This window comes from Streptomyces sodiiphilus, from assembly GCF_039529215.1.
Classification (GTDB): Bacteria; Actinomycetota; Actinomycetes; order Streptomycetales; family Streptomycetaceae; genus Streptomyces; species Streptomyces sodiiphilus.
In genome coordinates this window covers 1-49,597 of record NZ_BAAAMJ010000087.1, presented here as the reverse complement: position 1 = coordinate 49,597, position 49,597 = coordinate 1, and the positions used below count along the sequence as shown (strand labels likewise).

Below are 49,597 nucleotides of genomic sequence, written 5' to 3'. Positions count from 1 at the left end.
TTCAGGGCGCCTCCGGCGGCCTGGTAGCCGGTGGATGCGACCTGATCGAGCGTGACGGCGTCTTCCATCTGATCGCCACGTGCGAGGTTCCCGAGGCCGAGACGTACGAGCCGGACGGCTTCATCGGCGTGGACCTCGGCATCGTCAACATCGCCACCGCCGGGGTTCCGCGCTAGATCATGCTGAACAAGGGTGGGGGACCGACCCCGGCCGGTCCCCCACGGCCGCATCCGGAGTAACGTCGGTCGCGGCGGTGACAGCGCGGTCGGCGTGTTTGTCGCCCCATGACGTGTTGACCAGCGAAAGGCATGGGTGTGACCGACATCGAACGGGTCGGAGTCGTCGGGTGCGGCCAGATGGGGGCGGGTATCGCGGAGGTGTGCGCGCGGGCCGGACTCGAGGTGAAGGTCGCGGAGACCACCGGCGAGGCACTGGAGCTGGGACGGAGCCGGCTGGTCCATTCGCTTGACAAGGCCACCGGGCGGGGAAAGATCACCGCTGAGCAGCGGGAGGCCACGCTTGCCCGGCTCACCTTCACCACCGACCTCGGGGAGTTCGCCGACCGCGATCTGGTGATCGAGGCCGTCGTGGAGAGCGAGCCGGTGAAGACCGAGATCTTCCAGGTGCTCGACCAGGTGGTCACCCGTCCCGACGCGATCCTGGCCTCCAACACCTCCTCCATCCCGCTGGTGAAGCTGGCAGTGGCCACCACCAGGCCGGGGCAGGTGATCGGCATCCACTTCTTCAACCCGGCCCAGGTGCAGCGGCTCGTGGAGATCATCCCCGCGCTGACCACCTCGGAGGAGACCGTCGGGCGGGCCGAGGCCGTGGTCACCGGGATACTGGGCAAGCACGCCATCCGGGCACAGGACCGCTCAGGCTTCGTGGTGAACGCTCTGCTCATTCCGTACGTGCTGTCCGCCGTGCGGATGTTCGAGTCCGGCGCCGCCAGCCGGGAGGACATCGACAACGGCATGGAGCTGGGCTGTGCCCACCCCATGGGGCCGCTCAAGCTCGCCGACCTGATCGGCCTGGACACCGTGGCCTCGGTGGCGGACTCGATGTACGAAGAATTCAAGGAACCCCTGTACGCCGCTCCGCCGCTGCTGCTGCGGATGGTCGCCGCCGGCCACCTGGGGCGCAAGTCCGGCGCCGGCTTCTACTCCTACCTCTGATCCCGGTGCCCTCGGCCTCCCCGCGCGGTTCTCCGCGGGGAGGCGGGCCCGGAAAGGCCCCGCGCACCGGCGGATGACAGACGGTCGCGCGGTGCTCAGGAGGCCCGCTTGCGCCCGCCGGACTTCTCGGCGGCCGTCTTCTTCCGGGCGGGCTTGCCCCCTTCCTTCCGCTCCTCCTTCCGGCCGGCCTCCTTCTTCGCCGCCGGCCGCTTCCTGCGGGCCGGGGCGGTCTTCGTCTCGGTCTTCTTGGCGGTCTTCCGTCTGCCGCCGGCCCCTGCGGCCGGTTTGCCGTTCTGCCGCTCCAAGGAGGTCACCGTCGCCTCCTCGCCCTCGGCCCCCGTCTCGGCTCCGGCCCCCTCGCCGCGGCTCTCCCTGGCGGTGCGGACGCTGTCCTCCAGGGCCGCCATCAAGTCGATGACCCGGCCTCCCGCCGGCCGCTCCCCCGGCATCTCGGGCTCCCGTCCCGCCAGCTTGGCCCTCACCAGCGACTCCAGTGCGGTGCGGTACTCGTCGTGGAGCTCCTCGAGATTCACCTCTCCCAGGGAGTTCATCAGGGTGTCGGCCAGATCCAGCTCGGCATCCCGCACGGTGACCTTTTCGTCCGGCTCCAGACCCGCCGCGGGCCGGATCTCGTCGGGCCACAGCAGGGTGTGCATGCCGAGGACGTCCCCCTCCAGGGCACGCAGGAGAGCCAGCGTTTCCCGTCCCCGCATCGCGAGCTTGGCGATGGCTCCCCTGTCACCTCGCCTCAGGGCCTCACGCAGCAGCACGTAGGGCTTGGCCGCTCCGGTGTCCGGGGCCAGGTAGTAGGAACGGTCCAGCTGGTAGGGGTCGATGCTGCCGACCGGCAGGAAGCCGAGGATCTCGATGGTCCGGGCGGTGGGCAGCGGCAGCGAGGCGAAGTCGGCGTCCGTCAGCTGGACCAGCGAGCCGTCCGCGGCCTCGTACGCCTTTCCGATCTCCTCGCTGGGCACCTCCTCGCCCTCCAGCTCGCACACCTTGCGGTAGCGGATCCTCCCCTCGTCGGCGGTGTGGACCTGCCGGAAGGACACGCTGTGGTTCTCCGTGGCACCCACGACCTTGACGGGAATGCTCACCAGGCCGAATGAAATCGCACCCTTCCATATGGTTCGCATCATTTGCCCCTTTCATGCATTCTCAGGGTATGCCTGTCATCGAGGTGGAAGGGCGCCGGCTGACCCTCAGCAATCTGGAGAAGGTGATCTATCCGGGAGGCACGACCAAGGGCGAGCTGCTGCACTACTACGCCGCCAACGCGGGCGCCCTGCTGCCCCACCTCCGCGATCGCCCGCTGAGTCTTCTGCGCTACCCCGACGGGCCGCGGGGCCAGGTGTTCTTCACCAAGAACGTTCCGCCAGGTACCCCCGGTTGGGTGAACACCTGCATGGTTCCGCACTCCGACGGCAGCACCACGGCGCAGATTCTGGTGCAGGACGCGCCGAGCCTGGTGTGGGCGGCCAACCTGGTCGTGGAGCTCCACACCCCGCAGTGGCCGTGCCGCTCCCCCGGGGAGGCCGACCGGCTGGTGCTCGATCTCGATCCGGGCCCGCCGGCCGGAATCGTCGAGTGCTGCGAGGTCGCGATGTGGCTGCGCGAGGTGCTGGCCGCCGATGGCCTCCATGCCTATCCCAAGACTTCCGGGGCCAAGGGCCTGCATCTGCTCGTCCCGCTCGAACCGGCCGGTTCCCGGGAGGTCACCGAGTACGCCAGGGCACTGGCGGTCCGGGCCGCGCGGGAGCTGCCGGGGCTGGCCATCGCGACGATGACCCGCCGGCTGCGTCCGGGAAAGGTGTTCATCGACTTCAGCCAGAACGCCCGGGCCAAGACCACGGCAGCTCCCTACACCGCGAGGGCGCGGGCCTCCCCGGTCGTCTCCACGCCCGTGACGTGGGAGGAGATCGGGCGGTGCGAGAACCCGGAGCAGCTGCGCTTCGAGATCGAGCACGTAGCCGCGCGGCTGGAGGCCCATGGCGACCTGCTGGCGGGGCTGCTGGACCGTGAGCGGGCCCGGCCGCTCCCGGCGCCGCGGTGAGCGCGCTGCGGCCACCGGTGCGAGTGGCCCTGGCCCGCACCGTGCGCACCCTGCCCACGCGCGGGGATCTGGCCTACGAGCCGAAGTTCGACGGACACCGAATGGTGGCCTTCCGGACCGGCTCCGGTGTACTGCTCCAGGCACGCTCCGGCCGCCTGGTCACCGACAGTTTCCCCGACCTCGCGACGGCCGTGGAACGGCTGCCGGAGGGAACCGTGCTGGACGGTGAGGCGGTGGTGTGGACGCGGGCCGGGCGCACCGACTTCGCCGCCGTGCAGCGCCGGGCGGCGGCCGGCCGGGTACGGGCGGCCGGGCTGGCCCGAGAGCTGCCCGCCTCCTACGCCGTGTTCGACCTGCTGGCGCTGGGGCGCGAGGACCTCCGGCGGCTGCCGCTGCGGGAGCGCCGCGCTCGGCTGACCGCGCTGCTCGAACAGCTCGGACCACCGGTGCAGGCCGTGCCGCAGACACTTGATCCCCACGTGGCGAGGGCCTGGTACGACTCGTTGCCGCCCACCGGCGTGGAGGGACTGGTGATCAAACGCCTGGACCAGCCCTACCGGGCCGGCCGTGGTGAGTGGCGCAAACTCCGCCACAGCGAGACCCGGGAGGCCGCGGTGGTGGGGACAGTGGGCCCGGCGTTCCGGCCCCGGGCGCTGGCGCTGGTCCTGCCGGACGACGACACACCGGTGATCTCCGCCCCGCTGGCCCCGGCCCAGCGCGCGGAGATCGCCTCGGCCCTCGCCGGGCCGGCCGCGCCGGATCCCGCCACCGCCCTGGCCGGCGACGGCACGGTCTACCGGCCGGTGCCGTCCGGGCTGACCGTGGAAGTGCTGCGCAGCACCACCCGCCACGCGGAAACCGTCGTCACCCGGCTGCGCCGGCCCGAGTGACCGCCCGCGCCCGGCGCGGGAACACCACCTCACAGGGAAGCGGCCGGGACGGGACCGGCGGATGTCGTCGGTCCCCTCCCGGCCGCCCGCCGGCCGAGCCTTTCAGGCGCCGCGCAGCACCGCGCCGCTGCGCTCGACGGCGGCAGCGACGGCCGCGTCCCGCGCCGCCGACGCCTCCTCGGCGGTGAGTGTGCGGTCCGCGGCACGGAAGCGCAGAGCGTACGCGAGCGACTTCTTGCCCTCCCCGACCTGCTCACCGGTGAAGACGTCGAAGAGCCGCAGCGACTCCAGCAGTTCCCCGGCGCCGGAACGCAGCGCCGCCTCGACCCGGGCGGCGGGTACCGCCGCGTCCACCACCAGGGCGACATCCTGGGTCGCCACCGGGAAGGAGGACACGTGCGGTGCGCTCACTCCTCCGGCACCCGCCCTGGCGAGCAGGTCGAGATCGGCCTCCATCGCGCAGGTCCGCTCGGGCAGCCCCATGGCTTTGATCACCCTCGGGTGCAGCTCCCCGGCGTGCCCCACCAGGGTCCGCTCACCGTCCACGGAGGCGTACAGGGCCGCGCACCGCCCGGGGTGCCACGGCGCGTGGCGGTCCGCGGCGACCGAAAGCTCCGCACCCGCCTCCCGGGCGACAGCGCGGGCGGCCTCCACCGCGTCCGCCCATCCCGCGGCGCGGCCCTGCCCCCACCAGCCGGACAGCTCGCGGGCCCCGGCGAGCACCACCGCGACCCGGCGCGGCTGCCGGGGCAGCGCGGCATCCAGCGCGGCGATCTCCTCGTCGGACGGACGGCGGTCGACCGGGAGCCGGACGGCCTCCGGCTCCTCTCCTGTCGGCCGGAACACCAGACCCGTCTCGAACAGTGCCAGGTCGGTGCTGCCCCGTCCGTGATTGCGGCGCAGCGCGGCCAGCAGCCCGGGCAGCAGCGTGGTCCGCAGCGCGGGCTCTTCGTCGGAGAGCGGGTTGACCAGCGTCACGGTGCGACGGCGGTCGTCGTCCGCGGGCAGTCCCAGCTGTTCCAGGGCGGCCTGCCCGAGGAACGGGTAGTTCGGGGCCTCCACGTAGCCGGCGCCGGCCAGTGCCCTGCCCACCCGGCGGAGCAGCCGCTGCCGGCCGGTCAGCCCGCGGCCGGCGGGCGGCCGGGGCAGCGTGGAGGGGAGCGTCTCGTACCCCTCCAGCCGGATGACCTCCTCGGCCAGGTCGTTGGGGGCGGCGAGGTCGGGACGCCAGCTCGGCACGGTGACGATCAGCTCGTCAGTACCGTAGACGTCGCAGCCCACCTGCTGGAGCCGGCGCGCCACGGCCTCGCGCCCGTAGGTCACACCGGCGACCCGGTCGGGGTGGTCGGCGCGCATCCGCACCGTCCGCGGGGTGACGGGGGCGGCGATCTGCGTGACGCCGGGTTCGGCGGTGCCGCCGGCCAGCAGCACCAGCAGGTCGACCGCCCGCTGCCGGGCCGCTTCGGCGGCCTCCGGGTCGCCGCCGAGCACGAAGCGCCGCGACGCCTCGGAGGACAGCCTGTGGCGGCGGGCGGCCCGGGCGATGGCGACCGGGTCGAAGTGCGCCGCCTCCACGACGATGTCGGTCGTGCCCCCCGGCTCGCCGATTCCCTGCTCCGCGGCGGCATCGGCGATCTCGGTGTCGGCACCGCCCATCACCCCGGCCAGGCCGACCGGCCCATTGCGGTCGGTGATGACCAGGTCCTCCGGATCGAGGGTGCGCTCGGTGCCGTCCAGGGTGGTCAGCTTCTCCCCGCGCTCGGCCCTGCGGACCCCGATGGGTCCTTCCAGCCGGGCCCGGTCATAGGCATGCAGCGGCTGGCCGAGCTCCAGCATCACGTAGTTGGTGATGTCCACGGCAAGGGAGATGGGGCGCATGCCGGCCTTCTGCAGCCTTCGCTGGAGCCACAGCGGGGAGCTCGTCCCGGGGCGCACCCCGGTGACGGTGCGGGCCACGAAACGGTCACAGGCGGCCCGGTCGGTCACCTCGACGGGGAAACCGTCCGTGTTCGGCGCCGGGACATCCAGCAGCGCCGGGTCACGCAGCGGCAGGCCGTAGGCGATCGCCGTCTCGCGGGCGATGCCGCGCATCGACAGTGCGTAGCCCCGGTCGGGGGTGACCGCGATGTCCAGGACCTCGTCGACGATCTCCAGCAGGCCGATGGCGTCGGTGCCCGGTGCGTGCTCGGCGGGCAGGACGATGATGCCGCTGTGGTCGTCGCCCATGCCGAGCTCGGCGGCCGAGCAGATCATCCCCTCGGAGACCCTGCCGTAGGTCTTCCGCGCGGTGATCTTGAAGTCACCGGGCAGGACTCCGCCGGGCAGTACTACGACTACCTTGTCACCCACGGCGAAGTTGGTGGCCCCGCAGATGATGTTCTGCGGCTCGCCGGTGCCGTTGGCGTCCCCGACGTCCACCTGGCAGTAGCGGATGGGCTTCTTGAACTCCGAGAGCTCCTCGATGGCCAGGACCTTGCCGACGACCAGCGGACCGGACAGTCCTCTGCCCAGTTGCTCAACGGTCTCCACCTCCAGCCCGGCGTCGATCAGCTTCGCGGCCACGTCCCGGCCGGTCTCACCGGCCGGGAGGTCGACGTATTCCCGCAGCCAGGAAAGCGGGGCGCGCATCAGATCTCCATCCCGAAGGGCCGGGTGAACCGGACGTCACCCTCGACCATGTCTCGCATGTCCTCGACGTTGTGGCGGAACATCAGCATCCGTTCGATGCCGAACCCGAAGGCGAAGCCGCTGTACCGCTCCGGGTCCACACCGCAGGCGGTGAGCACCCGCGGGTTGACCATGCCGCAGCCGCCCAGCTCGATCCACCCCTCGCTGGAGCAGGTCCGGCAGGGCCGGTCGGGGTTGCCGACGGACGCGCCGCGGCACTTGTAGCAGAGCATGTCCATCTCGGCGGACGGCTCGGTGAAGGGGAAGTAGTTCGGGCGCAGCCGGGTGCGCATGTCCTCGCCGAAGAGCGCCTGCACCATGTGGTCCATGGTGCCCTTGAGGTCGGCCATGGTCAGGCCCTCGTCGACCGCCAGCAGCTCCACCTGGTGGAAGACCGGGGTGTGGGTGGCGTCCAGCTCGTCGGTGCGGAAGACGCGCCCCGGACAGATCACGTACACCGGCAGCTCGCGGCCGAGCAGGGAGCGGATCTGCACCGGCGAGGTGTGGGTGCGCAGCACCACACCGGAATCCTCCTGCTCGCGGCCCCGCACGAAGAAGGTGTCCTGCATCGTGCGCGCCGGGTGGTCCGGGGCGATGTTGAGGGCGTCGAAGTTGAACCACTCGGCCTCCACCTCGGGCCCTTCGGCCACCTCGTACCCCATGGCCACGAAGATGTCCTCGATCCGCTCGGAGAGCGTGGTCAGGGGGTGCCGGGCTCCGGAGGGCACCCGGTCGTGGGGCAGCGTGACATCCACCGCCTCCTCGACCAGGACCCGCTCGTCACGCTCGGCCTCCAGCTCTTCCTGGCGGGACCGCAGCGCCCGGCTGACCGCGCCGCGCGCCTGGCCGACGCGTTTGCCGGCCTCCGCCCGGGCCTGCGGCGGCAGCGCCCCGATCTCCCTGTTGGCCAGGGCCAGCGGGGAGCGGTCGCCCGCGTGGGCGGCCTTCACCTCGCGCAGTTCCGGCAGGCTACTCGCCGCGGCGACAGCCGCCAGGGCCTCGTCCCGCGCCCGGTCGATCTCTTCCGGTTTCAGTGCCTCGACCTCGACTGGGTCGTAGGACTTGTTGGGTGCCGACATCTCTTCCCGTACTTCCGATGGGGGTGGCTTCACGCTGTGCCCGCGACGTGGCGCAAAGGCGCCAGGGGTCGAGTCTACGGGGACGAGCGCGCGGGTCAGGACCGGTGGCGCCCGCGGAACCGCTCAGGCCAGGACGGCCGGGGTGCCCGCGGGCAGGATAAATCGGAAGCGCGCCCCGCCTGCCGGTGCGCGGCTCACGGTGACGGTCCCCCCGTGGGCCTCCACGATGCCCTTGACGATGTAGAGGCCCAGGCCGGTGCCGCCGCGCGAACTGCCGCGCCAGAAGCGCGTGAAGACCCGGTGCATCGCCTCCTCGGGGATGCCGGGTCCTTCGTCGCTCACCGTCACGGCGGTTCCCTCCGGGCGGTTCTTCGTCGGCGGAACGGGGCCCACCTCAATGGTGACAGTTCCCTCGCCGTGCCGCACCGCGTTTTCCAGCAGGTTGCCGAGCACCTGGTCCATCTTGTCGGGGTCCGCCCACAGCACGGGGAGCGTACCGGCCGTCCGCAGGGCGAAACGGTCCGCCCGGTGCCCCCCGCGCACCAGGGTCTGCACGTGGCGGCGGACCGCCTCGTCGAGCCGGACCGGCTGGCGGCGGATCTCCAGCCGCCCGGAGTCGATCCGGGAGACGTCCAGCAGGTCGGTGATCAGGCGGGTGACGCGGTCGGCATCGCTGTCGACCGTCTGCAGCATCAGCCGCTTCTGGTCGTCGGTGAACCGCTCCCAGCGGTTCAGCAGGGTTGCGGTGAAGCCCTTCACCGAGGTCAGCGGGGAGCGCAGTTCGTGGGCGACCGTGGCGATGAGCTCGGCGTTGCTGCGCTCCGAACGCTGCCGGGCGTCCGTGCCCCGCAGCGTGATCACCAGGCGGCGCACCGGGCCGGCCGGGCGGGAGCGGACGTAGCGGGCGGAGACCAGCACCTCGCGGCCCCCGGGCAGCAGCAGGTTGCGCTCCGGCTGGCCCCCGCGCGTGGCCAGTCCGCGGTAGGGGTCCGTCAGCCGCCACCAGGGCCGGCCGTCGGAGTCCTCCAGGGGCAGAGCACGGTCCACCGGGCGTCCCAGGGCCGCGGAGGGCCGCCGTCCGGTGAGCCGTGCGGCCTCGGCGTTGAAACAGATGACGCGCCCCAGCCGGTCGGCCACCACCAGGCCGTCGGGCAGGTCGTCGGGCCGCAGCCCGAGCTCCACGGCACTGTCCGTCCGGTCCATCCCCGCTCGCCCCCTCCACCGCCCGGCGACGGTCACCCTACTAGGATCCGGCCCGCCCCGGACTCCCCTCGCGGGCCGGGGGCACGGGATCCGGCCGTCTCCGGGGCAGGCCGGTCATCCGTCCCGGTCACCCGCCCGGCACCCGCCCGGAGCACGCTGGGCGCGGGCCGAGGCGTAGAGGCACACCGCCGCGGCGGTGGCCAGATTGAGGCTCTCGGCTCTCCCGTGGAGAGGCACCCGCACCACGGCATCAGCCAGTTCCCGCGTCGCCTCCGGCAGTCCCCATGCCTCGTTGCCGAAGATCCATGCGGTGGGAGCGCCCATCCGACCGGCGTCCAGTTCCCCGTCCAGGTCGCGGCGGCCCGCACCATCGGCGGCCAGTACCCGGACGCCCGCCGCGGCCAGGCCGCGCACGGCCTCCTCGACGGGCACGCCGACGGCGACCGGGAGATGAAAGAGACTGCCGGCCGAGGCACGGACCGCCTTCGGGTTGTACAGGTCGACCGACGCGTCGGTGAGCAGCACCGCGTCCGCCCCGGCGGCGTCCGCGCAGCGCAGCACCGTGCCGGCGTTGCCCGGGTCGCGGACGTGGGCGAGGACCGCCACCAGCCGAGGGCGGGCGGCGAGGATCTCCTCCAGCGGCCGGTCCAGGAAACGGCAGACCCCGACCAGGCCCTGGGGAGTGACCGTCCCGGAGAGGCCGGCGACCACGTCGTCGGCGGCGGTGTGCACCAGGACCCCGGCCGATGAGGCTGCCTCCAGCAGGTCCGCGTGGCGGACGGCGGCCTCCGCGGTCGCGAACAGTTCGGTGAGGGTGCTCTGACCGCCCGTGCGGTGTGCGGCGGCCTCGCGGACGGCCTGCGGGCCCTCGGCCAGAAAGCGGCGCTCCTTGGCCCGGGCGCTGCGACGGGCGAGCTTCCGGGCGGCGACGACGCGCGGCGAGCGCTGGGAGGTCAGATCGACGGCAGGGCCCATGGGGCGGCGGCTCGCTTCCGGTTCGTTCGTGGGGCGGGAGCACAGCGGCGGACCCGCAGGCGGCGGGCGCCTGCGGGTCCGGTGTGATGCGGTGGGACGACGCCCGGGGAGGGCGGTCGTCGGGGGGCGATGCCGTGTCAGGCGGCCTTCGGCGCGTTCACGTCGCTGGGCAGCGCCTTCTGGGCCGCCTCGACCAGCGCGCTGAAGGCGTTCGGGTCGTTGACCGCGAGCTCCGCCAGCATCTTCCGGTCCACCTCGATCTGGGCGGCCTTCAGTCCCTGGATGAACCGGTTGTACGTCACGCCGTTGGCGCGGGCGGCGGCATTGATCCGCTGGATCCACAGCTGCCGGAAGTCGCCCTTGCGCTTCTTGCGGTCGTTGTAGTTGTAGACGAAGGAGTGGGTGACCTGCTCCTTGGCCTTCCGGTACAGACGCGAGCGCTGGCCGCGGTAGCCGCTGGCCTGCTCGAGGATCGCCCGGCGCTTCTTGTGGGCGTTGACCGCCCGCTTCACGCGTGCCACTGGTTGAACTCCTTGTCGGGGGGCCGTGGATCGGTCACACGGCCCGGAAACGGATGGGTCCCGGTATCACGCCGCGCCCGCGGACCGTCAGGTCACGCGGGACGTCGGCGTCACTTGCCGAGAAGCTTCTTGATCCTCTTGGCGTCGGCCGGAGCCGTCTCCGTGGTACCGGCCAGACGACGGGTCAGCGTCGACGGCTTGTGCTCCAGGTAGTGACGGCGACCGGCGCGCTGGCGCAGCACCTTTCCGGAGCCAGTGATCTTGAAGCGCTTGCTGGCACCGCTGTGCGTCTTGTTCTTCGGCATGTCGCCGTAACTCTCCTCATCGGTGGCGCCTCCGGGCCCAGCGGGGGCGGCGGGGGCGCCAAGTCTCGGTTGTCGTCCGGGCTGCGGCCCCGGCCTCAGGCCGGAGCGTTGCCCTGCTGCTCCGCCTTGCGGGCGGCCTTGGCCTCACGGGCCTCGGCCATCGCCTCGGTCTTCTTCTTGTGCGGACCGAGAACCATGATCATGTTCCGGCCGTCCTGCTTGGGGTTGGACTCCACGAAGCCCAGATCCTGAACGTCCTCGGCGAGCCGCTGCAGCAGCCGGAAGCCCAGCTCGGGGCGGGACTGCTCACGACCGCGGAACATGATCGTGATCTTGACCTTGTCACCCTGCTTGAGGAACCGGACGACGTGACCCTTCTTGGTGTCGTAGTCGTGCGGGTCGATCTTCGGCCGGAGCTTCATCTCCTTGATGACCGTGTGCGCCTGGTTCTTGCGCGCCTCACGGGCCTTCATGGCCGACTCGTATTTGAACTTTCCGTAGTCCATGAGCTTGCACACCGGAGGCCGCGCGTTGGCGGCGACCTCGACCAGGTCGAGGTCGTACTCCTGGGCGAGCTCCAGGGCCTTGGCAAGCGGCACGATGCCGACCTGCTCGCCACTGGGACCGACGAGTCGCACCTCGGGGACGCGAATCCGGTCGTTGATGCGGGGCTCGGCGCTGATGGGGCCTCCTCGGGTACACCGCGCGGTTGACTGGCGGACAGCCGCGCACGAAATCTGCAGACGGTCGACCCCCGCGCCCTGACGCACGAAACGCCCCGGACGGGGTCGCAGGCGGGGCTCCTCATGGACCGGGAGCACCGCCGCGGTCTCCCGCGGGGCGCAGCCTGACCGGTGACCAGCCGGCCGCAGGGCCGGTCAGGTGGGAGATCGGAGCCTCCACTTGCGGGCCGGGACGGGTGCCGCACGATCATGATGTTCAGCCATGATGCGCAGCGACTTCCCAGCCGGTCGGTTACCCCCAGCATACCAGGGACCACCGAGCACCGTACCGGTCCCCCGGCCCGCCGCCGGGGGGCCTAGTCTTGAGCGCACCGCCCCGCAGCCGCCCGGAGAGTGAACCGCCATGACCGACGCCAGCACACAGCCGGACACCCCGGAGCAGGGGCCCGACTTCGACACCATGACCCGGGACATCGCCGATGTGCCCGCGGTGGAGGTGATCACCACGGTGGCTGTGCACCTGATGAGTTCGGCCGCCGTCAACCTCGGGCTGGCCGAGGGGGGCGAGCAGCACAAGGACCTGGACGAGGCACGCAAGCTGATCACCGCGCTGGCGGGCCTGGTCACCGCGAGCGCCACGGAGGTCGGCTCGTACCACGCCGCTCCGCTGCGGGACGGACTGAAGTCCCTGCAGCTTGCCTTCCGGGAGGCGTCGTCCGTCCCCGACGAGCCGGGCCAGGGCCCCGGCGAGAAGTACACAGGGCCCGTCCTCGGCTGATTCCGGGCCACGGGCCGGAACCGCGCGGGCCGGCGCCCCGGCGGCCCACCCCCTCAGCGCCGGTAGAGGGGGGTCCCGGGCATCTCACTGCCGGGCGGGAGGACCGCCAGCTCCAGGCCGCGGACCAAGTGGCTGCGCAGCACCTCGCTTCCGGCGACCGCGCGGGCCAGCTGCTGGACGGCACCGGCGTCCGCCCCTTCGTCCAGGGACACCGCGAGCGTTCCGTCGGCCGTTCCGCCGGGAACCAGCCGCGCGGCACGCACCGCAGGCTGGGCGCTGAGCAGATCACGCAGCGCCTGCGCCACCTCGGGGCGTGAAGCCGGTGGTCCCCCGCCCGCGACGGCGCGCACCCCGGGCCCGGACAGTTCGTAGGGCACCGGCCCGGCCAGGTCCACGACAAGCGTCCCGGCCCCTTCCTGTACGGCCGCCTGGAGCGCCTGGGCCGCCGTCACGGCCACGGGCCGGGCCTCCGGCCGCCATCGGGCAAGGGCGTCGGTGCAGGTGAAGACGGGCAGGGCCCGCCGGCCACCGGGCACCGTGAGAGTGAGGACCGCCATCTCGCTGCTCTTCTCCCGCCGCAGCCCGTCGGGCCCCGTCTCCTCCTCGCCCAGGACCGCGACGACCGGAACCAGCAGCCGGGCCCGGGCGAGAAGCTCGAGCAGCCGGGGCTCGGTGTCCGGGTCCTGCGACCAGTCGGCCAGGGCCCGGGCCAGCTCGGGGTCGGCGGTACCGTCGTCGCCGGCGAACGCCGGCTGGGGAATGCGCTTGGAGGGAGGGTTCTCAGACGCCACGCACCGAGCCTAACGGGGCTGCCACGGGTTCCGTGCGTGGCCCCCGTCGCCGACCGTTACCCGTTCGTCACCACCGCCCGATGACGGGCACATCCGTGCGGGATAGCGTCAGGCGTATGAATCCCCGGGTCCCGCGGCAGACCATGAGACGGACCGGGCCGGTGCTGGCCGTCAATGCCGCGCTCGCCACCGCGATAATCGCCACCGCCGCGGCGGGAGAACCGGCCGGCGGGCACCCGCCGCGGGCCGGGCACACCACCGGACCGGCGGAGGCACCCACGGTGACGGCGGCGGAGACCGGGGTCCCGGCAGCCCGCGGCGCCGTCCTGCCCGCCGGTCCGGGCCTCGCGGACCTCACCCGGACACCGGAGGTTCCCGGCCCACCTGTCCGCCCTGTCCCTTCCGTCTCCCCTGCGGGGCCGTCACCGGCCCCCTCCCCGCCACTCGAGAACACCGGCGCACTGTCCGCCCCCTCCCCCGGTGTCCGGCTGTCGGTCGCCGTGCTGGAGACCGACACCGGCCGCAGCGCTGTGTTCGGCGAAGGGAAGTTCGACACCGCCAGCATCGTCAAGGTCGACATCCTGGCCGCGCTGCTGCTCCACGCACAGGACGCCGGGCGCGAGCTGACCGAGGAGGAGCAGGCCCTTGCCGCGGCCATGATCAGGCGAAGCGACAACGAGGCCACCCACGCCCTGTGGGCCGTCATCGGCCGTGAGGCAGGTCTGGACGCGGCCAATGCCCGGCTGGGGCTGACCGGGACCCGCGGCGGGGAAGGGGGCCACTGGGGACTCACCCAGACGACCAGTGAGGACCAGCTCACCCTCCTGCGCGCCGTCTTCCCCCCCGCCGGCACCGGCTCGGCACTCTCCCCGGAGTCCCGCGCCTACATCCGCAGGCTGATGGCGGGCGTGGTGGCCGACCAGCGGTGGGGGGTGTCCGCGGCGGGGGACGGAGAGGTCCGGCTGAAGAACGGCTGGCTGCCGCGCAGTCACACCCAGTTGTGGGACATCAACAGCATCGGCTCGGTCGTGGCGCAGGGGCGCCGCTACCTCGTCGCGGTCGTCTCCGACGGTCACGCCGATTACGCCTCGGGAGTCGCCGCCGTCGAGGCCGCCGCCGCGGCGGCGGTGGCGTCGTTCAGGGAAGGGTCCGAGGTCTGACCCGCAGGAACAGCAGCGCCGCCGCCCCCAGGAACATCACCCCCAGGGCCCCGGCCGCCGGTGCCAGCCGTTCCGTCGGCCGGGAGGGCTCGGGCTCCGGCCGGGGGCCGGGCCCGAAGTGCTCCCGGACGAACGGCACGATGCCGGGACCGGAGCTCCCGGCCGAGTCCTGCGCGGCCGCGGCGGCGATGGCCGCGGCAGGGTCCACCAGGCCGGCTCCCAGCGCGTCGTTGCGCCCGCCCTCGGGAGGGTTCCGGGCGGTCTCCATGATCAGCCGTTTCACCTCGGCGGGAGTGAGGCCGGGATGCGCCGCGCGGAGCAGGGCGACCGAGCCGGAGACGAAGGCCGCCGCGGCGCTTGTCCCCCATCCGGCGTAGTAACGGCCGTCCGGGTCGGCGACGATCACATCCTTCCCGGGAGCGCTGACAGTGGCGTACCAGCGCTGGGTGGAGAAGGGCGCGCGGGCCCCGCCGCGGTCCACCGCGGTGACCGCGATCACTCCTGGATATCCGGCCGGGTAGGAGACGGGGTCGCCCTTCTCCCCACCGTTGCCCGCGGAGGCCACCACCACGGCCCCCTTGCCCAGTGCGTACCGTACGGCGGCGTCCTCCCTCGGGTCGGGGTGCGCCGAGTCGCTGTCGTCGCCGAGGGACAGATTGATGACGTCCGCTCCCTGGTCCGCGGCCCATCGGATGCCTTCGGCAAGCGCGTTGCCCCGCCTGCCGCGTGCGGCGTCCCGCTGCGGATCGTCGTCCTCCAGCAGCACCCGGACCGGCAGCACGGCGGCCTCGGGAGCGACGCCCAGGACCCCGTTGGCCCGCCCGGGACCATGGCCGCGCCCGGCGATGATGCCGGCCATGGCGGTGCCGTGGCCGGCCCAGGCCGGATCGCCCGGTTCCGCCCCCATGCCGACGAAGTCCTTCCCCTCCAGTACCGCACCGGCCAGGTCCGGATGGTCCGGGTCCACCCCCGTGTCCAGGACCGCGACGACGATGCCTGCCCCCTTGGTGGTCCGCCAGGCCTCGGGCGCGTTGACCGCGTCCAGTGCCCAGCGCTGCTGTTCCCGGATGGAGTCCGCACGTGCCGGGGCCGCGGTGGCGGACACGGCCAGGCATACGAGGGAGGCCAGCAGGGCCGCGAACAGGCGCGCGGGCACGGTACGCGCACGGCCCGGCGTCACGACCGCTCCGCCACGGTCCGGTCGGCCGCCTTGCGCAGCCGGCGCTCCACACGGTCGGCCACACCGGTGGCGTCGTGTCCCAGTCCCGCCAGGGCGACAGAGCTGTCCTGGCCGTCCTCGGCGGCCCGGTCGGCCGGCTGGGGCCCCGGGACCGGGCGGCCGTCCGCGAACCCGGCCACCGCGTAGGTCACCACGGGTATGTCGGTGAGCACTCGCACGGTCCAGGCTGCGCGCTGGGCATCACCGAATCCTTCGGCCGCTGTCCCCTCGGGCGCGTAGGGCCTGGGAAGCAGGTCGGTCCGCTCGTCGAGCGACTGGGCCCGGAACCGCTCGCGCAGGGCGGACATTCCGGCGGGATCGGCGCGGGTGAACAGGAGGCCGACGGTGATCACACTGCTCTCGGTGTCGTCCAGGTAGCTGGCACGCAGCAGCCGGTGGCATCCGGCGGGCGACAGGACCTCGCTCAGCAGCGGGTCGAAGGCGTCCGCGCAGTCGCTGTCGGGTGCCACGGCGACGCGTATCCAGCGCCGGTCCGCCCCGCCGGGGCCGGCCCCCTCGCCGGTCAGCTCCGGCGGGAAGATGTCGTCGACCGGGAGCTCCCGCCACAGCATGCGTCCTTCGTCGAACACCTCCTCCGCGCCCGGCAGGTCCGTCCCCGGGCCGGACAGCCAGGCACCGGCCGCGGCACCGCCGAGCAGTCCGGTGCCCAGTACAAGGCAGGTGACGGCCGCGACCAGCCGCGGACGGCTGCGGGGTGCCGGTGGCACCGGTCGGAGAGCCGGGCGGCCGGAGGGCGTCCCGTCGTGCGGCGGCCAGGGGGCGGCCGACGAGGAAGGGCCGGCCTGGGGGGCGGAGGGAGGCACCGGAGCCGGCACGAAAGGGCCTGCGGGCACCTGCCCGGCACTCCGTCCGGAGTTCATCACCCACACCCCCTGCCCGCCGCCGAGCCGCCGGCCACGCTCTGCAGGAGTCACTTTACGGGCGTCCGCTCACACGTCGGTACCGGGCCCGCTGCCGGTGACGGCCCGGGCGCCCTCGACGATCCGGTCCATGTCACCGGCCGGCGGTGCGCCGTCCTCGATGTTGAAGCCGATCCGGAGCAACAGGGCGCCGGAGCCGTCCGGGGCGGGGAAGGCGACGGATTCGACGTAGGCCTCGGTGCCGACCCCTGTCCGCAGCCGCCAGCGGACCCGGTAGCCGTCCTGGCCCGCGACGGTCACCCGCTCGCTCAGCACCTCCTCGTGACCGGTGACTCCGCGATAGGCCGCCTCGCTGTAGGACTCCTCGGCGTTCGCCCCGATGTCGGCCTCGGCGATCTCCCGGGGCTCGAACTGCCCGCCGCCGGGCAGCGGGTGGAGGAAGGCTGCGCCCCGGACACAGCCCAGGTCCGGGGAGGCCGGGCAGGGATAGCCCTCGATGGTGACACCCGTGCCGCCCCCGGCGGAGCCGCGCTCCTCCCAGCCGTCGAACAGGGGAAGAACGACGCCACCGGGACCGGCCGCGGTACTGCCGGGAGTGTGCCCCGGACCACCGGGCTCCCGGTCCTCCTCGCTCCGCCTCTCCTCATCCGCCCCCGGCTCCCGCGCCCCGTCCTCGGAGGCGGAGGCGGCCGGTCCGGTTCCCGCGGCGGACGGCGAAGCGGCCGTGCCTCCCAGGACCAGGGCGACGACCAGCGCGACCACGGCGGTCAGAACGACCGTCCCGCCCGCGAAGAGGGCGATGAGCCCACCCCGGCCGGCGGAGGCGAGGACCTCCCGCACCTGGTCCCGCCAGGTGCCGGGCGCGCGGACGTGTCCGGTCCAGGAGCTGCCGTCCCACCAGCGCTCGGGGGCCGGCGGGCCCCCGGGGTGGGCGGGGTCGGGGTACCAGCCGGGTGGTGTCGTCATGCTCACAGGGTGAACCTCTCACAGCACGACGCCGGCGATCCACCCGCCGGCCGGTCCCCGCAACAGCCCGAACCGCCGCGCGCACCGGGCAGTTGCGGAAGCGGACGCCGTTTCGCCGCGCCGGGGCCCGCAGGTGGGCGGTCAGTCCCAGCGGCGGGCGACGGCCGGACGCACGGCCTTCGCCAGTGCGTCCGCCAGCGGCACGAGGTCCTGAGCGGACAGCGGGGAGACGGTCACGCGGATCCCGGGCGGGGAGGCGAGCCGGAAGCGCGCTCCGGGAGCCACGGCCCAGCCGTCCCGCAGCAGGGCGGCGACCGCGGACGTCTCGTCCGGGACCGGCACCCAGACGTTCATGCCGCTGCGGCCGTGGGCCCGGACTCCCCGCCCGGCCAGCTCCCGCAGCAGAGCGTCCCGCCGCTCCCGGTAGGACCCCGCGGCGTCATCCGGACCGGCGCCGCCCGGGTGGTCCCACAGGGCGGCCACGGTGTCCTGCAGCAGGTGGCTCACCCAGCCGGGGCCCAGACGCTGCCGGCCCTGCACCCGGTCGACGGTGACCGGGTCGCCCGTGAGCACGGCCAGACGCAGGTCGGGGCCGAGTGACTTGGCGGTGGAGCGGACGAACGCCCAGTGCCCGGTGCGGCCGGCCAGCGGGTGGAGCGGCAGGTCGACGATGCCGTGCCCGTGGTCGTCCTCCACCAGCAGGGTGCCGGGGTGTGCCGCGAGGACCTCACCGAGCGCGCGGGCCCGGGAGGCGGAGACGGCGGCTCCGGTGGGGTTCTGGGCGCGGGCGGTGACGAGCAGCGCCCGGGCTCCGTCACGCAGGGCACGTCCGGCGTCGGCGGGGAGCGGACCTTCGTCGTCGACGGCGACCGGAACTGCCGTGAGCCCCAGTGCGGGAACGAGATCCAGCAGGCTGCCCCAGCCGGGGTCCTCCACGGCGACGGTGTCGCCGGGCCGCAGGTGCGCCGCCAGCACACGCTCGATGGCGTCCAGGGCGCCGGAGGTGACCGCCAGCGGGCCGGCGGGCACCCCGTCGCGGCTCAGGGCGGTACGTGCCACCCGCTCCAGCGCGGTACCGACGGGAGCACAGCCGTAGAGGACCGGTTCCCGCGCGCCACGCCCGGCGGCTGCGGCCAGCGCGGGCGCCAGGTCCGGGAGCAGTCCGGGGTCCGGATTGCCCGTCGACAGGTCCCGGGCCCCCGACGGCACCTCGATCCGGGACGCGCGGCGGCCGGTCGTGGGAGGGCTCGCCCGCACCCGGCTGCCCCGCCGGCCGGCCGTCTCGATCACCCCGCGTTCGCGGAGGATGCGGTAGGCGGCGGCGACGGTGTTGGGGTTGACACCCAGCCGCTGCGCGAGCTCCCGCATGGGTGGGAGTGACGTACCCGGCGGCAGCCGGCCGGCCCCGACCCCGCTCTCGACGCTGGCGGCGATCTCGGCTGCGCGACGCCCCGCGATGCGATAATCTCCTAGCACAAAATCAATTATGCACTAGTGCAATTGACTGTGCAACCGCCGGCACCGGACCGGCGGAGACGAACCGCCCCAGGGAGCGACCGATGACGACTGCCGCAGAGAGCTCTTATCCGACGACCAGCCGCACCACCCCCACCCGGGGGCGCGCCCGCGCCCGGTACGACCGCGAACTCGTGCACGCCGTCCTGGACGAGGGCTACGTGTGCCACCTGGGGTTCGTCCGAGACGGGGCACCGGTCGTCCTGCCCACGCTCTACGCCCGTGACTGCGAGCGGCTGTACCTGCACGGCTCCACCGGCTCCCGTCCCCTGCGGGCCGCCGGGGAGACGGAGCCCGGGCTGCCCGTGTGCGTGACGGTCACCCACGTCGACGGGCTGGTGCTGGCCCGCTCCGCCTTCCATCACTCGGTGAACTACCGCTCGGTGGTGGTGCACGGCATCGCACGGCCGCTGCGGGACCCGACCGGAAAAGCCCGGGCACTCGACCTGCTCNGGGCGGTCGGCCGACTGCCGGCCGGCCGACGCCCGGGAACTGGCCGCCACCGAGGTACTCGTCCTGGACCTCACGGAAGTGTCCGCCAAGGTCCGCGACGGCGGTCCGAACGACGAGCCGGAGGACCTCTCACTCCCGCACTGGAGCGGAGTGCTTCCGGTCTCCACTGTGCACGGGACGCCCGAACCCTCCGGTGACCAGCCCTCCTCCCTGCCGGCTCCCGGTTACCTCACGGCTTACGCCCGCCCCTGAGCCGGCCTCGGAACGGACGAGCACCGCCACCGCCCCGATCAGCACCCCGGTACCCAGCACGGTCGGGGCGGTGAGGCGCTCACCCAGCACCACGACGGCCAGGCCGGCCGCGGAGACCGGCTCGATCAGCGCGACCACCGACGCCGTGGCCGCCCTCACGGCGGCCAGGCCCGCGAAGTACAGGGCGTAGGCCAGCGCGGTCGGGACCGCCGCGAGATAGGCCATCAGCCACAGCGAGTGCCCCAGGTTCTCCGCCTGCGGCAGAAGTCCTTCCCACAGCGCCGCCGGCAGGAGGCACACGGCGCACACCGCGAACGACAACACCGTCGTGGAGTACGCACCGGCCCCGGCGCCGGAGCGTCCCAGGCGGCGGCTGAACAGCGTGATGGCGGAGTACCCGGCGGCCGAGACCAGGGCCAGCCCGACCCCCGCCGGCCGCACCGTGCCGGTCCCGTCCGCACCGCCGGCTACCAGCACGGCCAGGCCGAGCAGCGCCGCGGCGACCGCGGCGGCACCGCCGCGTCCCAGCCGCTCCCCCATCAGCACGCGGGCGCCCAGCGCGATGAGCACCGGCCCGGCACCGAGGGTGACGACAGTGGCCACGGCGAGACCGGTGGCCTGAACGGCGGCGAAGTAGGCCGTCTGGAAGACGGTCAGGCCCAGCCCCATGACCGCGATACGCAGCGCGCGACGGCGGGCCGGTTCGGCGGTGCCCCCCGCCGTCCGGGGACGGGGCCGCGGGCGGCGGAACAGCGCACGGCCGGCCAGCAGCAGGGCCAGGCCGCCCGCCGTCCGCCAGAAGGTCAGGGCGACGGGACCGAGACCGCTGCTGTCGAACAGCAGGGCGGCGGCGGCGCCGGCGGTGCCCCACGCGGTGGCGGCCACCACGACGTAGAAGAGCCCCCGTTTCACGGACAGGGCAGGCTGAAGAGAGTGATCCATCGAGTTGTTCTCCCGCGGAGAGGACGGCACGGTCACGTTGCGTCCACGGGCAGCACAGGACGGCGCGGTGGCGGTCGGTCCGCGCCGCGCTGGGTTCCGGTGAGCCCGCCTACGCGACCGGCGGCGGCAGAACGGTGAGGTGCACGCGGAAACCCTACGGAAGTCCGGCGGCACGGGCAACGGTGGTACCGCGCGCCGGGCCGGACCGGCTCGCGCCCGGAGCGGGCCACATGCGCGCAGGTGGCCGTGGCGGTCCGGGGCGGGGGTCCCTAGCGTGACGGCATGAGAATCCGCATCGTCGACGCGTTCACCGACCGCCCCTTCTCCGGCAATCCGGCCGGGGTCGTCCTGCTCCCGGACGGGCCCGGGGCCTCCGGCACCTGGCCGGACGAGTCCTGGATGCAGCGGGTGGCCGCCGAGGTCAACCTGTCCGAGACCGCCTTCGTGACGTCGCTGCCGGCCGGGGCCGGTGCAGACCGCGGCCTGCGGTGGTTCACCCCGGTCGCGGAAGTCGCGATGTGCGGCCACGCCACACTGGCCGCGGCCCACGTCCTGTACAGCACCGGGCAGGCGGCCGGGCCGGTGCGCTTCGCCACCCGCAGCGGGGTGCTCACCACCGCACCCGGTGAGAACGGCTGTGTGGTCATGGACTTCCCCACCGCCCCGCTCACCCCGCTCCCCGCGCCCCCGGGACTGGCCGGCGCGCTGGGAGCCCGTCCGGTCTCCGTCCACGACACCGGACCGGACGTCGGCGACCTGCTGGTGGAACTCGGTTCGGAGAAGGAGGTCCGGGAACTCGCGCCCGACCACGCCGCACTCGCCCCGCTCGGCGGGCGCGGTGTGGTCGTCACCGCCCGGGCCGCACGGGACGGGGCCGGGTACGACTTCGTCTCCCGTGCCTTCTTCCCCGCGCTCGGCATCGCCGAGGATCCCGTCACCGGGAGCGCCCACACCGCACTGGCCCCGTTCTGGGCCGCGCGCCTGGGCCGGCAGACACTCACCGGGCTGCAGGCCTCTGCCCGCACCGGACTGGTCCGCCTGGCTCTCGCGGGGAACCGCACGCAGCTGAGCGGCCCGGCCGTCACCGTCATCGACGGCGAACTGCTCGCCGGCCGGTGACCATCGCGGAGGTCATGCCGTGGGAAGCCAGCCCACCTTCCCCGCGAGCAGCGCATAGCCGAGGAACGCCACGATGTCGATCAGCGCGTGCGCCACCACCAGCGGCATGACCCTCCCCCACCGCCGGTACAGCCAGACGAAGACCACTCCCATCACGATGTTCCCGACGAAACCCCCGATGCCCTGGTACAGGTGGTAGGTACCACGCAGCAGGGCGCTCGCGGCGAGCGCGGCCACCGGCGTCCAGCCGATCTGGTGGAGGCGATGCAGCAGGTATCCCACCACGATGACCTCCTCCACGACGGCGTTCTGCACCGCGGCGGCGATCAGCACCGGCACCTTCCACCACACTCCGGGAAGTGCCTCGGGAACCACCGTGAGGTTCAGCCCGGCCGCCTGAGCCGCCAGGTACAGGGCAAGCCCGCTGCCGCCGATGGCGGCGGCGACCAGCGCGCCGCGGGCCAGGTCCGTGCCGGGACGCGTGAGATCGAATCCCAGGCCGCGCAGCCCCGGCCCGGTGGTCCCTCCGGGGTTCTCCCGGTACAGCAGGTGGGCGACCAGCAGCACCGGAACCAGAGCGGTGGCGATACCGAAGACCTGCCACGCGAGGTCGATCCACGGCTGGTCGCCACGCGAGCGGTTGAGGGTCGCCGCGTGGTCGCTCAGCCCGCCGGGGGCGGTGACCACCCGCGTGAAGCTGATGACGGCGGAGACCGCGCTCGCCCCCAGCGAGAGGGCGAGCACCAGCAGCAGCTCGCGGCCGAGCATCCGGCGTCTGCCCTCGTCCCCCGGCCGTGCCCCCGCCAGGCCGTCCGGTTCCCGCAGCACTTCGCCTCCCGATCGGGCACCCATGGCCGTCCCTTCTCGCGACGGCGTGCGCCCGGATCCGCGGTGGATCAGGGGTCCAGCGGCCAGGTGTGCACCGGCTCGTCCGACCGGGCCAGTTCGCAGTACCGCTTGACCATTCCTGCCAGGGCCGTCGCACGGTCCGCTCCGCCGTCCACCGCCCGGTGGTAGACCCCAGTCTGCCAGCCGGCCCCGGTGACCCGGCGGCGGCACCGCCCTTCGATGACCTCCAGACAGCGGTCGCGGTCGGCGGGAGCGACGCCCCAGGCGTCCAGCCCGGCTGCGGCGAGCGGGAGCAGCTCGTCCGCCACCAGGCGGGCCGCCGGGACCTCGGCCACGCCGTGGCGGCCGCCGCGGGGCCATATCAGCAACGACTCGATGCCGTGCCGGCAGGCGGCGTGGAAGTTGCGTTCGGCGGCCTCGAAGGGCAGCCTTCGCCACACCGGGTCGGGCTGTTCCGCCAGCGCCCGCACCAGTCCGTAGTAGAACGCGGCGTTCGCCACCATGTCGGTGACGGTGGGGCCGGTCGGCAGCACGCGGTTCTCCACCCTGAGGTGGGGAACCCCGTCGGTCACCTGGTACACGGGGCGGTTCCAGCGGTAGACCGTGCCGTTGTGCAGGACCAGTTCGTGAAGGCCTGGGATCCCGCCCGCCGCCAGTACGTCCGCGGGGCGCTCCTCGGAGCAGATCGGCAGAAGGGCCGGGAAGTACCGGACGTTCTCCTCGAAGAGGCACTGCACGGAGTCGATCCACCGCTCGCCGAACCAGGTCCGCGGACGGGCGCCCTGGGCGGCGAGCTCGGGCGGACGGCTGTCGGTGGACTGCAGGAAGAAGGGCGGACGGGATTCCTGCCACAGCTCGCGCCCGAACACGAAGGGGGAGTTGGCGCCCACCGCGATCTGCGCGGCTGCCACGGCCTGCGCCGCGTTCCACACACCGGGGAACCGCTCGGGAGTGAGCTGGAGGTGGAACTGGACCGCGGTGCAGGCCGACTCGGGGGCGATGGAATCGAAGGAAGCGGTCAGGTGCTCGGCGCCGGCGAGATCGACGGTGATCGCCTCGCCCCGGGCCGCGAGAATCTGGTCGTTCAGGAGGGTGTAACGGTCGGCCGGGGAAAGGTTGCCGGGCACCAGTTCCCCGGCGGTGATGGTCGGCAGAATGCCGATCGGCACCGCGTGGGCCCCGTATTCGGCCGCAGTCCGGTCGGCGTAGCCGAAGGCGATGCGAAGCTCCTCCGCCAGGTCGTCGAAAACTCTGCCGGTCAGCCGTCGCGGAGGCATGTTGAGTTCCAGGGTGAACTTTCCCAGCTCGCTCTGGAAATCCCTGCTCGCCATTCTCTCCAGCACGGCCTCGTTCACCATGCGCGGTGAACCGTCCGCACCGGCCAGGCTCAGCTCCACCTCCAGTCCGACGAGGTCCCGGGGGCGGTCGAAGCGTCCTTCGTCCAGCAGCGTCCGCAGGGCTCGCAGGCACTCGTGCAGCTTGGCCCGGTACTGCTGCCTGTCACCGAGATCGAACCGGTCGGCGCTGACCTTCTCCCCCATCGCGGCACACCTCCTTGATCGAGCGGTGCCCCGATCATGCCCAGGCGCGCACGCCCTGACGCGCGCCCCGGTTCACACCAGCGCTACCCGAGTTGCATATTCGCGTGGAATACTCTCCGGTCCAGGAGCGCGCCCACGCCCGCATGAGAGCCGGCCGGCCCACAAGAGCCGCGCGTGTCCGGATTTCCCCTTGCCGAAACATCCCGGGGCGGCTAATCGAAACATCCTGCGAACATACGTCGTATAAGCTCCGATTACGACGTGTCTCCCGAAGCACGAGGCGACCTACTCCGACGTGAGAGGCGACCACCATGCCCCTGCACCTGTACTCCGCCCCGGCACCGGCCGAACGCAGCGTCCGCGCGGCGCTTCACTCGTCCGCCGTGCCGACCCCCCACCCCCTTCAGCGCGACCGGGGAAGCCTGGAGCCGGCTTCCCCGCTCCCGGTGCACCGCCTGGACCCGATGCCCTATCCGGGCGCACCGCCGCGCACCCGCCTGACCGGCTGGCGCTTCCTGCTGGAGCGCCGGGGCCGGGCGGTCGGGGCCGCGGAGACGGTACTCACTCCCGACGGGTGGGCGTTCTCCCACTTCCTCGAGGGCCCCTACATCGCCTCGGGGTGCGCCGCGCTGCGCCAGGCGGAGGCCATGGACGGCGCCTACCAGCCGCAACTGCTGTCCGTGCCCGAGCTCTACATGCTCACGCTGTGGCTGCGCCCCGGAACGGCCTCCGACCCCGCGGAGAGCTCCCCCAGTGCGCTGGACCTGCTGGTCCCCCTCGCCCCGGCCCCTCCCGGCATCGCCTCCGGCCGGCCCCAGCCCGTCGAGGCGCTGCTGCCGCAGCTGACCCGGCGGCTCACGCCGAGCACACTGGCCGGCTGACATGACACGGCCGGGGCCGGCACCGCGACGCGGTTGCCGGCCCCGGCCCCGTTCCCGGCGGGCCCGTTCAGCCGTCGTAGTCGGACGGCGGGGGGCAGGAGCAGACCAGGTTGCGGTCGCCGTAGGCTCCGTCGATCCGGCGCACGGGCGGCCAGTACTTGTCCTGCGAGCCGGTGCCGGCCGGGAAGACCGCCTCCTCGCGCCCGTAGGGGTGCGGCCATCCGCCGGCCAGCTGCGCTGCCGTGTGCGGCGCGTTGACCAGCGGGTTGTCATCCGCCGGCCACTCGCCGGACCCCACCTTGTCGATCTCGCCCCGGATCGCGATCATCGCGTCACAGAAGCGGTCCAGCTCGGCCAGGTCCTCGCTCTCGGTGGGCTCGATCATCAGCGTTCCGGCCACCGGGAAGGACATCGTGGGCGCGTGGAAACCGTAGTCGATCAGCCTCTTGGCGACATCGTCGATGGTGACTCCGGTCGCCTTGGTCAGCGGACGGACATCGATGATGCACTCGTGCGCCACCAGCCCGCCCGGCCCGGTGTAGAGCACCGGGAAGTGCGGCTCCAGACGCTTCGCCACGTAGTTGGCGCTCAGCACGGCCACCTGGGTGGCGCGGCGAAGGCCGTCCGCCCCCATCAGGCGCAGGTACGCCCAGGAGATGGGCAGAATTCCCGCCGAACCCCAGGGGGCCGCGGAGACCGGACCGATCCCGGTGCCGGGCCCGGCGGCCTCCTGCAGCGGGTGGCTGGGGAGGTAGGGCGCCAGGTGGGCACGGACCGCCACGGGGCCGACGCCCGGGCCTCCGCCGCCGTGCGGGATGCAGAACGTCTTGTGCAGGTTCAGGTGCGAGACATCGGCACCGAAGTGTCCCGGCCGGGCCAGACCCACCAGTGCGTTGAGGTTGGCACCGTCCACGTACACCTGCCCGCCCGCTTCGTGCACGGCGGCACAGATGTCGGCGATGTCCTCCTCGAAGACGCCGTGCGTCGAGGGGTAGGTGACCATCAGGACGGCCAGTTCGGACCGGTGGCGTTCGATCTTGGCGCGCAGGTCCTCCGGATCGACACCGCCGTCCTCCGCGGTCCTGACCACCACGACCTTCATCCCCGCCATGACCGCGCTGGCGGCGTTCGTGCCGTGCGCCGAGGACGGGATGAGACAGACCGTCCGATGTCCCTCCCCCGCCGCCCGGTGGTAGGCCCGCACCGCCAGGAGCCCGGCCAGCTCGCCCTGGGAGCCCGCATTGGGCTGCAGGGAGACGGTGTCGTATCCGGTGATCTCCGCCAGCCGGTCCGCCAGCTCCCCGATCAGCGTCAGGTAGCCGTCGGCCTGGTCCAGCGGGGCGAAGGGATGCAGCTGTGCGAACTCCGGCCAGGTCACCGGTTCCATCTCGGTGGTGGCGTTGAGCTTCATGGTGCACGAGCCGAGCGGGATCATGCCCCGGTCGAGCGCGTAGTCCCGGTCGGCCAGCCGCTTGAGGTACCGCAGCATTGCGGTCTCGGAGCGGTGCCGGTGGAAGACCGGGTGCGTGAGGAACTCACCGGTGCGCAGCAACGGGACGGGGAGCGCGTCACCGGTCCGCTCGTCCAGCCCGGCGAGGTCCTCCTCCGCGGCCGCGACACCGAACGCGGTCCACACCGCCGCCAGCTGTGCCCGCCCGGTGATCTCGTCGCAGGCGATTCCCACGTGGTCGGCGTCCGTCAGGCGCAGGTTCACCCCGTGTTCGCGGGCGGTAGCCACGACCTGGGCCGCACGTCCGGGCACGCGGGCCGTCACGGTGTCGAAGTACGCGTCGGACACCACGTCCACACCGCCTTCCCGCAGTCCGGCCGCCAGCAGCACGGCACAGCGGTGAACCCGACGGGCGATGGCCGTCAGCCCTTCGGGGCCGTGCCACACCGCGTACATCCCGGCCATCACCGCCAGGAGGACCTGGGCGGTGCAGATGTTGCTGGTGGCCTTCTCCCGGCGGATGTGCTGCTCACGGGTCTGCAGAGCGAGCCGGTAGGCCTGTGCGCCGTCCGCGTCGTAGGAGACGCCCACCAGCCTCCCGGGCAGACTGCGGGCGAACTGTGAGCGGACCGCCATGAAACCGGCGTGCGGGCCGCCGAAGCCCATCGGCACCCCGAACCGCTGGGTGGACCCGACCGCGATGTCGGCGCCCAGTTCCCCGGGGGAGCTGAGCACGGTGAGCGCCAGGAGGTCGGCGGCCATGGTGACGACGGCGCCCAGGCCGTGCGCCTGCCGGATCACCTCGCGCGGGTCGCGCACCGCCCCCGAGGCGCCGGGATACTGCAGCAGCACGCCGAAGACCCCGCGCTCGGCGACCGCGGCCGGGATGCCGCCGGAGAGGTCCGCGACCTCGATCTCGACACCGGCGGGCTCCGCACGGGTACGGAGGACGGCGATGGTCTGCGGCAGGCAGTCGGAGTCCACCAGGAACACCCCGCCCTTGACCTTGCCCACCCGGCGGGCCAGCGCCATGGCCTCGGCGGCGGCCGTCCCCTCGTCGAGCAGCGACGCACCCGACGTGGGCAGCCCGGTCAGGTCGGCCACCATGGTCTGGAAGTTGAGCAGCGCCTCCAGCCGGCCCTGGGAGATCTCCGGCTGGTACGGGGTGTAGGCCGTGTACCAGGCGGGGTTCTCCATGACATTGCGCAGCACGACCGGCGGGGTCACCGTGCCGTAGTAGCCCAGTCCGATCATGGAGTGCAGGACTCTGTTGCGGGAGGCCAGCGAACGGAGCTCGGCGAGCACTTCGGCCTCGCTCCGGGCCTCCGGCAGCCTGAGTCCCTCCGTGCTGGTGATCACCTCGGGGACGGCGGCGGCGGTCAGCTCGTCGAGCGAGCCGTACCCGATGTGGGCGAGCATCTTCGCCTCGCCGGCGGCGTCGGGGCCGATATGGCGGGCGGCGAACGGGGTGCCCCGTTCGAGGGCGGTGAACGGGGTGCGGTGAGCAGTCATGTTTCGGAGGCCTCCTGGTCGCTGCGACCTGCCGGGCACCGCTTGAGTACCCGATCAGCCTCCCCCTCTGTCATCCGGACCTGAGAGCTTCGCCGTCCGCCGCGGAGCGGGCCGGCTTGCACCGTCGGTGAGGCGGTCCCGTGGGCGGCATCGCCCAGCGGTCCCCCTGCTTTCCAGAGTGGCCTGACTCACGCGGTACGTGGGCCTGAGAGATTCCGGGGAGGAGTTGCTCCTTCGGCGCCCCCGTTGCCGGGGGACTCTCCCGCCTGAGGTCGTCAGCCGTCTTCGAGCCTATCAGCGGCGTTCCACCGGGGCAGGAGCCCGGCTGGGCCGGTGGAGCGCGTGCCTTTCCGGCAATCGTGGGTACGCGTCCTGCAGACGTGGTGATTCTGGGAGGAACTCGTGCATACGCATATCGACCCCCGCAGCCTGATCGGACGCAAGGCCTTCGACCGTCACGGAGCGAAGATCGGCACCGTTGACGAGGTGTATCTGGACGACGCGACCGGCATACCGGAGTGGGCGGCGGTGCGCACCGGTCTGTTCAGCCGGGACGCGTTCGTCCCGCTCGGTCCCAGCGAGCTGGTGGAGGACACCCTCCGGGTTCCCTTCGACCGGACCCTGGTCAAGGAGGCACCCGATTTCGGGGTGGGCCGGCATCTGTCGCCCGAACAGGAGCTACAGCTCTACCACCACTACGGCCTGGATGTGAGCCGGGACAGGGTCGGCCACGTCGCCTACAGGGACTCCGGCCGGCCCTCGCCGTCCGACGGCAAAGGCTGAGCAGGCAGCGGCAAGGGCTCACCCGGTTCCAGCTCCGGGTCGTCCATGGAGAAGGTGCGCACGCGGCCGGGCTGTGATCCAGGCTGCTCGAAGCGCACCGTTACCCGTCCCACGCCACTTCCCTGCACCCAGCCCGGGCCGTGCTTCACGTGGCGCACATCGAGACCGGGCAGCCAACGCCGGACCGCGGAGGGCGGAGGCTGCGCGGGCGCGGGCGGCTCCGGCGGTGCGGTGGCCGCATGTCCGCCCGGGGTCTGCGACCGCTGGGCGAAGAGATCTTCCTGGGTGTACCCGGCCAGAGCGGTGACCCCCACGCCCAGCAGCCGGACCCCGGCCGTGGTGTCGACTCCTTCCAGCAGACGGGCCGCCGCTTCCCTGATGACCGCGGGCTCGTCGGTGGGACCGCGCAGGGTCTCCGACCGGGTGAGGGTGGTGAAGTCATGACCGCGCACCTTGAGTACCACTGTGCGGGCCGACCGTCCGGCTGTCCGCAGCCGCTCCGCGCACCGCCCGGCCAGGCGGTCCACCTGGGCCCTGACAAGGGGGCGGTCCGTCAGGTCGGTGTCGAAGGTGTCCTCCACCGACACCGACTTCGCGTCGCGCTCGGCCACGACCGGCCGGTCGTCCACCCCCTGGGCCATGGTGTGCACAGCGACCCCCTGGGCCTGTCCCAGGAGCCGGACCAGTTCCTCCTTGCCGGCCGCGGCCGCCTCGGCGACCGTGCCGATCCCGGCCCGCCGGAGGGCGCGGTCCGTTGCGGGGCCGACTCCGGGCAGGACCCGGACGGACATCGGTGCCAGGAACTCCCGCTCGGTACCGGGCGCGATGAGCACCAGGCCGTCGGGCTTCGCCTGCTCGGAAGCGATCTTGGCAAGCATCTTGGAACCGGCGAGCCCGACCGAACCGCTCAGTCCGGTGGCCGCGCGGATGCGCGCCCGCAACGCACGGCCGGTGGTGAGCGCCTCTTCGGTGGTCACGGCAGCTCCGCCGACGGCGAGGTCGACGAACGCCTCGTCCAGACTGAGCGGCTCCACCAGCGGCGACAGCTCCGCGAGGAGCTCCATGACCGTGTCGCTGACCTGCCGGTACAGGCCGAATCGCGGGGTCAGATACGCCGCGTTCGGGCAGCGGGCCCTGGCCTGGGCGACGGGCATGGCCGAGTGCACGCCGTACGTGCGGGCCTCGTACGAGGCCGTCGCCACCACACCGCGCGGCCCGAGACCGCCGACGACCACGGGCTTGCCGCGCAGGCTGGGCTTGGCCCTCTGCTCGACCGCGGCATAGAAGGCATCCATGTCCAGATGCAGGATGGCCGGATGTCCCCTCACACCACGAATGATGCCGGACCGCACCGACACGGGCCCCGCTGCGGCCGCCGGCCGGACGTCAGCCGGGACGGTGCCGGCGGCGGGCCAGCTCGTCGCCCGGGTGGTCACGGAGCACGGACTCACCGGTGTCCACCCGCTCGGCCTGCAGCTGGGCCAGTGCGCTCTGCACATCCGCCCATACCGCTCCGACCGCGATACCGAAGACGCCCCGGCCCCCTCGCAGCAGCTCGGCCAGGTCGTCGGGCGAGTCGCAGCGGTACACGGCGGCCCCGTCGCTCATCAGGGTCAGATCGGCCAGTTCGGCGAGCTCCCCCGAACGCAGGGCACGCACGGCGGTGCGGATGCTCTGCAGGGACACCCCCGCGTCCAGGAGGCGCTTGACGATCTTGAGGACGAGGATGTCGCGGAAGCTGTACAGCCGCTGGGTGCCCGACCCGTGGGCCGGACGCACACTGGGCTCCACCAGGCCGGTGCGCGCCCAGTAGTCGAGCTGGCGGTAGGTGATGCCGGCGGCGGCGCACGCGCTGGGCCCCCGGTAGCCCAGCTTCTCCGGCGTGCCGCGGTTCTGCCGGGCCACTGTGTGCCGCAGCCCCGGGCGCTGCGGTGCGCCCGGCAGGGCGGACACCCCGCCCACCGCTCCGCTCTCGCCGTTACCTGTCACGCCGGCCTCCGTTCTGCATGCCCCGACCGTGCTCCCGGTGCTCTCCCGGTGTGACCCCTCGCGAGCACACGCACGGCGCTCCTCCCAAGACATGCCCCATTGACGCTAGGTACCCGCACCGGGTGCGTCAACGATCGCCACGCACTGCTACCGGGGTTTGGCGGGCTACTGACTGCTGCCGAAGTCCTCCGGAGAGATCTGGTCGAGAAACTCGCGGAACTTCTCGACCTCGTCCTCCTGCTCGTCCGGGATGATGATCCCCGCGTCGTCCAGCACCTCGTCGCTGCTGTAGATCGGCGTACCGGCCCGCAGGGCCAGTGCTATCGCGTCGGACGGACGGGCACTGACCTCGACGCCGCCGGCGAAGACCAGTTCGGCGTAGAAGATGCCGTCTCTCAGATCAGTGATGCGCACCTCGCTCAGCTCCTGGCCGAGCGCCTCCAGCACGTCCTTGAACAGGTCGTGCGTCAGCGGACGGGGAGGAGCCATTCCCTGCTGGGCGAAGGCGATGGCGGTCGCCTCCCCCGGGCCGATCCAGATCGGGAGGTAGCGATCGCCTCCCACTTCCCGCAGGAGCACGATGGGCTGGTTGTTGGGCATTTCCACCCGGACACCCACGACGTCGAGCTGATTCACACAGCAACCCTAGGACGGGCCCGGGGCGTTTGGATAGTCGGACACCGCCAGGCGGTGCCTTCCGCGCCCCGGGCGGCGGCTCAGCCGGCCTGCTGGCCGGCGAAGAAGACCAAGCGGTACTTGCCGATCTGCACCTCGTCCCCGTTGGTCAGCAGCAGGGAGTCGATACGCTCCCGGTTGACGTAGGTGCCGTTGAGGGAACCCACGTCGGCGACCGAGAACCCGCCCTCGGCCCGCCGGCGGAACTCCACGTGCCGCCGGGAGACCGTCACGTCGTCCAGGAAGATGTCGCTCTCCGGGTGACGCCCCGCGGTGGTCACCTCGCTGTCGAGCAGGAAACGGCTTCCGGAGTTCGGGCCCCGCCTGACCACCAGGAGGGCGGACCCCGCCGGCAACGCGTCGACGGCCGCCTGGGCCTCCGGGGACAGCGAGGGCGCGGCCTGCTGACCGGTCGCCTCGGCCTCGTACGCCTCGAGACCGGAGATCGAGATGGTGGAGGTGGTCTCGGAGGCCACCTCGGGCGTCCGGCCCTCGCGCAGGGCGTTGCCGCAGTTCGAGCAGAACCGGCTGGTCGCGGCGTTGCCGCTGCCGCACCTGGAGCAGGTCAGCGTGCCCGCGCCGGCCCCGCCTGCGCCTATTCCCGCCTGCGGGGCGTCCTTCCCGGCGACCTCGTCGCGGAACATCGGCCGCTCGCGGTCCGCGCCCGCCGGCGTCTCGCCGTGCTGGCGGGCGCTGTGGCGTGCGGCACTGTCCGTGCCACTCTGACGCCTGCCGAACAATCTAGCGAAAAATCTCACCGGCAATTCCCCTCGCACCGTCGGTCCGTCCCATCCGTGGACGGGACGGTCCATTCTCTCTCATGGACCGCGTCGGACATCCTGCCAACGTCCGCGGCCCCCGTTCAGTTTCCCTCACCGGGCAGTGCACAGCTCCGGCAGCCCTCCGGTCCCCGATAGCCGGTGATCATGGGGCTGACTGAGCGTAGTCAGGCCGCTCCGCCGACCGCAAGGCGTCCACAGTGATCTTGTCCGGACGGCTCACCGTCACACTTGCCTGTTCCTTCTCCAGCGACTGCACCACGCCCCCTGGGATGTTCAGCGCGGGCTCGAGATCCTGCGGCCGGCCGATCGCCTCCACCCGGAACGGCTCGGTGATCCGGACGCCGTCCACCAGGACCCCGCCGTCCCCGTCCACGAAGGACGTGCTCGCCACCACGCGGACCTCGTTGATCTGCATCGCCTCGGCCCCCGCTGCCCGCAGTTCCTGGACCGCGTCCAGCAGCATGTCGGCCCGGACCGTGCCCGCCGGGTCGTCGATGCGCAGCGTCACCCCTGGGCCCTCCGCGGCGACAGTGCCGGCCAGCACGCCGAGCTGACGCCGGCGTTCCTGAGTCTGCCGACGGGCCTCCTCGGCCTGATCGGAGCTGTTCTCCAGCTCGGTTCGCTGCTCCTCCAGCCGGGCCCGCTCCTCCTCCAGCCTCTTGGTCCGGTCGTCCAGATCGCTCAGGATGCGCACGAGATCCTCGGGCCGGGCGCCCCGCAGCGCACCGCCCTCCTCCCCTGCGGCGCGCACCTGGATGGCCAGTCCCAGCCCGAGAACGAACAGCAGCAGGGCCACGGTCAGCTGGGCACGCGTCACACGTGGCGGCCACAGCCCGCTCAGCAGGGCCTGGCGCCCGGTGACCGGCTTCCCGGCGGTGGCCGGCTCTCCCGTGGCCTCTGCCGGACCCTCCGGGGCCGGCTCACCGATGGCAGAGGTTTCCTCTCCGGAGGCCGGCCGGGAGCCGGGATCGTGCGGAGGTGGTGTCCTGTCCGTCATCGCGCTCACGCCCGGAAGATGTGCCGGCGGATGGCCGCCGCGTTGGAGAAGATGCGGATGCCCAGGACCACCACCACGCCCGTGGACAACTGGGCTCCCACTCCCAGCTGGTCGCCGAGGAACACGATCAGCGCGGCGACCACCACGTTGGAGAGGAAGGAGACCACGAACACCTTGTCGTCGAATTTGCCGTCGAGTCTGGCACGCAGACCGCCGAACACGGCGTCCAGCGCGGCCACCACCGCGATCGGAAGGTAGGGCTCCACGACCATCGGCACCACCGGCCGGGTGATGATTCCGACCAGCACTCCCAGGAGCAGCCCCACAATGGCGATCACGATGCGTTTCCTTGTCCTGTCTCGGCCGGCTCTTCCACCGGTGCCGCCGACCGGAGGGTCAGGCTCGGGGCGGCGGGTATGTGCACCTTGTCCTTGACCGAGGAGGCGACCCGTACGCCGTAGTTGTCCTGGAGTACCCCCAGGTACAGGCCGTCGGCGGTGTTCTCGAACCCGGCCCGCAGCGCCTGGCCGTCCCCGACCGCGAGCAGGGTGTACGGCGGCACGAGCGGCCGGTTGTCCACCAGCACGGCGTCCCCTGCCGCTCGTATCGCGGACACGGAGGTCAGCCGCTGGCCGTTGACCGCCAGTGCCTCGGCACCGGCCTGCCACAGCCCGTTGACGACCCGCTGCAGGTCCCGGTCGCGGACCCGGCCGGTGTCGGAGAAACCGCCCCCGTCCCGGGGTCCGCCGCCCAGGCCCTGCCCGGCCCCCTCGGCGTCGTCGATCACCAGCTCGAGCCCGGGGCCCTCCACGGCGGTCGCACCGGCCAGCAGCGCCACCAGATCGCTGCCGCCGCCCTCGAGCCGCAGCGCCTCACGCTGCCGCTCCTCGACGGCCGCGCCCAGTTCGTCGACCTCTTCCTGCAGGCGGTCCAGCTGGGCGGTGCCCGCCTCGATCCGCTCGGTCAGCTCCTCGCGCTCCTTGGCCACCGAGGGGGCCGCCACGCGTGTCTGGGCGGCCCCCAAGGTGAAGATCAGCGCCGCGAGCGCCAGGCCTCCCGCGAGCCAGAGTCTGGCGCGCAGCGGACGGGGCACGCCGGTTCGCCCTTCGGCGGCCCGGCGCGCCGCCGCCTCTTCGTAGCCCTCGTCCAGGGTGTGATCCATGACCTGGTGCAGCAGCCACATGGAGGCGTCCGGCGGCGGGGCCGGACGGGCCGGGCCGGGCATGTCCCGTTCCCCGGAGTGCTGCTGCGACATGGCGGACATGGTCGCACGGCCGGCCCGCAGAGATCGAAACGGCCCCCCGTCATGGGTCAGCGGTCGGCGCTGTCGACCACCACCGCCCAGGTGTCCAGCAGGTCCCGGGCCGCCGCGTCGTCGGGCCCCTCGGCCCACAGATGGGTCACCGCCTCGGCCGGGTCGGGCAGCACCATGACCCACCGTCCGTCGGCCTCGACCACCCGCACCCCGTCCGTGGTGTCCACCGACCTGTCGCCGGCCGCCTCGACCACCTGGCGCATCACCAGCCCCTTGACCGCCCAGGGCGTGGCGATGTCCCGGCGCAGGACGTGCGCTCGCGGAATGCGGGCGTCGATCTGGCTCAGTGACAGCTGTGTCCGGGCGACCAGGCCGGTCAGCCGGACGAAGGCCGCCGTCGCGTCGAAGACGCTGCTGAACTCCGGCACGATGAGGCCACCGCGCCCGTCACCACCGAAGATGGTTCCCTCCTTGCCGGCCACTCTGGTGAGATCGCCGGGCGAGGTCGTGGTCCACTCCACCTGTGTGCCGTGATAGGCCGCCACCTGCTCGGCGATTCGTGTCGTGGTGACCGGCAGTGCGACCGTTCCGGTGCGCCGCTCTGCGGCCACCAGGTCCAGCATGACGAGCAGGGCGCGATCGTCCTCGACGATCCGGCCGCGCTCGTCGACCAGGGACAGACGTTCCCCCACCGGGTCGAACCGGACACCGAAGGCCGCCCGGGCCGACGAGACGATCTCCCCCAGCCGCGTCAGAGCCGCCCGCCGCTCCTCGGGGCTCTCGGTCGGCCGGGCCTCGTCGAGGCCCGGGTTGATCGTCAGGGCGTCCACCCCGAGCCGGCCCAGCAGGCTGGGCAGTACCAGTCCGGCGCTGCCGCCCGCGGCGTCGACGACCACCTTCAGTCCCGCCTCCGGCACCCCCGTGGTGTCCACCGCGCGCAGGACGGAACCGGTGTAGGCGTCGAACACGCTGGCAGGGAACCGGAGGTCGCCGATCTCCCCGGGGAAGGCACGGCGGTACTCGTGGCGGGCGTAGACGCGGTCGAGTTTCCGCTGGCCGGCCTGGGAGAGGTCTGCTCCCCGTTCGTCGAAGAACATGATGTCCACCGAGTCCGGCACCCCGGGCGTGGTCCGGATCATCACACCGCCCGCGCTGCCGCGGGCGGTCTGCTGGCGCGCCACCGGCAAGGGAACGTTCTCCAGGTCCCGTACATCGATCGCGCTCGCCTGGAGAGCGGAGATGACGGCACGCTTCAGGGCCCGGGCCCCTCGGGAGTGGTCCCGGGCGGTGGTGACCGTCGAGCCCTTCTTCAGCGTGGTGGCATAGGCGCTGGCGAGCCGGACGGCGAGTTCCGGGGTGATCTCCACGTTCAGGATGCCGGACACGCCACGGGCGCCGAAGAGGTGTGCCTGGCCGCGGGACTCCCAGATCACCGAGGTGTTGACGAAGGCACCGGCCTCGACCGTCTTGAACGGGTAGACCCGCACATTGCCCTGCACAATCGATTCTTCACCGACAAGACACTCGTCGCCGATAATGGCGCCGTCCTCGATGCGGGCTGCCCGCATGACGTCCGTGTTCCGGCCCACCACGCAGCCGCGCAGATTGCTCTGCGGGCCGACATAGACGTTGTCGTGCACGACCGCCCTGTGGAGGAAGGCGTCGGACTTGACGATGACGTTGGACCCGATGACCGTGTGCTCGCGGATCTCCGCCCCGGCCTCGACCTTGGCGTAGTCCCCGACGTACAGGGGGCCGCGCAACTGGGCGTCCGGATGGACCTCGGCCCCCTCGGCCATCCATACTCCGGGGGAGATCTCGAAGCCGTCGATCTCGACGTCGACCTTCCCCTCCAGGACGTCGGCCTGCGCCTTGACGTAGCTCTCGTGGGTGCCGACGTCCTCCCAGTAGCCCTCGGCGATGTACCCGTAGATGGGCCGCCCCTCCTTCATCAGACGGGGGAAGACATCGCCGGACCAGTCGACCGGCACATCCGGGTCCACATAGTCGAAGACCTCCGGCTCCATGACATAGATGCCGGTGTTGACCGTGTCCGAGAAGACCTGCCCCCAGGTCGGCTTTTCAAGGAAGCGCTCGACCCTGCCCTCGTCGTCGACGATGGTGATGCCGAATTCCAGCGGATTCGGAACACGCGTGAGGCACACCGTCACCAGGGCGCCTCGTTCGCGGTGGAAGCGGATGAGATCGGTCAGATCGAAATCGGTGAGCGCGTCACCGGAGATCACCAGGAATGAGTCGTCCTTGAGAGCCTCCTCGGCGTTCTTCACACTCCCGGCGGTGCCCAGAGGTTTCTCCTCGTTGGCGTACGTGAGATCCATCCCGAGTTCCTCGCCGTCGCCGAAGTAGTTCTTGACGAGCGAGGCGAGGAACTGGACGGTCACCACGGTCTCGGTGAGGCCGTGCCGCTTGAGCAGCCGGAGCACGTGCTCCATGATCGGACGGTTCGCCACGGGGAGCAGCGGCTTGGGCATACTGGCGGTCATGGGGCGAAGCCGGGTGCCTTCGCCACCTGCCATTACGACGGCCTTCATATCGGAAGTGTCCTCCTTGGAGAGACGACAGTCATGCCGACTGCGCCCATCTGGAGGGCCCCGGAAAAGCTGTATACGGGCACCAGGCCTCTGCGACACTGCCAGGAGGCGGAGCTCAGTCGGCCGCGGCGTCCGCCTTGAGGAGACGGCGGACCTGGACCACGTAGAGAATCCCTGCCCACCAGTACAGCGCTGTACCCCAACCGGCGAACGCCCATCCGAAGATAGCAGAGAGTGACGACACCCAGCCACTTCCGTCGCTGAGGAGCAGCAGCGGGAAGGCGTACATGAGGTTGAAGGTGGCCGCCTTGCCGAGGAAGTTGACCTGCGGAGGGGCGTAGCCCCGGCGGTCGAGCACGATCACCGCGACCAGCAGCACCAGCTCCCTGGCCAGCAGGAGCGCGGTGAGCCACAGGGGGAGGATGTCCCGCCAGGTGAGCCCCACGAGGGTGGCAAGGATGTACAGCCGGTCCGCTGCGGGGTCGAGCACCCTCCCCAGGGCGCTGACCTGGTTCCAGCGGCGGGCCAGTTTGCCGTCCAGATAGTCGCTGATCCCGCTGGCCGCCAGCACCAGAAGCGCCCAGCCGTCCAGGTTCGGGCCGTCGAAGACGGGCGAGAGCACCAGCAGCAGGAAGAGCGGGACGCCCAGCAGCCGGGCCATGCTCAGGATGTTGGGAACGGTGAAGACCCGATGGGTCTGAATGCGCGTGTCCTGGACCTCCACCCGGATTCCTCCCGTGTCCCACTCCGCGGTCCTGTGCACCCTACCCGGCCCCGCCTCCCGGCCTGTGCCCGGCACCTGACCCGGAAACAACTGTTTCTATGACTTATCCTTTATGTGGCGTGCCGTCCGGCCGGCGGCGGCCGTTTCCTCACCATTGTCCGCGAGGGGCCCTCATGACTACTGTCACCTCCCCGATGGCGGGGCGCGCCGTGGGGCTCGCCACGGTGCGCGATCCCGTCTTCGCCGATTCACTGGTGGGCCCGGGTGCCGCGGTGGATCCGCTCCGGGAGCCCTCGGTGGCGCGCGCGCCCGTGGACGGCATCCTGGTCTCGGTCCATCCGCACGCCTACGTGGTCGTGGACGAGCAGGGCCACGGCGTCCTCACCCATCTCGGCATCGACACGGTGCAGCTCGGCGGTGAGGGGTTCGAACTGCTGGCGGGCAAGGGCGACCGGGTCCGGCGCGGTGATCCGGTGATCCGCTGGGACCCGGCGGGCGTCGAGGCGGCAGGCCGGTCCCCGGTGTGCCCGGTGATCGCACTCGACGCGCCGGCCGCGGCCCTGTCGGGGGTCGCCGAGGACACCGACGTGGACGCCGGGGAACCGCTGTTCCGCTGGAACGGATGAGATGCGGACAACACTGCGAGGAGTCGGCGTCAGCCACGGTGTCGCGGTCGGCGAGGTCCGGCAGATGGGCACCACCGTGCTGGAACCGCCGGACGGACGGACCGGTCCCGCGGAGGTGCCCCGGGAACAGGACCGGGCGCGCCGGGCCGCCGAGGCCGTGGCCGCCGACCTGATCGCCCGTGGCAATCTCGCGGGAGGCGAGGCACAGGCGGTACTGGAGGCCCAGGCCCTGATGGCGAGGGACCCCGAACTCATCGCGGACGTCGAGCGGAGGATCGCGGTCGGCTCCACCGCCGCCCGCGCGGTGCACGATTCCCTGGCGGCCTACCGGGCGCTGCTGACCGGCGCCGGGGAGTACCTCGCCGGGAGGGTGGCGGACCTCGATGACGTCCGCAACCGGCTCATGGCCCGGCTGCTCGGGGTGCCGCTGCCGGGGGTGCCGGACAGCGACGGCCCCTTCGTGCTCGTGGCGCGCGACCTGGCACCGGCCGACACCGCCCTGCTGGATCCCGCACTCGTGCTGGGCTTCGTCACCGAGGAGGGCGGACCGACCAGCCACAGCGCGATCCTGGCGCGCTCCCTGGGGGTTCCCGCCGTGGTGGCCCTGCCCGGTGCCGTTCGGCTGGCGGAAGGCACCGTGGTCGCCGTCGACGGCAGCACCGGCGAAGTGGTGGTGGAGCCGGACAACGCCCTGCGGGCACGGCTGACCGGGACCGCGGCCCGGAGACGGGCAGCGCAGGGCCGGACGGACGGCCCGGGGGCGACGTCGGACGGTCACCGGGTGCCGCTGCTGGCCAACATCGGCGGCCCGGCGGACGTCCCCGCGGCGGTCGGGGCGGGCGCCGAGGGAGTGGGCCTGCTGCGCACCGAGTTCCTGTTCCTGAAGGACACCGGGTCCGCACCGCCGGTACGGCAGCAGACAGAGGCCTACCGCCAGGTGCTGGAGGCCTTTCCCGAGAGCCGGGTGGTGGTGCGGGTCCTGGACGCGGGGGCCGACAAGCCCCTGGACTTCCTGTCCCCGGGCACGGAACCCAATCCGGCGCTCGGCCGTCGCGGACTGCGGGCGCTGCTGGCGCATCCGGAGATCCTGCACGGGCAGCTGACCGCGCTGGCCCGGGCCGCGGAGGGTCTTCCGGTCCACTTGGAGGTGATGGCGCCGATGGTGGCCGACCGGGCCGAGGCCCGGTTGTTCGCCGACGCCTGCCGTGCCGCCGGGCTGCGGGCCAAGTACGGCGTGATGGTGGAGATTCCCTCCGCCGCGGTGCGGGCCCGGTCGGTGCTGCAGGAGGTCGAGTTCCTCTCCGTGGGCACCAACGACCTCGCGCAGTACGCCTTCGCCGCCGACCGTCAGGCCGGCGAGCTCGCCCGGTTCCACAACCCCTGGCACCCGGCGCTGCTCGATCTGATCGCGCTGTGCGCGGAGTCGGCACGGGCGGAGGGCAAGAGCTGCGGGGTGTGCGGTGAGGCAGCCGCCGACCCTCAGCTGGCGTGCGTGCTGACCGGGCTGGGCGTCACCAGCTTGTCCATGACGCCGGCCGCACTGCCCCGGGTACGCGCGGGACTTGCCCGGCACACACTGGCCCAGTGCGAGCGGGCAGCGGCGGCGGCCCGGCCCGCCGACAGCGCCGGAGACGCCCGCGGGGCCGCCCTGGCCGTGCTGTCCGGAGAGTGATCCCCTCCGCGTGCGGCCCTCACCCCGGCCCGCAGTGGTGCGGGGGGAGAGCCCAGCCCGGAAGATGGCGCACTCCCGCCTCCGGGGGCACCGGCTCCCCGGTGACGGGGTCGGTGCAGTACGCGGCGAACACCTCCCCCTCGCTCAGCGGCTCGATCCGGCCGGTCTCCAGCCGCCAGCCCCGCACCTGTTCTCCCGCGTGACCGCCCGGGCCGGGGGCGGAGCGCAGCACCAGCCCGCCCGGAGCGCCGGCCGCCAGCCCGGCGGCGAGCACCGTGCACATCAGCAGGGCGTCCGGCTCCTCCCGGCACACCATCTGCCCGCCCTCGATCGTGGCGGGCAGGGCCGCGGTCAGGTGATGGCCGGCCACCCGCACGCTGCACACCACGTGGTGGCGGCCCGGCCCGCACCGCCTCAGCATCCCGGCCAGGACGGCGGCGGCCCGTTCGAACGCGCAGGTGCTGTGCGGCCGTCCGCAGCCGGGGCACTGTCCGGCCGCGTCCAGCAGGCCGCTGCCGAGCTCGTGGAGCCGCTCCTTGCCCGCCTCCGCGAGCAGAGCCGGGAGGACGGGCCGCAGACCGTGGCCGTCGTAGCGCACCGTGGCGCCACGGCCGGCCAGTTCGCCTGTGTACCGGGCGCGGCTGGCGGGGCGGTCCGGGTCCAGGCCTGCCCGCGCGCAGTAGGCCGCGTATTCGGCGGGATCGAACAGGGCCAGCCAGGTCTCCCCGCCCCCGGCTGCCAGCCCCCGCAGATGCCGTTCCATCCGCCGGAGATAGCCGCGGTGGCCGGTGGAGGCGAAGCCGGCGTATCCCCGCATCCGGGCGAAATCGGCGGGGTCGGCGACGACGGCCACCGTGTGGGCCGTCTCCGCCATCAGGTCGCCACGCCCCCGCGCTCCCGGCCGCGAGGTGCGGCGGGAGCCGGGGATCTTCCGTCTCGCCGTCGCTGCCGCCGGCCGGGACAAGCCGCGCCGGTTTCTTCCGGTCCTTGCCATGTGTGCCTCTCAGCGGTCGGATGACGGGTACTCACGTACCGTAGCCACCGCCACTGACAGTGACCGCGGGGCGGGCTCTCAGCCGCCGCGCTCGGTGGCGAGCCGCTCGAAGAACCGCAGCAGTGCGAGGTCGTCGACCGAGCCGGGGTTGACCGCCCGCTCCATCGGCGTGCCCTGCAGCAGCCTCTTGACCGGCACCTCCAGTCGCTTGCCGGTCAGCGTGTGCGGCACGCCGGGCACCTCGATCACCTCGTCCGGAACGTGCCGCGGCGACAGCTCCGCCCGGATGAGCCGGCGGATACGGCCGCGCAGCTCGTCGTCCAGCGCCGCCCCCGGCGCCAGATGGACGAAGAGCGGCATCCAGTACCCGCCGTCGGGCAGTTCCACCCCGATGACCAGCGACTCACGGATCTCCGGCAGTCGCTCCACCGCCTCATAGATGTCGGCGGACCCCATCCGCACACCCTGCCGGTTCAGTGTGGAGTCCGAGCGTCCGTGGATCACCACGGTGCCGCGGGAGGTCAGCGTCGTCCAGTCACCATGACGCCACACCCCCGGGTACATCGTGAAGTAGCTGTCCCGGTAGCGGGCGCCGTCGTCGTCGTTCCAGAACCTGACGGGCATGGAGGGCATCGGCTCGGTGACCACGAGCTCTCCGACCTCGTCGGTCAGCGGTCCTCCTGCGGGGTCCCACGCCTGGAGGTCCGTCCCCAGGCAGGGTGCCTGGAGCTCCCCGACGTACACCGGGAGGGTGGGGACGGCTCCGGCGAAACAGCTGCACACGTCGGTGCCGCCGCTGACCGAGGCGATCCACAGGTCCGGGGAGACCTTCTCGTGCAGCCAGCGGAACCCGTCCGGCGGGAGCGGCGAACCGGTGGTCGCGACACAGCGCACGGCCGACAGGTCGAAGTCGCGCGCCGGGTGCACCCCGTCCTTCCGGCAGGCCATGACATAGGCGGCGGACGTGCCGTAGAGCGTCGCCCCGGTCCGCTCGGCGACCCGCCACTGGGCGCCGGTGTCCGGGTAACCGGGACTGCCGTCGTAGAGCACGACGGTGGTGGCCGTCAGCAGTCCGGAGACGAGGAAGTTCCACATCATCCAGCCGGTGGAGGTGTACCAGAACAGCCGGTCGCCGGGGCCCAGGTCGCAGTGGAGGCCGAGCTGCTTGAGGTGTTCGAGCAGGATCCCGCCCTGGGACTGCACGATCGCCTTGGGCAGCCCGGTGGTACCGGAGGAGTACAGCACCCACAGGGGGTGGTCGAAGGGAACCTGCTCGTAGTCGGGCAGCACGTCCTCGGAGGTCAGCTCGGCCCACTCCAGAGCTCCCCCGGGCGCCGGGGTACCCAGCAGCGGAACGTGCACCACCGCTTTGAGCCCGGGCAGTTCGCGGCGCAGCTCGGCGACGGTGGCCGTGCGGTCGTGCTCCTTGCCCCCGTACCGGTAGCCGTCCACCGTCACCAGAACGGCAGGCTCGATCTGCTGGAAGCGGTCGAGCACACTGCGGGCCCCGAAGTCGGGAGCGCACGAGGTCCACACACCCCCCACGGCGGCGGTCGCCAGGAACGCGACAACGGCTTCGGGGATGTTGGGGAGGTAACCGCTGACGCGGTCTCCCGGCCGCACTCCGAGACGCCTCAGCGCGGCAGCCAGGGAGCCGACCTGACGCCGCAACTCGCCCCAGGTGGCGGCGGACGGTTCGTGCCGCTCGTCAACCCGCAGCAGCGCCGGCTCGCCCGCCCGGCCCGGGTCGTCGGCGGCACGCAACGCGTGCTCGGCGTAGTTGAGCCGGGCCCCGGTGAACCACCGGGCCCCGGGCATGGTCCGGTCGGCGAGCACGGCGTCCGCCGGACGGGAGAAGGACACCTGGAACCATTCGGCGACCGCCTGCCAGAAGGCTTCCAGCTCGGTGACGGACCACCGGTGAAGCGCCGCGTAGCTCGCCTCCGCGTCGCCGGGCACCGGGGCGGGGGCTCCGTGCTCCGCCGCCGCCCAGGCGTGGAACCGGGTGATGCGGGCCGTCTCGACGGCCTCGTCCCCGGGGCGCCACAGCGGCTCGGGCGGGGACGAAGGGACGGCGTGCGCTTCACTCATGACGACTCCCGGACATGGACGCGAGGGTTTGCGGGACATCCGCGCACGCGCCGGGGTGGTGCGCGCAACGCGGCTGACATCGGACGATGCCATGTGATCGTCCCGCGCACCAGGGGGATCGCCCGGATGCGGGGGAGCACACACAGCTCTGTGAGGTCTACTGTGTGCGGCCCCCATGGACACGCCGCCGGCGCACGGCCCCGGCCGCATCGGCAGCCTTGGCGCGGAAGCCGCCCTTCCCCTTCCGGCGGGCCGGCCTCAGAAGCCGGACGGTTCCTCGCGCGGCGGCGTGGTGAGATGCGGACCCACCTTCTTGACCAGCAAGGCGATCTCGTAGGCGATCTGGCCGACGTCGGCCTCGGTCTCGGCGAACACCGCCAGGCAACTGCCCGAACCGGCTGCCGCCACACAGAGGTAGGCGGTGTCGAGTTCGATCAGGGTGTGGCGCACGCCGCCGGTCTCGAAGTGCCGTCCGACGCCCTTGGCGAGGCTGTGGAACCCGGAGGCCACGGCCGCCAGGTGCTCCGCCGCGTCCCGGCCCAGAGTCCGTGAGCAGCCACGGGCCAGCCCGTCGGCGGACAGGGCCAGGGCGTGCTGGACACCCGCCACACGGGTCACCAGGTCGTCCAGCAGCCAGTCGAGTTCGGCCGAGTCCCCGGACGGGGAGTTGTCCTGCCAGGCGGCGGGCTCGGGTGCTGTCATGGTTGCTGCCCCTTCGCGCTGTCGTCCCCGGCCGGATTCCCCGGCCGGGCATCGGTGTGCTCACGTCCCCGCCGCCAGCCGCTCTGCAGTGCGGCCATGCGGCTGCGGATCTCCTCCGGATCCATTTCGCCCCTCTCCTCGTCGCCGGTGTCCGGTGCGGCGGCATTCCCGGTGTCCGGCCGGGCGCTCTCCGGCCGGGCGGGACCCGCGCCCGGCCCGCCGCGGCGCACCCGGCGGGGCAGCCCCGCCGCGGTCGTGGGCTGCGCCGGCCCGCTCTCCCCGCCTCCCCGGTGCTCACCGGGGGGCAGGTGCCCCACCGTGCGGCCGTGGTCGGCCACGAGAACCGGCACCCGGCGCTGACGGGGCAGAGAGGTGAGCGGTGAGGGCTCACCGGGGCCGGCGTGCTCGATGAGGTCGTCGCCGGACGCCTCCGGCGGGTGCGCGGCCTTCCCCGGCCCCGGCACGGAGAGGGGAACGGAGACATCCAGCTCCACCGGCCCGTCCATCGGCCCGTCCACAAGCGTGTGCCGGGCGCCGACGGCCGGGCGCCCTGTTCCCTCGGATGCGTCCGCCGCCTCGGTCAGCAGTTCCCCGGGCAGGAAGACGACCGCGGTCGTCCCGCCGTAGGGCGACTTCTGCAGCCCGACCCGCACCTCCAGCCGGCGTGCCAGGCGGGACACCACGAAGAGTCCCAGACGGTCGGTGTCGGACAGGTCGAACTCCGGGGTCTCCTCGAGCCGCTGGTTGGCCTCGGCCATCGCCTCCGGCGTCATGCCCAGCCCTCGGTCGTGGATCTCCAGGGCGAATCCCTGAGCGACCCGCTCGCCGGTGACCTGGACCGCCGTGTGCGGCGGGGAGAAGACCGTGGCGTTCTCCAGCAGTTCGGCGACGAGGTGGGTGAGGTCCGCGACGGCGGAGCCGGTCACGGCCAGCGACGGCATCCCGCGGACCTCGACCCGCTCGTAATCCTCGATCTGGGAAACCGCCGACCGGATGACGTCCATCAGCAGCACCGGTCCGCGCAGCTGCCGCGCGGGAGCCGCGCCCGAGAGGATGACCAGTCCTTCCGCGTGCCGCCGCATCCGGGTGGTGAGGTGATCCAGCCGGTAGAACTCCGCGAGCTCGTCCGGGTTCCCGGTGCGCCGCTCCATGGTCTCCAGCAGGCTCAGCTGACGGTGCAGCAGGACCTGATTGCGCCGGGCCAGGTTGACGAAGACGTCCGAGACACCGCGGCGCGTGTCGGACTGCTTCACCGCGGCCTGCACCGCGGCCCGCTGAAGGGTGTTCAGCGCCTGTCCCACCTGGCCGACCTCGTCCTGGCCGTACTCCAGGCGCGGCGCCTCGGTCTCCACGTCGACCCGCTCACCGTCGGCCAGCCTGCGCAGCACGGTCGGCAGCCTGACCTGGGCGGCCTCCGTGGCCTCCTTGCGCAGCTCGCGCAGATCGCGGACCAGTCCCCGGCCGATGCGGACCGAGACGACCACCGAGACCAGCACCGCCAGGAACCCCACCACCCCGGCCGCAGCGGCCCGCGTCAGCACCGCGCCGGCCTCGGGCCCCACCCGCTCGTGGTACCGCTCCCCCGCGTCGGCCTCCAGGGCACGCAGTCCGTCCAGGGCAGCGGCGGTCGCGGTCTCCCACTGGTCCTGGCGGACGGTGGCAGTGCCGTTCTCCAGCAGGCTCTCCTCGACCGTCGTGAGCACCCGGCCGGCGCCGTGCTGCCAGAAGCTCTCGAAGGACTGGCGCTCCTCCAGCGGAAGGTCGGGCAGGTGCATCCGGTAGGCCAGCCGGCGCTCGGCCATCCGGTCGGTCAGTGCCCGCAGTTCCTTGTCCGTGGCGCGGCCGGCGGCCAGCGCCCCTGCCACCAGCGCGTCCTCCTGGGACAGGAACTCCCGGGCCTGCCCCAGCCCGGCGACGGCACGGCCGTGCCGGTCCAGCTCCACGTCCTCCAGCAGGTGCAGAGCGGACACCAGCCCCAGTCCGGGCTCCACGACGGCGTTGTAGGACCCCAGCGCACCGCTGCGGCTGACGGTGTTGCTCCCGACCTGATCCCGGATCTGGTCGAGACGGTCGAGCCCGGCCAGCAGGGCGTCCAGCCGGTCCCGGGCGCCCGAGCCGAGATCCTGGGCGGCCCCGGCACGGCTCCGGACCACGGCCACTGCCCCGTCGGTGCTCTCCCGGGACCTGTGCAGCTCGCTCAGCGCGTCCGAGCGGCGGGGATCGGCGAGGTAGACCAGGGTCTGGCGGCGTTCCTCCTGAACCGCGTGCACGGCCTCCTGCGCCGGGGCTCCCAGCGTGTCGAAGACGGCGGAGACGGCCAGCAGCTGGCGCGCCTCCTGTGCGGTGATGGCTGTCGCGAATGCCCAGATCGACACCAGCGACAGCAGGGGCACCGACAGCAGAGCCAGGATCTTGCGGCGGATCGACCGCCCGCCCGAGCGTCCGCGAAAGCGCATGCCCTCCCCCAGATCCTCCCCGCGCACGGGGGCCGGTTCCTCTCCGTGTGCCGCGAGCCTACTACCGGTAGCGGTCCGCTTTCACCGGTCCGGCCCAACCACCGGCGCTTCGCCCGGCGCGCCACATCCTTCTTCGGTGCGTTCCCGGCCGCAAGGCGTTCTACGATGACCCGTGCAGGTCATATGCGTGCGTCTCACCGTGCAGGGAGCGAGGGCGGAGTGTATGCCAGGCCCCGGATGCCCGACCCCGTGCGCAATGCCGCGGTCCGGGCCGTCCTGATCATCGCACTGACGCTGATTCAGCTGAAGGTGGCGCTGCTGTGTGCCTGGGCGGGTGCCTGGCTGGCCTATCCCGCGCTGCTCAGCACCGTGGCCAGCACCGTTGTGGCGACCTGGTCGGTCCTGGACATCTGGGTGACCCGCCAGGTCTGGCGGCAGCGCCACGGGGTGGTGTCGGTACCCAGCAGCGCTGCCCGGGAACGGCGCGGACTGCTGCGCCGTCACTGACTCTCCGCCGGAACGGGCCTGCGGAACGTGCGCGTCGCGGTGATCTCGCCGTGCGCGGCGCGGTCTCCCTCCTCGGGGTCGGGCAGCCCCGGCCGCAGGTGTTCCTCGACCCGGATGTACTTCAGGCCCGCGCGCAGGTCCGCGTCGTTGCGCAGCCGGATCACCAGGGGGAACTCGGCGAGTGCCGTGGTGTCGAAGAGTCCGGTGGTGTACAGCAGCTGCACTCCCAGGGCGTCGGCGACGGCACGCTGAAGCTCCAGCAGGTAGGTGGCATTGGCCCGGCCGATGGGATTGTCCAGGAACAGTGTCCCGGCGTGCCGGTGCCGGTCGCGGCCACGGTCCTGGCTGCGCAGCGCGGCCATGGTGCAGTACAGAGCGATGGCCGCGGTGAGCAGTTGCCCGCCCGAGAAGACATCGCCCATCTGACCGACGGGCACGCGCTCGGCCCGCAGGACCGCGTCCGGCTTGAGGATCTCCACCCGCACCCCGCGTGGCCCCAGCGCCGCCCGGACGCCGCCAAGCAGCAGGGACATGCCGTCCCGCCGCAGGTCGGAGTTCTTGCGCAGGGCTGCGCGGGTCACCTCGTCGACGACCTCGCCGAGACGGTCGGTCAGCGTGGCCGGATCCGGTTCCTCGAAGCGGATCCGCAGGAACTCCTGCCCGGACCACTCCCCCAGTCCGTCCGGCAGCCTGGACAGTCGCTGCGCGGAGCGGAGCGTGGCCAGGGAGGACTCGACCAGCCCGCGCATCCGGTCGACAATGCTGTCGCGGTTGCGCTCCAGTTGCGCCAGCTCGTCCGTCAGTACCCGGAGTCTGGGCGCGAAGGCCTCCGCCCAGGCCGCCGCGTGGTCGGGCAGCGCGGCGGCCGGCAGCTCCCTGATCTGTTGCCGGGCCGGGGTGCGGACCTGCTCGAAGCGCACGGAGTTGGCATGCCGCACCAAGAGGTCGGCGGCCTCCCGGACGGCGCCCTCGGCCGCGGAGAGGTCCGCGGAGCAGCCGCGCAGCGACCGACGGGCCTCGGCAGCGGCCTGACGGGCCCCGGCGGGGTCACCGGGCCATGGCTCCTCCTCCTCGGAAGGGGGTGCGTCGCCGGAGCCGTGCGGGTCGCGCAGCAGGTCGCGCAGCTGCAGCGCGGTCTCCTCGAAGTCCGCCGCGGCCTCGCGGGCCCGGTGGAGGGCGGCCAGCATCTCCTCGTGAGCGGCGCGGGCGGCCGCCAGTTCCTCCTCGCATCCGGCGCGGTCGGCGGTGGCGGCGCGCAGCAGTTCCCTGGCGTGCCCGGCGTCCCGGGGCTCGGACGCGGCGGGCAGCTCGGTGTGAGCACCGCCCTGGGCAGGAGCCAGGCGTTCCGCCTCACCTCGCAGCCGGCCCAGCTGCTCACTGGCGTCCGAGGCCCGCCCCTCCAGCAGCTGCACCAGTGCCTCGGCCCCGGCCGCCGCCGCCTGCCGGGACGGCGCGTCGGCTCCCTCCGGACTCTCCAGCAGCTTCGCGGCCCGGGTGCGGACCTTCTGGGTGAGCCGGTCCAGGGCGGTCCTGGCCGTGTTCTCCTCGCTTTCGGCACGGGCCTGTTCGGCCCGCAGATCGGCCCCCACGCCGACCGACTCGTAGAGCCGGGAGGCCGACCGGTAGGCCTCCCGCAAGGCCGGCAGAGGGGCCTGCGGCTGGGCCCCCCCGGGAAGGCCGTCGGGGACTCCGGAGACCTCCGCGCGTTCGGCGCGCAGCGCCCTGGCCGTGCGGCGCGCGTCGTCGGCCGCACGCTGTGCCGCTCGCCGGTCCTCGTCGGCGGCGCGGGCCGAGGCCAGGTGCCGCTGAGCCCTCTCCTGCGCCGCGGCTGCTTCCTCGGCGAGTTCCTGCAGCCTGGACTGCCACCGCGGGCGCTCGCGCAGCCGGCCGGCGAGACCGGCGAGGGCGTCGGCGGTGCGGCGCGCGCGTTGGGCCGCCTCCTGCCGCTCCTCTCGTGCCCGGGCGGCCGCCGTCGCTGCCTCCTCGACCTCCTCCCGGGCCACGGCCACGTCCGTGAGAAGCCGTTCCGCGGCACCCTGCGCGGCCCTGGCTCCCTCGGCGGCGTCTGCCAGCGCCGCGAGCCGGCCGGCCGGGCAGCCGGCCCGCCAGGAGGTGATGCGAGCGGCCAGGGCGCGGTCCGCGGAGATCCGGGCGGCCAGAGCGCGGATGTCCTTGTCGCGCGCGGCGGCGCGCTCGCGCCGCACCCTCCGCTCGTCGTCGGCCGCCCGCTCGTCGTGCATCGCCGGATTCGGCGGCACCAGGAACACACCGCTGTCCGGGGCTCCGGCGGGCGGGGCGGGAGCGAGCAGCGCGGCGGCGGTGCCCACCACCACGGCCGACCGGGGCAGCAGCGCGGCCGAGGCGAGGACCTCCCTGGCCCGGGCGTGACTGCCGGCGTCGGTGATGATGACTCCGTTGACCAGTTCGGGGCGCGCGGCCAGCACGGTGGCGTGGTCGGCCGGATCCACCGAACGGGCAAGGTAGCGCCAGCCGGGAAGCGCCGGAACGCCGTGCTCCCCCAGGTATTCCACGGTGGCCATGACGTCCGGGCCCGGCGGCAGCAGCCCTCCGTCCCCGAGTGCGCCCAGGATGCGGGCGTCGTCCGCGGCGGCCGTCCGCAGGTCGAACAGGCGGCGCTCGGCGGCGGCCACGCCGTCCTCCAGGAGTCCGAGCAGATCATCGGCGTGGCGGTCGAGTTCCTCTGCGGTGAGCGTGCCGGGCTCTCCCGCCGCTCCGGCCCCGTCCGGCCGGTCGGGCGCCTGTGCGTCCTCCCCGGCCCTGGGCACCGGTACCGCCACGTGTGCCGGTGTCCCCTGCCGCGCGGCGTCGAGCCCGAGCAGTCCGGCCAGGCGCTGTTCCCCGGCCAGGGCCGCCGCGGTCCGGTACTCGGCGGCATGAGCCGCTTCGGCGGCCCGGGCGGCGTCGGCCGCAC

Annotated in this window: 41 protein-coding genes, 2 pseudogenes and 1 riboswitch; of the genes and pseudogenes, 12 read left to right on the top strand and 31 right to left on the bottom strand. The window is 72.9% G+C overall.

All coding sequences use genetic code 11. The features are described 5' to 3' along the window. Positions 1-314 precede the first annotated feature (314 nt). Positions 315-1,175: a 3-hydroxybutyryl-CoA dehydrogenase gene (locus ABD299_RS24535; RefSeq protein ID WP_344266838.1), complete on the top strand. Its 861-nt coding sequence runs from the start codon at positions 315-317 to the stop codon at positions 1,173-1,175. Between the two features lie 95 nt (positions 1,176-1,270). On the opposite strand, the gene ku is transcribed toward ABD299_RS24535, so the two are convergent. Beyond that, the gene (ku, locus tag ABD299_RS24530) at positions 1,271-2,311 is read right to left on the bottom strand and encodes a non-homologous end joining protein Ku (protein ID WP_344266835.1); all 1,041 of its coding nucleotides are present in this window, start codon (positions 2,309-2,311) and stop codon (positions 1,271-1,273) included. Positions 2,312-2,340: 29 nt separating this feature from the next. Between ku and ligD the strand changes: the two genes are divergently transcribed. Further along, on the top strand, positions 2,341-3,228 hold the full coding sequence (gene ligD, locus ABD299_RS24525; protein ID WP_344266832.1) for a non-homologous end-joining DNA ligase: 888 nt from the start codon (positions 2,341-2,343) through the stop codon (positions 3,226-3,228). Next, positions 3,225-4,118, top strand: a complete 894-nt coding sequence (locus tag ABD299_RS24520; protein ID WP_425581419.1) for an ATP-dependent DNA ligase — start codon at positions 3,225-3,227, stop codon at positions 4,116-4,118. Before ligD ends, ABD299_RS24520 begins: the two co-directional genes overlap by 4 nt. Positions 4,119-4,220: 102 nt before the next feature. Here the strand turns inward: ABD299_RS24520 and pheT are convergent, their stop codons facing one another. The 7 genes from pheT to infC all read right to left on the bottom strand — a co-directional run bounded on the left by pheT (position 4,221) and on the right by infC (position 11,605). Next, complete coding sequence (pheT, locus tag ABD299_RS24515; protein WP_344266829.1) at positions 4,221-6,746, bottom strand: phenylalanine--tRNA ligase subunit beta; 2,526 nt, start codon at positions 6,744-6,746, stop codon at positions 4,221-4,223. Further along, positions 6,746-7,864, bottom strand: coding sequence for a phenylalanine--tRNA ligase subunit alpha (gene pheS / locus ABD299_RS24510; RefSeq protein WP_344266826.1), 1,119 nt, complete (start codon positions 7,862-7,864; stop codon positions 6,746-6,748). The genes pheT and pheS overlap by 1 nt, the downstream gene beginning before the upstream one ends. Before the next feature lie 123 nt (positions 7,865-7,987). After that, positions 7,988-9,067 carry a sensor histidine kinase gene (locus tag ABD299_RS24505; protein ID WP_344266823.1) on the bottom strand — a complete coding sequence of 360 codons (1,080 nt, stop codon included), beginning with the start codon at positions 9,065-9,067 and terminating at the stop codon, positions 7,988-7,990. A 114-nt stretch (positions 9,068-9,181) separates the two neighbouring features. Then, complete coding sequence (locus ABD299_RS24500; RefSeq protein ID WP_344266821.1) at positions 9,182-10,042, bottom strand: TrmH family RNA methyltransferase; 861 nt, start codon at positions 10,040-10,042, stop codon at positions 9,182-9,184. Between the two features lie 137 nt (positions 10,043-10,179). Next, positions 10,180-10,563 carry a 50S ribosomal protein L20 gene (rplT, locus tag ABD299_RS24495; protein ID WP_344266819.1) on the bottom strand — a complete coding sequence of 128 codons (384 nt, stop codon included), beginning with the start codon at positions 10,561-10,563 and terminating at the stop codon, positions 10,180-10,182. 110 nt (positions 10,564-10,673) lie between these two features. After that, positions 10,674-10,868, bottom strand: coding sequence for a 50S ribosomal protein L35 (gene rpmI, locus ABD299_RS24490; RefSeq protein WP_344266817.1), 195 nt, complete (start codon positions 10,866-10,868; stop codon positions 10,674-10,676). Positions 10,869-10,963: 95 nt separating this feature from the next. Then, a complete protein-coding gene (gene infC, locus ABD299_RS24485; protein WP_344266850.1) occupies positions 10,964-11,605 on the bottom strand; it encodes a translation initiation factor IF-3 in 642 nt (213 codons plus the stop codon). Positions 11,606-11,954: 349 nt separating this feature from the next. Here infC and ABD299_RS24480 point away from each other — a divergent pair, with 349 nt between their 5' ends. After that, positions 11,955-12,329 carry a DUF1844 domain-containing protein gene (locus ABD299_RS24480; RefSeq protein ID WP_344266816.1) on the top strand — a complete coding sequence of 125 codons (375 nt, stop codon included), beginning with the start codon at positions 11,955-11,957 and terminating at the stop codon, positions 12,327-12,329. A gap of 53 nt (positions 12,330-12,382) precedes the next feature. Here the strand turns inward: ABD299_RS24480 and ABD299_RS24475 are convergent, their stop codons facing one another. Continuing rightward, positions 12,383-13,120 carry an SseB family protein gene (locus tag ABD299_RS24475; protein ID WP_344266814.1) on the bottom strand — a complete coding sequence of 246 codons (738 nt, stop codon included), beginning with the start codon at positions 13,118-13,120 and terminating at the stop codon, positions 12,383-12,385. A gap of 116 nt (positions 13,121-13,236) precedes the next feature. Between ABD299_RS24475 and ABD299_RS24470 the strand changes: the two genes are divergently transcribed. After that, positions 13,237-14,280: a serine hydrolase gene (locus ABD299_RS24470; RefSeq protein WP_344266812.1), complete on the top strand. Its 1,044-nt coding sequence runs from the start codon at positions 13,237-13,239 to the stop codon at positions 14,278-14,280. On the opposite strand, the gene mycP is transcribed toward ABD299_RS24470, so the two are convergent. The 4 genes from mycP to ABD299_RS24450 form a co-directional block, all read right to left on the bottom strand. Beyond that, a complete protein-coding gene (gene mycP / locus ABD299_RS24465) occupies positions 14,258-15,460 on the bottom strand; it encodes a type VII secretion-associated serine protease mycosin (RefSeq protein WP_344266809.1) in 1,203 nt (400 codons plus the stop codon). The two genes, ABD299_RS24470 and mycP, sit on opposite strands and share 23 nt — an antisense overlap. Continuing rightward, positions 15,457-16,227, bottom strand: coding sequence for a hypothetical protein (locus tag ABD299_RS24460; RefSeq protein ID WP_344266806.1), 771 nt, complete (start codon positions 16,225-16,227; stop codon positions 15,457-15,459). The genes mycP and ABD299_RS24460 overlap by 4 nt, the downstream gene beginning before the upstream one ends. Before the next feature lie 222 nt (positions 16,228-16,449). Next, positions 16,450-17,346, bottom strand: a complete 897-nt coding sequence (locus tag ABD299_RS24455; RefSeq protein WP_344266803.1) for a DUF2510 domain-containing protein — start codon at positions 17,344-17,346, stop codon at positions 16,450-16,452. A gap of 141 nt (positions 17,347-17,487) precedes the next feature. Beyond that, a complete protein-coding gene (locus ABD299_RS24450; RefSeq protein WP_344266800.1) occupies positions 17,488-18,822 on the bottom strand; it encodes an aminotransferase class I/II-fold pyridoxal phosphate-dependent enzyme in 1,335 nt (444 codons plus the stop codon). An 83-nt stretch (positions 18,823-18,905) separates the two neighbouring features. Here ABD299_RS24450 and ABD299_RS24445 point away from each other — a divergent pair. After that, positions 18,906-19,548 (top strand): annotated as a pseudogene (locus ABD299_RS24445) (pyridoxamine 5'-phosphate oxidase family protein); the annotation flags it as partial. Here ABD299_RS24445 and ABD299_RS24440 read toward each other — a convergent pair. Next, positions 19,444-20,508 (bottom strand): DMT family transporter, encoded by a 1,065-nt coding sequence (locus tag ABD299_RS24440; protein WP_344266797.1) that lies wholly within the window; start codon positions 20,506-20,508, stop codon positions 19,444-19,446. The pseudogene ABD299_RS24445 and the gene ABD299_RS24440 sit on opposite strands and share 105 nt — an antisense overlap. 282 nt (positions 20,509-20,790) lie before the next feature. Here ABD299_RS24440 and ABD299_RS24435 point away from each other — a divergent pair, with 282 nt between their 5' ends. Next, the gene (locus ABD299_RS24435; RefSeq protein WP_344266794.1) at positions 20,791-21,627 is read left to right on the top strand and encodes a PhzF family phenazine biosynthesis protein; all 837 of its coding nucleotides are present in this window, start codon (positions 20,791-20,793) and stop codon (positions 21,625-21,627) included. Positions 21,628-21,639: 12 nt separating this feature from the next. Here ABD299_RS24435 and ABD299_RS24430 read toward each other — a convergent pair whose 3' ends face one another. After that, positions 21,640-22,479, bottom strand: coding sequence for a CPBP family intramembrane glutamic endopeptidase (locus ABD299_RS24430; protein WP_425581418.1), 840 nt, complete (start codon positions 22,477-22,479; stop codon positions 21,640-21,642). A gap of 44 nt (positions 22,480-22,523) precedes the next feature. Then, on the bottom strand, positions 22,524-24,017 hold the full coding sequence (locus ABD299_RS24425) for a glutamate-cysteine ligase family protein (protein ID WP_344266791.1): 1,494 nt from the start codon (positions 24,015-24,017) through the stop codon (positions 22,524-22,526). A 311-nt stretch (positions 24,018-24,328) separates the two neighbouring features. Between ABD299_RS24425 and ABD299_RS24420 the strand changes: the two genes are divergently transcribed. Further along, a complete protein-coding gene (locus ABD299_RS24420) occupies positions 24,329-24,898 on the top strand; it encodes a hypothetical protein (RefSeq protein ID WP_344266788.1) in 570 nt (189 codons plus the stop codon). A 67-nt stretch (positions 24,899-24,965) separates the two neighbouring features. On the opposite strand, the gene gcvP is transcribed toward ABD299_RS24420, so the two are convergent. Continuing rightward, positions 24,966-27,860: an aminomethyl-transferring glycine dehydrogenase gene (gcvP, locus tag ABD299_RS24415; RefSeq protein ID WP_344266785.1), complete on the bottom strand. Its 2,895-nt coding sequence runs from the start codon at positions 27,858-27,860 to the stop codon at positions 24,966-24,968. A gap of 183 nt (positions 27,861-28,043) precedes the next feature. Then, positions 28,044-28,135: riboswitch (glycine riboswitch) on the bottom strand. Positions 28,136-28,262: 127 nt separating this feature from the next. On the opposite strand from gcvP, the gene ABD299_RS24410 reads away from it, so the two are divergent. After that, complete coding sequence (locus ABD299_RS24410; RefSeq protein WP_344266782.1) at positions 28,263-28,643, top strand: PRC-barrel domain-containing protein; 381 nt, start codon at positions 28,263-28,265, stop codon at positions 28,641-28,643. Here ABD299_RS24410 and ABD299_RS24405 read toward each other — a convergent pair. The 9 genes from ABD299_RS24405 to clsA all read right to left on the bottom strand — a co-directional run bounded on the left by ABD299_RS24405 (position 28,598) and on the right by clsA (position 37,617). Further along, complete coding sequence (locus ABD299_RS24405; RefSeq protein WP_344266779.1) at positions 28,598-29,971, bottom strand: DNA polymerase IV; 1,374 nt, start codon at positions 29,969-29,971, stop codon at positions 28,598-28,600. The two genes, ABD299_RS24410 and ABD299_RS24405, sit on opposite strands and share 46 nt — an antisense overlap. 58 nt (positions 29,972-30,029) lie before the next feature. Beyond that, the gene (locus tag ABD299_RS24400) at positions 30,030-30,632 is read right to left on the bottom strand and encodes a MerR family transcriptional regulator (protein ID WP_425581417.1); all 603 of its coding nucleotides are present in this window, start codon (positions 30,630-30,632) and stop codon (positions 30,030-30,032) included. A 165-nt stretch (positions 30,633-30,797) separates the two neighbouring features. Next, a complete protein-coding gene (locus ABD299_RS24395) occupies positions 30,798-31,268 on the bottom strand; it encodes a bifunctional nuclease family protein (RefSeq protein WP_344266776.1) in 471 nt (156 codons plus the stop codon). A gap of 80 nt (positions 31,269-31,348) precedes the next feature. Beyond that, positions 31,349-32,119 carry an FHA domain-containing protein gene (locus ABD299_RS24390; RefSeq protein WP_425581416.1) on the bottom strand — a complete coding sequence of 257 codons (771 nt, stop codon included), beginning with the start codon at positions 32,117-32,119 and terminating at the stop codon, positions 31,349-31,351. A gap of 112 nt (positions 32,120-32,231) precedes the next feature. Further along, positions 32,232-33,086, bottom strand: a complete 855-nt coding sequence (locus ABD299_RS24385; RefSeq protein ID WP_344266841.1) for a DUF881 domain-containing protein — start codon at positions 33,084-33,086, stop codon at positions 32,232-32,234. A 5-nt stretch (positions 33,087-33,091) separates the two neighbouring features. After that, complete coding sequence (locus ABD299_RS24380; RefSeq protein WP_344266770.1) at positions 33,092-33,424, bottom strand: small basic family protein; 333 nt, start codon at positions 33,422-33,424, stop codon at positions 33,092-33,094. Further along, complete coding sequence (locus ABD299_RS24375; protein WP_344266767.1) at positions 33,421-34,341, bottom strand: DUF881 domain-containing protein; 921 nt, start codon at positions 34,339-34,341, stop codon at positions 33,421-33,423. Before ABD299_RS24375 ends, ABD299_RS24380 begins: the two co-directional genes overlap by 4 nt. A 56-nt stretch (positions 34,342-34,397) precedes the next feature. Then, a complete protein-coding gene (locus tag ABD299_RS24370) occupies positions 34,398-36,893 on the bottom strand; it encodes a sugar phosphate nucleotidyltransferase (protein WP_344266764.1) in 2,496 nt (831 codons plus the stop codon). Positions 36,894-37,008: 115 nt separating this feature from the next. Then, a complete protein-coding gene (gene clsA, locus ABD299_RS24365; protein ID WP_344266761.1) occupies positions 37,009-37,617 on the bottom strand; it encodes a cardiolipin synthase ClsA in 609 nt (202 codons plus the stop codon). Positions 37,618-37,790: 173 nt separating this feature from the next. Between clsA and ABD299_RS24360 the strand changes: the two genes are divergently transcribed. Both ABD299_RS24360 and ptsP read left to right on the top strand, forming a co-directional pair. Beyond that, positions 37,791-38,243, top strand: a complete 453-nt coding sequence (locus ABD299_RS24360) for a PTS sugar transporter subunit IIA (protein ID WP_344266758.1) — start codon at positions 37,791-37,793, stop codon at positions 38,241-38,243. Between the two features lies 1 nt (position 38,244). Continuing rightward, complete coding sequence (ptsP, locus tag ABD299_RS24355) at positions 38,245-39,915, top strand: phosphoenolpyruvate--protein phosphotransferase (protein WP_344266755.1); 1,671 nt, start codon at positions 38,245-38,247, stop codon at positions 39,913-39,915. 19 nt (positions 39,916-39,934) lie between these two features. Here ptsP and ABD299_RS24350 read toward each other — a convergent pair whose 3' ends face one another. The 4 genes from ABD299_RS24350 to ABD299_RS24335 all read right to left on the bottom strand — a co-directional run bounded on the left by ABD299_RS24350 (position 39,935) and on the right by ABD299_RS24335 (position 46,185). Further along, on the bottom strand, positions 39,935-40,789 hold the full coding sequence (locus ABD299_RS24350; RefSeq protein WP_344266752.1) for a hypothetical protein: 855 nt from the start codon (positions 40,787-40,789) through the stop codon (positions 39,935-39,937). 198 nt (positions 40,790-40,987) lie between these two features. Next, positions 40,988-43,000, bottom strand: a complete 2,013-nt coding sequence (locus tag ABD299_RS24345; RefSeq protein ID WP_344266749.1) for an acetoacetate--CoA ligase — start codon at positions 42,998-43,000, stop codon at positions 40,988-40,990. 258 nt (positions 43,001-43,258) lie between these two features. After that, positions 43,259-43,702 (bottom strand): roadblock/LC7 domain-containing protein, encoded by a 444-nt coding sequence (locus ABD299_RS24340; protein ID WP_344266747.1) that lies wholly within the window; start codon positions 43,700-43,702, stop codon positions 43,259-43,261. Continuing rightward, positions 43,699-46,185, bottom strand: coding sequence for a nitrate- and nitrite sensing domain-containing protein (locus tag ABD299_RS24335; protein WP_344266746.1), 2,487 nt, complete (start codon positions 46,183-46,185; stop codon positions 43,699-43,701). The genes ABD299_RS24340 and ABD299_RS24335 overlap by 4 nt, the downstream gene beginning before the upstream one ends. Positions 46,186-46,377: 192 nt before the next feature. On the opposite strand from ABD299_RS24335, the gene ABD299_RS24330 reads away from it, so the two are divergent. Next, the gene (locus tag ABD299_RS24330) at positions 46,378-46,665 is read left to right on the top strand and encodes a hypothetical protein (RefSeq protein WP_425581415.1); all 288 of its coding nucleotides are present in this window, start codon (positions 46,378-46,380) and stop codon (positions 46,663-46,665) included. Here ABD299_RS24330 and ABD299_RS24325 read toward each other — a convergent pair. Then, positions 46,659-49,597 (bottom strand): annotated as a pseudogene (locus tag ABD299_RS24325) (hypothetical protein); the annotation flags it as partial. The gene ABD299_RS24330 and the pseudogene ABD299_RS24325 overlap by 7 nt on opposite strands.

What these genes read in the sequence shown, in the direction of transcription:
- ABD299_RS24375 (WP_344266767.1), bottom strand. Translation starts at nt 34,341, where the DNA reads ATGTCGCAGCAGCACTCCGGGGAACGGGACATGCCCGGCCCGGCCCGT.
- ptsP (WP_344266755.1), top strand. Translation starts at nt 38,245, where the DNA reads ATGCGGACAACACTGCGAGGAGTCGGCGTCAGCCACGGTGTCGCGGTC.
- ABD299_RS24470 (WP_344266812.1), top strand. Translation starts at nt 13,237, where the DNA reads ATGAATCCCCGGGTCCCGCGGCAGACCATGAGACGGACCGGGCCGGTG.
- ABD299_RS24340 (WP_344266747.1), bottom strand. Translation starts at nt 43,702, where the DNA reads ATGACAGCACCCGAGCCCGCCGCCTGGCAGGACAACTCCCCGTCCGGG.
- pheS (WP_344266826.1), bottom strand. Translation starts at nt 7,864, where the DNA reads ATGTCGGCACCCAACAAGTCCTACGACCCAGTCGAGGTCGAGGCACTG.
- ABD299_RS24505 (WP_344266823.1), bottom strand. Translation starts at nt 9,067, where the DNA reads ATGGACCGGACGGACAGTGCCGTGGAGCTCGGGCTGCGGCCCGACGAC.
- ABD299_RS24455 (WP_344266803.1), bottom strand. Translation starts at nt 17,346, where the DNA reads ATGACGACACCACCCGGCTGGTACCCCGACCCCGCCCACCCCGGGGGC.
- ABD299_RS24430 (WP_425581418.1), bottom strand. Translation starts at nt 22,479, where the DNA reads ATGGGTGCCCGATCGGGAGGCGAAGTGCTGCGGGAACCGGACGGCCTG.
- ABD299_RS24500 (WP_344266821.1), bottom strand. Translation starts at nt 10,042, where the DNA reads ATGGGCCCTGCCGTCGATCTGACCTCCCAGCGCTCGCCGCGCGTCGTC.
- gcvP (WP_344266785.1), bottom strand. Translation starts at nt 27,860, where the DNA reads ATGACTGCTCACCGCACCCCGTTCACCGCCCTCGAACGGGGCACCCCG.
- ABD299_RS24480 (WP_344266816.1), top strand. Translation starts at nt 11,955, where the DNA reads ATGACCGACGCCAGCACACAGCCGGACACCCCGGAGCAGGGGCCCGAC.
- ligD (WP_344266832.1), top strand. Translation starts at nt 2,341, where the DNA reads ATGCCTGTCATCGAGGTGGAAGGGCGCCGGCTGACCCTCAGCAATCTG.
- ABD299_RS24385 (WP_344266841.1), bottom strand. Translation starts at nt 33,086, where the DNA reads ATGACGGACAGGACACCACCTCCGCACGATCCCGGCTCCCGGCCGGCC.
- ABD299_RS24360 (WP_344266758.1), top strand. Translation starts at nt 37,791, where the DNA reads ATGACTACTGTCACCTCCCCGATGGCGGGGCGCGCCGTGGGGCTCGCC.
- rpmI (WP_344266817.1), bottom strand. Translation starts at nt 10,868, where the DNA reads ATGCCGAAGAACAAGACGCACAGCGGTGCCAGCAAGCGCTTCAAGATC.
- ABD299_RS24370 (WP_344266764.1), bottom strand. Translation starts at nt 36,893, where the DNA reads ATGAAGGCCGTCGTAATGGCAGGTGGCGAAGGCACCCGGCTTCGCCCC.
- ABD299_RS24390 (WP_425581416.1), bottom strand. Translation starts at nt 32,119, where the DNA reads ATGGACCGTCCCGTCCACGGATGGGACGGACCGACGGTGCGAGGGGAA.
- ABD299_RS24425 (WP_344266791.1), bottom strand. Translation starts at nt 24,017, where the DNA reads ATGGGGGAGAAGGTCAGCGCCGACCGGTTCGATCTCGGTGACAGGCAG.
- ABD299_RS24420 (WP_344266788.1), top strand. Translation starts at nt 24,329, where the DNA reads ATGCCCCTGCACCTGTACTCCGCCCCGGCACCGGCCGAACGCAGCGTC.
- ABD299_RS24345 (WP_344266749.1), bottom strand. Translation starts at nt 43,000, where the DNA reads ATGAGTGAAGCGCACGCCGTCCCTTCGTCCCCGCCCGAGCCGCTGTGG.
- ku (WP_344266835.1), bottom strand. Translation starts at nt 2,311, where the DNA reads ATGCGAACCATATGGAAGGGTGCGATTTCATTCGGCCTGGTGAGCATT.
- ABD299_RS24440 (WP_344266797.1), bottom strand. Translation starts at nt 20,508, where the DNA reads ATGGATCACTCTCTTCAGCCTGCCCTGTCCGTGAAACGGGGGCTCTTC.
- pheT (WP_344266829.1), bottom strand. Translation starts at nt 6,746, where the DNA reads ATGCGCGCCCCGCTTTCCTGGCTGCGGGAATACGTCGACCTCCCGGCC.
- ABD299_RS24350 (WP_344266752.1), bottom strand. Translation starts at nt 40,789, where the DNA reads ATGGCGGAGACGGCCCACACGGTGGCCGTCGTCGCCGACCCCGCCGAT.
- ABD299_RS24435 (WP_344266794.1), top strand. Translation starts at nt 20,791, where the DNA reads ATGAGAATCCGCATCGTCGACGCGTTCACCGACCGCCCCTTCTCCGGC.